The sequence below is a fragment of the Streptosporangium sp. G11 genome, from assembly GCF_051192615.1.
In the GTDB taxonomy this organism is placed as follows: domain Bacteria; phylum Actinomycetota; class Actinomycetes; order Streptosporangiales; family Streptosporangiaceae; genus Streptosporangium.
This window is the reverse complement of record NZ_JBPJUQ010000010.1, coordinates 54,032-110,277: the sequence shown is the minus strand read 5'-3', so window position 1 is coordinate 110,277 and position 56,246 is coordinate 54,032. Positions and strand designations below refer to the sequence as shown.

General features: G+C 70.0%; 52 protein-coding genes and 1 pseudogene (2 of these 53 running past the window's edge). 35 read left to right on the top strand and 18 right to left on the bottom strand.

Annotated elements, in window-relative coordinates; translation table 11 throughout:
• The 5 genes from ACSDR0_RS13250 to kynU all read left to right on the top strand — a co-directional run.
• Positions 1–721, top strand: the 3' portion of a protein-coding gene (locus ACSDR0_RS13250; protein WP_435289070.1) for a 2-keto-4-pentenoate hydratase. Its footprint begins 83 nt before the window's first position; only the last 721 of its 804 coding nucleotides appear in the window; its start codon lies off the left edge, out of view; the stop codon is at positions 719–721.
• Positions 718–1,140: a RidA family protein gene (locus ACSDR0_RS13245; protein WP_435289069.1), complete on the top strand. Its 423-nt coding sequence runs from the start codon at positions 718–720 to the stop codon at positions 1,138–1,140. Before ACSDR0_RS13250 ends, ACSDR0_RS13245 begins: the two co-directional genes overlap by 4 nt.
• Positions 1,137–1,652 carry a 3-hydroxyanthranilate 3,4-dioxygenase gene (locus ACSDR0_RS13240; RefSeq protein WP_435289068.1) on the top strand — a complete coding sequence of 172 codons (516 nt, stop codon included), beginning with the start codon at positions 1,137–1,139 and terminating at the stop codon, positions 1,650–1,652. Before ACSDR0_RS13245 ends, ACSDR0_RS13240 begins: the two co-directional genes overlap by 4 nt.
• Positions 1,653–1,655: 3 nt before the next feature.
• Complete coding sequence (locus ACSDR0_RS13235) at positions 1,656–2,627, top strand: amidohydrolase family protein (protein ID WP_435289067.1); 972 nt, start codon at positions 1,656–1,658, stop codon at positions 2,625–2,627.
• A gap of 90 nt (positions 2,628–2,717) precedes the next feature.
• Positions 2,718–3,950: a kynureninase gene (kynU, locus tag ACSDR0_RS13230; protein ID WP_435289066.1), complete on the top strand. Its 1,233-nt coding sequence runs from the start codon at positions 2,718–2,720 to the stop codon at positions 3,948–3,950.
• 24 nt (positions 3,951–3,974) lie between these two features.
• Here kynU and ACSDR0_RS13225 read toward each other — a convergent pair whose 3' ends face one another.
• Entirely contained in the window at positions 3,975–4,238 is a 264-nt protein-coding gene (locus ACSDR0_RS13225; protein ID WP_435289065.1) for a hypothetical protein, read from the bottom strand.
• 91 nt (positions 4,239–4,329) lie between these two features.
• Here ACSDR0_RS13225 and ACSDR0_RS13220 point away from each other — a divergent pair, with 91 nt between their 5' ends.
• Positions 4,330–4,806 carry a hypothetical protein gene (locus tag ACSDR0_RS13220; RefSeq protein WP_435289064.1) on the top strand — a complete coding sequence of 159 codons (477 nt, stop codon included), beginning with the start codon at positions 4,330–4,332 and terminating at the stop codon, positions 4,804–4,806.
• 203 nt (positions 4,807–5,009) lie between these two features.
• On the opposite strand, the gene ACSDR0_RS13215 is transcribed toward ACSDR0_RS13220, so the two are convergent.
• From ACSDR0_RS13215 to ACSDR0_RS13205, 3 genes are all read right to left on the bottom strand, one after another.
• On the bottom strand, positions 5,010–5,423 hold the full coding sequence (locus ACSDR0_RS13215) for an MmcQ/YjbR family DNA-binding protein (protein ID WP_435289063.1): 414 nt from the start codon (positions 5,421–5,423) through the stop codon (positions 5,010–5,012).
• Between the two features lie 101 nt (positions 5,424–5,524).
• On the bottom strand, positions 5,525–7,258 hold the full coding sequence (locus ACSDR0_RS13210; protein WP_435289062.1) for a pyruvate dehydrogenase: 1,734 nt from the start codon (positions 7,256–7,258) through the stop codon (positions 5,525–5,527).
• An 82-nt stretch (positions 7,259–7,340) separates the two neighbouring features.
• A complete protein-coding gene (locus ACSDR0_RS13205) occupies positions 7,341–8,186 on the bottom strand; it encodes an alpha/beta fold hydrolase (protein WP_435289061.1) in 846 nt (281 codons plus the stop codon).
• Between the two features lie 155 nt (positions 8,187–8,341).
• On the opposite strand from ACSDR0_RS13205, the gene ACSDR0_RS13200 reads away from it, so the two are divergent.
• The 7 genes from ACSDR0_RS13200 to ACSDR0_RS13170 all read left to right on the top strand — a co-directional run bounded on the left by ACSDR0_RS13200 (position 8,342) and on the right by ACSDR0_RS13170 (position 16,232).
• Positions 8,342–9,154 carry a class I SAM-dependent methyltransferase gene (locus ACSDR0_RS13200; RefSeq protein ID WP_435289060.1) on the top strand — a complete coding sequence of 271 codons (813 nt, stop codon included), beginning with the start codon at positions 8,342–8,344 and terminating at the stop codon, positions 9,152–9,154.
• A gap of 242 nt (positions 9,155–9,396) precedes the next feature.
• Positions 9,397–10,632, top strand: a complete 1,236-nt coding sequence (locus ACSDR0_RS13195) for a YhjD/YihY/BrkB family envelope integrity protein (protein ID WP_435289059.1) — start codon at positions 9,397–9,399, stop codon at positions 10,630–10,632.
• A 135-nt stretch (positions 10,633–10,767) separates the two neighbouring features.
• On the top strand, positions 10,768–12,177 hold the full coding sequence (locus ACSDR0_RS13190; RefSeq protein WP_435289058.1) for an MFS transporter: 1,410 nt from the start codon (positions 10,768–10,770) through the stop codon (positions 12,175–12,177).
• Between the two features lie 361 nt (positions 12,178–12,538).
• Positions 12,539–14,890 carry a sensor histidine kinase gene (locus ACSDR0_RS13185; protein WP_435289057.1) on the top strand — a complete coding sequence of 784 codons (2,352 nt, stop codon included), beginning with the start codon at positions 12,539–12,541 and terminating at the stop codon, positions 14,888–14,890.
• Positions 14,871–15,296, top strand: coding sequence for a roadblock/LC7 domain-containing protein (locus tag ACSDR0_RS13180; protein ID WP_435289056.1), 426 nt, complete (start codon positions 14,871–14,873; stop codon positions 15,294–15,296). Before ACSDR0_RS13185 ends, ACSDR0_RS13180 begins: the two co-directional genes overlap by 20 nt.
• Positions 15,293–15,643, top strand: coding sequence for a DUF742 domain-containing protein (locus ACSDR0_RS13175; RefSeq protein ID WP_435289055.1), 351 nt, complete (start codon positions 15,293–15,295; stop codon positions 15,641–15,643). Before ACSDR0_RS13180 ends, ACSDR0_RS13175 begins: the two co-directional genes overlap by 4 nt.
• Complete coding sequence (locus ACSDR0_RS13170; RefSeq protein WP_435289054.1) at positions 15,624–16,232, top strand: GTP-binding protein; 609 nt, start codon at positions 15,624–15,626, stop codon at positions 16,230–16,232. Before ACSDR0_RS13175 ends, ACSDR0_RS13170 begins: the two co-directional genes overlap by 20 nt.
• Here ACSDR0_RS13170 and ACSDR0_RS13165 read toward each other — a convergent pair.
• Positions 16,217–16,984 carry a TetR/AcrR family transcriptional regulator gene (locus tag ACSDR0_RS13165; protein ID WP_435289053.1) on the bottom strand — a complete coding sequence of 256 codons (768 nt, stop codon included), beginning with the start codon at positions 16,982–16,984 and terminating at the stop codon, positions 16,217–16,219. The two genes, ACSDR0_RS13170 and ACSDR0_RS13165, sit on opposite strands and share 16 nt — an antisense overlap.
• Before the next feature lie 152 nt (positions 16,985–17,136).
• Between ACSDR0_RS13165 and ACSDR0_RS13160 the strand changes: the two genes are divergently transcribed.
• From ACSDR0_RS13160 to ACSDR0_RS13120, 9 genes are all read left to right on the top strand, one after another.
• The gene (locus tag ACSDR0_RS13160; protein ID WP_435289052.1) at positions 17,137–18,372 is read left to right on the top strand and encodes an acyl-CoA dehydrogenase family protein; all 1,236 of its coding nucleotides are present in this window, start codon (positions 17,137–17,139) and stop codon (positions 18,370–18,372) included.
• A complete protein-coding gene (locus ACSDR0_RS13155; protein WP_435289051.1) occupies positions 18,369–19,226 on the top strand; it encodes an SDR family oxidoreductase in 858 nt (285 codons plus the stop codon). The genes ACSDR0_RS13160 and ACSDR0_RS13155 overlap by 4 nt, the downstream gene beginning before the upstream one ends.
• A gap of 163 nt (positions 19,227–19,389) precedes the next feature.
• On the top strand, positions 19,390–20,274 hold the full coding sequence (locus ACSDR0_RS13150) for an ABC transporter ATP-binding protein (RefSeq protein WP_435289050.1): 885 nt from the start codon (positions 19,390–19,392) through the stop codon (positions 20,272–20,274).
• A gap of 64 nt (positions 20,275–20,338) precedes the next feature.
• Positions 20,339–21,058: an ABC transporter permease gene (locus ACSDR0_RS13145; RefSeq protein ID WP_435289049.1), complete on the top strand. Its 720-nt coding sequence runs from the start codon at positions 20,339–20,341 to the stop codon at positions 21,056–21,058.
• 130 nt (positions 21,059–21,188) lie between these two features.
• Entirely contained in the window at positions 21,189–22,325 is a 1,137-nt protein-coding gene (locus tag ACSDR0_RS13140) for a sensor histidine kinase (RefSeq protein ID WP_435289048.1), read from the top strand.
• Positions 22,326–22,345: 20 nt separating this feature from the next.
• Positions 22,346–22,948: a response regulator transcription factor gene (locus tag ACSDR0_RS13135; RefSeq protein ID WP_435289047.1), complete on the top strand. Its 603-nt coding sequence runs from the start codon at positions 22,346–22,348 to the stop codon at positions 22,946–22,948.
• Positions 22,949–23,067: 119 nt separating this feature from the next.
• On the top strand, positions 23,068–23,676 hold the full coding sequence (locus tag ACSDR0_RS13130) for a flavin reductase family protein (RefSeq protein ID WP_435289046.1): 609 nt from the start codon (positions 23,068–23,070) through the stop codon (positions 23,674–23,676).
• A gap of 485 nt (positions 23,677–24,161) precedes the next feature.
• Positions 24,162–24,473 carry a hypothetical protein gene (locus ACSDR0_RS13125; RefSeq protein WP_435289045.1) on the top strand — a complete coding sequence of 104 codons (312 nt, stop codon included), beginning with the start codon at positions 24,162–24,164 and terminating at the stop codon, positions 24,471–24,473.
• A gap of 62 nt (positions 24,474–24,535) precedes the next feature.
• Positions 24,536–24,865 (top strand): PIN domain-containing protein, encoded by a 330-nt coding sequence (locus ACSDR0_RS13120; protein WP_435289044.1) that lies wholly within the window; start codon positions 24,536–24,538, stop codon positions 24,863–24,865.
• Between the two features lie 306 nt (positions 24,866–25,171).
• On the opposite strand, the gene ACSDR0_RS13115 is transcribed toward ACSDR0_RS13120, so the two are convergent.
• Entirely contained in the window at positions 25,172–26,077 is a 906-nt protein-coding gene (locus ACSDR0_RS13115; RefSeq protein ID WP_435289043.1) for a TIGR03619 family F420-dependent LLM class oxidoreductase, read from the bottom strand.
• 161 nt (positions 26,078–26,238) lie between these two features.
• On the opposite strand from ACSDR0_RS13115, the pseudogene ACSDR0_RS13110 reads away from it, so the two are divergent.
• Positions 26,239–27,180 (top strand): annotated as a pseudogene (locus ACSDR0_RS13110) (DUF4331 family protein); the annotation flags it as partial.
• Positions 27,181–27,564: 384 nt separating this feature from the next.
• Here ACSDR0_RS13110 and ACSDR0_RS13105 read toward each other — a convergent pair.
• Together ACSDR0_RS13105 and ACSDR0_RS13100 are read right to left on the bottom strand one after the other, a co-directional pair.
• Complete coding sequence (locus ACSDR0_RS13105) at positions 27,565–27,735, bottom strand: ferredoxin (RefSeq protein ID WP_435289139.1); 171 nt, start codon at positions 27,733–27,735, stop codon at positions 27,565–27,567.
• A gap of 50 nt (positions 27,736–27,785) precedes the next feature.
• Positions 27,786–28,994: a cytochrome P450 gene (locus tag ACSDR0_RS13100; RefSeq protein WP_435289042.1), complete on the bottom strand. Its 1,209-nt coding sequence runs from the start codon at positions 28,992–28,994 to the stop codon at positions 27,786–27,788.
• Positions 28,995–29,098: 104 nt separating this feature from the next.
• Between ACSDR0_RS13100 and ACSDR0_RS13095 the strand changes: the two genes are divergently transcribed.
• Both ACSDR0_RS13095 and ACSDR0_RS13090 read left to right on the top strand, forming a co-directional pair.
• Entirely contained in the window at positions 29,099–29,722 is a 624-nt protein-coding gene (locus ACSDR0_RS13095) for a TetR/AcrR family transcriptional regulator (RefSeq protein WP_435289041.1), read from the top strand.
• Positions 29,723–29,906: 184 nt separating this feature from the next.
• Positions 29,907–31,253 carry an MFS transporter gene (locus ACSDR0_RS13090; protein ID WP_435289040.1) on the top strand — a complete coding sequence of 449 codons (1,347 nt, stop codon included), beginning with the start codon at positions 29,907–29,909 and terminating at the stop codon, positions 31,251–31,253.
• On the opposite strand, the gene ACSDR0_RS13085 is transcribed toward ACSDR0_RS13090, so the two are convergent.
• The 5 genes from ACSDR0_RS13085 to ACSDR0_RS13065 all read right to left on the bottom strand — a co-directional run bounded on the left by ACSDR0_RS13085 (position 31,250) and on the right by ACSDR0_RS13065 (position 37,371).
• Positions 31,250–32,656, bottom strand: coding sequence for a cellulose binding domain-containing protein (locus tag ACSDR0_RS13085; protein WP_435289039.1), 1,407 nt, complete (start codon positions 32,654–32,656; stop codon positions 31,250–31,252). The two genes, ACSDR0_RS13090 and ACSDR0_RS13085, sit on opposite strands and share 4 nt — an antisense overlap.
• A gap of 40 nt (positions 32,657–32,696) precedes the next feature.
• Entirely contained in the window at positions 32,697–33,968 is a 1,272-nt protein-coding gene (locus tag ACSDR0_RS13080; protein WP_435289038.1) for a beta-N-acetylhexosaminidase, read from the bottom strand.
• Between the two features lie 189 nt (positions 33,969–34,157).
• Positions 34,158–35,018: a carbohydrate ABC transporter permease gene (locus ACSDR0_RS13075; RefSeq protein ID WP_435289037.1), complete on the bottom strand. Its 861-nt coding sequence runs from the start codon at positions 35,016–35,018 to the stop codon at positions 34,158–34,160.
• Positions 35,015–36,061 carry a carbohydrate ABC transporter permease gene (locus ACSDR0_RS13070; RefSeq protein WP_435289036.1) on the bottom strand — a complete coding sequence of 349 codons (1,047 nt, stop codon included), beginning with the start codon at positions 36,059–36,061 and terminating at the stop codon, positions 35,015–35,017. The genes ACSDR0_RS13075 and ACSDR0_RS13070 overlap by 4 nt, the downstream gene beginning before the upstream one ends.
• A 170-nt stretch (positions 36,062–36,231) precedes the next feature.
• A complete protein-coding gene (locus ACSDR0_RS13065) occupies positions 36,232–37,371 on the bottom strand; it encodes an extracellular solute-binding protein (RefSeq protein WP_435289035.1) in 1,140 nt (379 codons plus the stop codon).
• Positions 37,372–37,655: 284 nt separating this feature from the next.
• On the opposite strand from ACSDR0_RS13065, the gene ACSDR0_RS13060 reads away from it, so the two are divergent.
• The 3 genes from ACSDR0_RS13060 (at position 37,656) to ACSDR0_RS13050 (ending at position 39,851) form a co-directional block, all read left to right on the top strand.
• Positions 37,656–38,390, top strand: coding sequence for a GntR family transcriptional regulator (locus ACSDR0_RS13060; RefSeq protein ID WP_435289034.1), 735 nt, complete (start codon positions 37,656–37,658; stop codon positions 38,388–38,390).
• A gap of 34 nt (positions 38,391–38,424) precedes the next feature.
• Entirely contained in the window at positions 38,425–39,291 is an 867-nt protein-coding gene (locus ACSDR0_RS13055) for a nucleoside/nucleotide kinase family protein (RefSeq protein WP_435289033.1), read from the top strand.
• Positions 39,292–39,608: 317 nt separating this feature from the next.
• Positions 39,609–39,851 carry a hypothetical protein gene (locus tag ACSDR0_RS13050; RefSeq protein ID WP_435289032.1) on the top strand — a complete coding sequence of 81 codons (243 nt, stop codon included), beginning with the start codon at positions 39,609–39,611 and terminating at the stop codon, positions 39,849–39,851.
• Between the two features lie 70 nt (positions 39,852–39,921).
• Here the strand turns inward: ACSDR0_RS13050 and ACSDR0_RS13045 are convergent, their stop codons facing one another.
• Positions 39,922–40,710 carry a neutral zinc metallopeptidase gene (locus ACSDR0_RS13045; protein ID WP_435289031.1) on the bottom strand — a complete coding sequence of 263 codons (789 nt, stop codon included), beginning with the start codon at positions 40,708–40,710 and terminating at the stop codon, positions 39,922–39,924.
• Between the two features lie 261 nt (positions 40,711–40,971).
• On the opposite strand from ACSDR0_RS13045, the gene ACSDR0_RS13040 reads away from it, so the two are divergent.
• A complete protein-coding gene (locus ACSDR0_RS13040) occupies positions 40,972–41,709 on the top strand; it encodes a TIGR04282 family arsenosugar biosynthesis glycosyltransferase (RefSeq protein ID WP_435289030.1) in 738 nt (245 codons plus the stop codon).
• Positions 41,710–41,773: 64 nt separating this feature from the next.
• Here the strand turns inward: ACSDR0_RS13040 and ACSDR0_RS13035 are convergent, their stop codons facing one another.
• Both ACSDR0_RS13035 and ACSDR0_RS13030 read right to left on the bottom strand, forming a co-directional pair.
• A complete protein-coding gene (locus ACSDR0_RS13035; protein WP_435289029.1) occupies positions 41,774–43,060 on the bottom strand; it encodes an endonuclease Q family protein in 1,287 nt (428 codons plus the stop codon).
• 185 nt (positions 43,061–43,245) lie between these two features.
• Positions 43,246–43,680 (bottom strand): MarR family winged helix-turn-helix transcriptional regulator, encoded by a 435-nt coding sequence (locus ACSDR0_RS13030; protein WP_435289028.1) that lies wholly within the window; start codon positions 43,678–43,680, stop codon positions 43,246–43,248.
• Between the two features lie 170 nt (positions 43,681–43,850).
• Here ACSDR0_RS13030 and ACSDR0_RS13025 point away from each other — a divergent pair, with 170 nt between their 5' ends.
• The 4 genes from ACSDR0_RS13025 to ACSDR0_RS13010 all read left to right on the top strand — a co-directional run bounded on the left by ACSDR0_RS13025 (position 43,851) and on the right by ACSDR0_RS13010 (position 48,890).
• Positions 43,851–44,129 carry a hypothetical protein gene (locus ACSDR0_RS13025; RefSeq protein ID WP_435289027.1) on the top strand — a complete coding sequence of 93 codons (279 nt, stop codon included), beginning with the start codon at positions 43,851–43,853 and terminating at the stop codon, positions 44,127–44,129.
• A 219-nt stretch (positions 44,130–44,348) separates the two neighbouring features.
• A complete protein-coding gene (locus ACSDR0_RS13020; protein ID WP_435289026.1) occupies positions 44,349–44,909 on the top strand; it encodes an endonuclease domain-containing protein in 561 nt (186 codons plus the stop codon).
• Positions 44,910–44,928: 19 nt separating this feature from the next.
• Positions 44,929–45,627, top strand: a complete 699-nt coding sequence (locus ACSDR0_RS13015) for a hypothetical protein (protein ID WP_435289025.1) — start codon at positions 44,929–44,931, stop codon at positions 45,625–45,627.
• Positions 45,624–48,890 carry an ATP-binding protein gene (locus tag ACSDR0_RS13010; protein WP_435289024.1) on the top strand — a complete coding sequence of 1,089 codons (3,267 nt, stop codon included), beginning with the start codon at positions 45,624–45,626 and terminating at the stop codon, positions 48,888–48,890. Before ACSDR0_RS13015 ends, ACSDR0_RS13010 begins: the two co-directional genes overlap by 4 nt.
• A 131-nt stretch (positions 48,891–49,021) precedes the next feature.
• Here the strand turns inward: ACSDR0_RS13010 and ACSDR0_RS13005 are convergent, their stop codons facing one another.
• Positions 49,022–49,558 carry an NUDIX hydrolase family protein gene (locus ACSDR0_RS13005; protein WP_435289023.1) on the bottom strand — a complete coding sequence of 179 codons (537 nt, stop codon included), beginning with the start codon at positions 49,556–49,558 and terminating at the stop codon, positions 49,022–49,024.
• Between the two features lie 553 nt (positions 49,559–50,111).
• Between ACSDR0_RS13005 and ACSDR0_RS13000 the strand changes: the two genes are divergently transcribed.
• Together ACSDR0_RS13000 and ACSDR0_RS12995 are read left to right on the top strand one after the other, a co-directional pair.
• Positions 50,112–51,800, top strand: a complete 1,689-nt coding sequence (locus ACSDR0_RS13000) for an ABC transporter ATP-binding protein (protein ID WP_435289022.1) — start codon at positions 50,112–50,114, stop codon at positions 51,798–51,800.
• A 262-nt stretch (positions 51,801–52,062) separates the two neighbouring features.
• Positions 52,063–55,332: a BTAD domain-containing putative transcriptional regulator gene (locus tag ACSDR0_RS12995; protein WP_435289021.1), complete on the top strand. Its 3,270-nt coding sequence runs from the start codon at positions 52,063–52,065 to the stop codon at positions 55,330–55,332.
• Positions 55,333–55,383: 51 nt separating this feature from the next.
• Here the strand turns inward: ACSDR0_RS12995 and ACSDR0_RS12990 are convergent, their stop codons facing one another.
• Positions 55,384–56,246, bottom strand: partial view of a radical SAM protein gene (locus ACSDR0_RS12990; RefSeq protein ID WP_435289020.1) — the 3' portion only. Its footprint extends 184 nt past the window's final position; only the last 863 of its 1,047 coding nucleotides appear in the window; the start codon falls outside the window, past its right edge; its stop codon occupies positions 55,384–55,386.

Here is a 56,246-nt window from a genome sequence, read left to right as displayed (position 1 = left end):
CGGCGTGGCCGACGCCTACCGGGTCCAGGAGGAGCTGATCCGGCTCCGCCTGGAGCGGGGGGATCGGCTCGCCGGGGTGAAGCTGGGCTTCACCAGCGAGGGCAAGCGCCGCCAGATGGGCGTGCACGACGTCATCTTCGGCCGGGTGCCGGAGTCGTCGGCCATCCTCGACGGCTCGTACGCGGATATTTCGAGATATATCCATCCGAGAGTGGAGCCGGAGGTCGCCTACCTCATCGGGCGGCGCATCGCGTCGCCGGGCGACGCGCTCGCGCCCGGTGCCATCGCGGCCGTCGCGCCCGGCATCGAGGTCATCGACTCGCGCTACGAGGACTTCAGGTTCTCGCTGCCCGACGTGATCGCCGACAACACCTCGGCCGCCGGGTACGCCGTCGGCCCCTGGCAGCCGTACGACCCGTCGCGGTGGAACCTGGGCGTCGTCCTGGAGATCGACGGGCGGGTGGTCCACGCCGGATCGACCGGCGCGATCCTGGGCGACCCGCGCAGGGCCCTCGCGGAGGCCGCGCGCCTGGCCCTCCAGGCGGGGGTGGTCCTGGAGCCGGGCTGGGTCCTCCTCGCCGGCGCCGCCACGCCCGCCGAGCCGCTCGTGCCCGGCGCGCGGGTGCGGGCCGAGATCCAGCACCTGGGCTCGGTCTCGTTCACCGCCTCCGCGCCGGAACCCGCTTCGGGGGCTTCAGGGGCTTCGAGGGAGGAATCATGAGCGACGGGCTCGTCGTCGCGGGGAAGGCCACGCCGCGAGGAAGGTTTCCGCACGTCAAACGGGCGGGAGACTTCCTGTACGTGTCCGGGACCAGTTCGCGCAGGCCCGACAACACGATCGCGGGAGCCGAGGCCGACGAGTTCGGCACGGTCACGCTCGACATCGCCGAGCAGACCAGGGCCGTGATAGAGAACATCGGCGACATCCTCAGGGCGGCGGGCGCCGATCTGAGCGACCTCGTCCAGATCACCACCTACCTGGTGAACATCAATGACTTCGGCGGATACAACGCGGTCTACGCGGAGTACTTCGACGAGACCGGCCCGGCACGCACCACCGTGGCCGTCCACCAGCTGCCCCACCCGCACCTGCTCATCGAGATTCAGGCCGTGGCCCACCGACCGGAGGAACGCCAGTGATCCCGCCCATCGACTTCACCAAGTGGATCGACGAGCACGCCCACCTGCTCAAGCCGCCGGTGGGCAACAAGATGGTCTTCGAGGGCTCCAGCGACTTCATCGTCATGGTCGTCGGCGGCCCGAACGCGCGGACCGACTTCCACATCGACCCGTACGAGGAGCTCTTCTACCAGATCCGCGGCAACATGCATGTCAACGTCATGACCCCCGAGGGGCCGGAGACCGTGCACGTGCGCGAGGGCCAGATGTGGCTGCTCCCGCCGAACACGCCGCACTCGCCGCAGCGGCCCGAGGAGGGGTCGGTCGGCCTGGTGGTGGAGCGGATCAGGCCGGAGGGCGTGCTGGAGAGGTTCCTCTGGTACTGCCCGGAGTGCAGCGGCGTGGTCCACGAGGTCGAGCTCCAGGTCCGCGACATCGTGACCGACCTGCCGCCGATCTTCCAGGCGTTCTACGACGACGAGAAGGCGCGCACCTGTGAGAACTGCGGCACCGTCCACCCCGGCAGGGGATAGCCGTTGATCGTCGACGTGCACACGCACCACGTCCCGAAGGGCTGGCCCGATCTCGGCTGGCCGGGGGCGCCCAGGCTCAGGATCGACTCCGAGCGGGAGGCCATGATCCTGCTCGGGGACCGGGAGTTCCGCCGGATCGCCGACGACTGCTGGAATCCCTCGGTCCGCCTGGAGCGGATGGACGCCGACGGGGTGGACGTCCAGGTCGTCTCGCCGACGCCGGTCTTCTTCTCCTACGAGCGCCCGGCGGCCGAGGCCGTACGGGCCGCGAAGGTGTTCAACGACCTGGCGCTGGAGATCTGCGCCTCCGAGCGGCTGGTGCCGTTCTGCCAGGTGCCGCTCCAGGACCCCGACCTGGCCTGCGCCGAGCTGGACCGGTGCCTGGCCTCCGGGCACGCGGGTGTCGAGATCGGCAACCACGTCGGCGACCGCGATCTCGACGACGAGGGAGTCGTCCAGTTCCTCCAGCACTGCGCCTCGGTGGGCGCGCCGGTGTTCGTCCATCCCTGGGACATGGCGGGAGGCCCCCGGCTGGAGCGCTGGATGGCGCAGTGGCTGGTCGGCATGCCCGCCGAGACTCACCTGTCGGTGCTGGCCCTGATCCTGGGCGGCGTCCTCGACCGGGTGCCCGAGACGCTGCGCCTGTGCTTCGCGCACGGCGGCGGCTCGTTCGCCTTCTGGCTCGGCCGGTTCGAGAACGCCTGGCACCGCCGCGCCGACCTGGTCGGGGTCTCGGAGTTTCCCCCGTCGCACTACCTCGACCGGTTCAGCGTGGACTCGGTCGTGTTCGACGAGCGGGCGCTGCGGCTGCTGGTCGACACGATGGGCGAGGACGGGGTCATGCTCGGCTCCGACTTCCCCTACCCGCTGGGCGAGTCGCCGGTGGGCTCGCTGATCCGCCGGGCGGACTTCCTCTCCGACGCCGCCCGCGCCAAGCTGCTCGGCGGCAACGCCATCAGGTTCCTCGGACGCTGACGCCTGATCGCCGGTCCGGAATGCTATGAAATCCGGCATTGACGGCATTATGGGAGGGTTGTTGCCAGTCACCTAACCGGGAGACGACTCTTGGCCATCAGCCGTGCGGAGTGTGTCGCGCTCGACGCCGCCGACCCCCTCAAGCAGATCAGGGACGAGTTCGTCCTGCCCGACGGGACGATCTACCTGGTCGGCAACTCCCTCGGTGCCCCGCCGAAGGCCGCGGCGGCCGCGGTGACGCGGACCGTGGAACAGGAGTGGGGAGGCCGTCTGGTCGGCGCCTGGAACGTCTCCGGCTGGTTCGACCTGCCGCTGACCACGGGCGACAGGATCGCCCCGCTGATCGGCGCGGGCCCCGGCCAGGTGGCGGTGGGCGACAGCACCTCGATCGCCATCGTCAAGGCCGTGTCCGCCGCCCTGGGCCTGCGTCCCGGGCGCCGGGTCGTCGTCTCGGACCTGGCCAACTTCCCCACCGACCGTTACGTGGTCGAAGGGCTGGTCGAGGCGCTGGACGGTTACGAGATCCGCGACGTCACCGGCGTCGAGAACCTCGCCGACGTCCTCTCCGACGATGTCGCGTGCGTGCTGCTGTCGGAGGTGGACTACCGGACGGGGGCCCGCCACGACACGGCGCGGGTCACCGCGTCGGTCCAGGCGGCGGGCGCGCTGATGATCTGGGATCTGTGCCACAGCGCCGGTGCCTACCAGGTGGATGTCTCGGCGGCCGACTTCGCGGTCGGCTGCACCTACAAGTATCTGAACGGCGGTCCGGGCTCCCCGGCCTTCGTCTACGTCCACCCGCGCCACCAGGCCGAGGCGCGGCCCATGCTGACCGGCTGGCACGGCCACGCGGCGCCGTTCGCGTTCGAGCCCGGCTTCCGCCCCGCCGACGGCATCCGGCGCTTCACCGTGAGCACCCCGCACGTGATGTCCTTCGCCCCGCTCAACGCCTCGCTCGACATCTGGGAGCGCGTCGACCTGGCCGCCGTACGGGCCAAGAGCGTGGCGCTGACCTCGATCTTCATCGAGCTCGCCGAGGAGCTCTGCGCGCCGTACGGGCTGAAGCTGGTCTCGCCCCGCGATCCGGAACGCCGGGGCAGCCAGGTCAGCTTCGGCCATCCCGACGGCTACCCGGTCATGCGCGCCCTGATCGACCGGGGCGTCCACGGCGACTTCCGCGCCCCCGACGTCCTCAGGTTCGGCTTCGTGCCGCTCTACATCCGCTTCGCGGACGCCTACGACGCGGCGGTGATCCTGGCCGAGGTGCTGGAGAAGGAGCACTGGCGCGACGACCGCTACAACCACCGCCTCACCGTCACCTGAGAGGGCCCGCCGCCCGGCGGGGCCTCAGCGCCTGCTCAGCCGACGTCCCTTGTACATCGGGTGGTCGGTCTCCCAGTATCTCCAGCCCTCCACCCGCGCGGGGATGCTGGCCACCCCTGCGGCGATCTTGTGCACCCGGCAGCTGTAGACCTCGCGCCACGCGGAGAAGCCCACCCGGTAGCCGAAAACGCGGTACCACATGTTTCCGTACTTGCCGTCGGTGATCTCCTGCACGTATTCGTGGCCGGTCTCGACGATGTATTCCTCGGCGAGAAGCGGGTTGACCATGTTTCGCAACTGGCGGAGTAATTCGTTCCGGTCTATCTCGCCGATTCTTTCCCTTTCTATTTCCATCTCGGCGTACACGCGGTGCTGCCGGGTGACCGAAACCGTCATCGTGCCGCCGGGGCCGTCGATGAAGCGCGTACGGGGAACGAAGAAATTCCTCGGCTTGAAGGAGTGGAATCTGAAGAAGGACCTCGGCTTGCATTTCTTGCGCGCCTGCTCCAGAAGCGTGTGGCGGGGGCCGTCACCGTCCTCGTCATCGCCGCCGTCGTCGGTGTCATTGGTGGAGGTGCTGGTCGACGTGACGGACGAGTCCGAATCGCCGTCATCGTCGGTGTCGCCGTCGGTGTCGGTGTCGGTGTCATCGGGCGAGGTGGTGCTGGTGGAGGTGCTGATCGACGTGACGGACGAGTCCGAGTCGGGGGGCGGATCGTCGAGCGCGGACGCGGCGGGCGAGGACACGGCGACGACAAGGGCCACGGAGAGGGATCCGGTCAGGGCGGACATCGCCGATCCTTTCCTCGGCCGACGCCTCTTCTGCCGTTTACGCATGATCGCGTCACTTGTTTGAGGGTTGGGAGTGAGCATGGAGAGAGCATTCCCTTCGATGCGTGGTCCGTGGCCGCGACCAATCCGCTGACCGGAATACGGCTTTTGCCGGTGCGGTGAGCGACTCGGTGTGACAGTGTTGATGCTTACAGTCACGATTGATGGCCATGTGATGACACGCCGAGACCAGGTCCACTGAACAGGGAAAGGGGCGGTGAAAAGGGGCTAGAGCGATTGCCCGCCGACGTGTGCCGGCCCGTCGCCGTCCTGTGGGGGCGCGTCGAGCCTGGCGACGAGCCTCTTGGGGGCGACGGCGCGATAGCTCTCCTCGACCCAGTCGAGGAGCGCCTCGGTCTCCGGGAGCGCGCCCATCAGGGGGATCGACACCCACCCCGCCTTGCCCAGCCCGTAGCCGGACGGTTTGACGCCCTCGACCGCCAGCGCGTGACCGTTCGACTCCGGCAGCTTCACCCCGACGCTCGGGCTCCATCTCTCGGTCGGCTCTTCGACGCCGAGGAAGAGGAAGATCTTCTTGTTGACCTTGACGACCGTGTCGCCCCAGGGGTGGTCCTCGTAGGCCTCCGGCAGGCGCAGCGCGAACTCGCGCAGCGTCTCGCGGATCTCACGCCAGTTGTCCATGGCGCCCATTGTGAACCTCGGCACCGACGATTCCGACCGACGCTGACCGGCGCCGGCCGGTGCCGGCCGGTGCCGGGCCGAATCCCCCGGGGCCGCCCGGTTCAGGGGCGCGGGATGCTCCGCAGGTTCGCCTTCGCCATGTCGATCATGCGCCCGACCCCGCCGTTGAGCACGATCTTGCTCGCGGCCAGGGCGAACCCCTTCACCTGTGCCCGGCTGATGTTCGGCGGCATGGCCAGCACGTCCGGGTCGGTGACCACGTCCAGGAGGTAGGGGCCGGGGGTCGCGAAGGCCTCGGCCAGGGCCTCCCCTACGTCCGAGGGGTGCTCCACCCGCGACGCCCCGATCCCGGCCGCGGCGGCGATCGCCGCGTAGTCGACGGGAACGTAGTCGGTGCCGAAGTCGGGTAACCCGTCCACCATCATCTCCAGCTTCACCATGCCGAGCGAGGAGTTGTTGAACACCACCGTCTTCACCGGCAGGTCGTGCAGCCGGACGGTGAGAAGCTCCCCGAGGAGCATGCCGAGCCCGCCGTCCCCGGAGAGCGAGACGACCTGCCGGCGCCGGTCCGTGAACTGGGCGCCGATGGCGTGCGGGAGCGCGTTGGCCATGCTCCCGTGCACGAACGAGCCGATCACGCGGCGGCGCCCGTTGGGGCTGACGTAGCGGGCGGCCCAGACGCTGCACATCCCGGTGTCGACGGTGAACACCGCGTCGTCGGAGGCCAGCTCGTCGATCAGGCTCGCGACGTACTCGGGGTGGATCGGGAGGTGGTGCTCGATGTCGTGGGTGTACGCCTCCACGACGTTCTCCAGCGCCTTCAGGTGTTTGTTCAGCATCCTGTCGAGATGGCGGCGGTCCGTCTTCCTGGCGACATGGGGCAGCACCGCGCGGATCGTCGCGCCGACGTCGCCGTGCACGGCCAGCTCCAGCGGGGTTCTGCGGCCCAGCCGTGCCGCGTCGTGGTCGATCTGGACCGTACGCGAGCCCGGCAGGAAGTCGTCGTAGGGGAAGTCGGTCCCGGCCAGCACCACCAGGTCGGCCTCGTGCATCGCCTCGTAGCAGGCGCCGTACCCGAGCAGCCCGCTCATCCCCACGTCGTACGGGTTGTCGTACTGGATCCACTCCTTGCCGCGCAGCGCGTGCCCGACCGGTGCCAGGACGCGCCCGGCCAGCGCCAGGACCTCGTCGCGGGCGTGGCGCGTCCCGGCGCCGCAGAACAGCATCACCTTCTCGGCGCGGTTCAGCGCCGCCGCCAGCTCGGCCACCTGGTCGGGGTGGGGTACGACCGTGCCGGTCCTGGTCAGGAAGTCGTGCTCGCCGGTGGGGCGGGCGGCGGGCAGGTGCGCCACGTCGCCGGGAAGCACCACGACCGAGACGCCGCCGAGGCCGATCGCCTGCTGGACGGCGATACGGAGCACCCGGGGCATCTGCTCGGGCGTGCCGATCACGTCGCAGAAGTGGCTGCACTCCACGAACAGGCGTTCTGGGTGGGTCTCCTGGAAGAAGCCCGTGCCGATCTGCGAGGAGGGGATGTGCGAGGCCAGCGCGAGCACCGGGGCACCGCTGCGGTGGGCGTCATAGAGCCCCTGGACCAGGTGGGTGTTGCCGGGCCCGCAACTGCCCGCGCAGACCGCCAGGCGCCCGGTGACCTGCGCCTCGGCCGCGGCGGCGAACGCCCCGGCCTCCTCGTTGCGCACGGGGATCCACTCGATGTCGCCGGCCTTCCTGACGGCGTCGACCACCGGGTTCAGGCTGTCGCCCACCACCCCGTAGATCCGTTCCACCCCGGCCTGTCGGAGAACCTCGATGAACTGCTCGGCGACGGTCGCCATGGTGCCCCCTCGTGTCTGGCGTCACCGGGGTACCTCACCGTATTTCGCCGAATCACTCCGGGTCGCACGTAGTGACCCAGCGTCACCTTGAGAGGAAGTGCTCGACCAGGTGCCCGGAGACCGCCTCCGGTCGCTCGACGTTCGCCAGATGGGCCGCTCCCGGCAGGACGACCAGCCGGGAGCCGGGGATCCCCTCGGCGATCCGCTCCGCGTGCTCGGGCGGCGTGGCGGGGTCGTCGGCCCCGGCGAGCACGAGCGTGGGCGCCGAGATCAGGGGCAGGTCGGGACGGAGGTCCATGGCTCCAACGGCCTCGCAGCAGGTGACGTACCCCTCGGCGGAGATACCGCCGAGCATCGTCACGTACGGTTCCCGCCCGGAATAGCCGGGGGTGAACCACCGGGCCGTGACCATCCCGGCGATCGACGCGGTGCCCGCCTCGCGAACCATGTTCGCTCGCTCTGTCCAGGAGGCTGGCGTGCCCAGCCTCGCCGACGTGCACAGCAGCGCGAGCCGGTCGATCCGCTCGGGCGCGTGCGCGGCCAGCCACATGCCGACCATGCCGCCGAGCGAGAGTCCCGCGAAGGAGACCCTCGGCAGTTCCAGCAGGTCGAGGAGGTCCAGCACGTCACCGGCCAGGTCGGCGATCGAGGAACTCCCGGTCTCCGGGGGTAGCTCCCGGTTCGCCGGGGGGTGCCCATGGGTCGCCGTGGATCGCTCGTGAGCCGTCGGGAACCGCTCGCGCCCCGCCGCGGACGGTCCGTGGGTCACCGGGGACCCTCCGTGGCCTCGGTGGTCGAAGCGGACGACCCTGAAATGGCCGGTCAGCGCCTCCATCTGCGGGTTCCACATCTCCAGCGTGGTGCCCAGCGAGCCGGCCAGCACGACCGGCGGGGCATCGGCGGGGCCCTCGATCTCGTGATACAGCATTGTTCACCTATCGAACAGAAGTTCTTTATCCGGACACACTGTAGCCCCAGGGATACGTTCTCCAGGGAAGCTGTCCAGGTCCGGCCGGGGGTCTGTCACTTCGCGTGGGCCCTACCTACCATGCGGGCGAGGTAACCGCTCTCGGAAGGGACCAGATGACCGGGCAGAACTCAGCGGCCGCGTCCGACTACGTGTTCGACAACGACGGGGACCACTCGTCCGACCAGCACCGCTACCTCGCTCGGCTTCTCGATCCGCTGACCTTCGAGCGTCTCGCCCTGACCGGTGTCGGCGCCGGCTGGAACTGCCTGGAGGTCGGGGCCGGCGGGGGCAGCGTGGCCCTCTGGCTGGCCGAGCGGGTGGCGCCGGGCGGGCGCGTGCTGGCGACCGACATCAAACCCGGACTGATCCCGTCCAGGCCGGGGCTGACCGTGGCCCGGCACGACATCGTCACCGACCCGCTGCCGGAGGGCGCGTTCGACCTGATCCACGCCCGGCTCGTGCTCAGCCACCTGCCGCGGCGCGGTGAGGTCCTGCGACGCCTGCGCGACGCGCTGCGGCCAGGTGGCTGGCTGCAGCTCGACGAGATCGACATCACCCGCTGGGTGGCGCCGCCCACCCCCGGCGGGCGCGCGGGAGAGGTGTACGGGGCCTATGTCACGGCCATGGCCCGGGTTCTGAGCGCGGCGGGCAGCGATCCGACCTGGGGTGGCTCCGCCGCGCGGGACATGGCGGAGGCGGGCCTGGTCGACGTCGACCAGGTGCGCTGGACCGAGGTGTGGGAGCGAGGTTCCGCCGGGCTCGGCCTCCTGATCAGCAACAGCCACCATCTGCAGGACCGCCTGGTGGAGGCGGGGATGACCTCCGGGCAGCTCCGGGAGGTCCGGGAGGTCATGTCGGCCCCGGGCTTCAGCGCCCCCTCCTTCGAGATCCACTCGATCCTCGCCCGCAGGGCCCGCGACGCCTGAGCGTTCCGCGGAGCCCGTGACGGCGGGCGCTTCGTGAGGTGTGTGACACCTGATCGTTCCGTGGGTCCTGTGACGGCTGACCGTTTCGTGGGCCCTGTGACGGCGGGACTTGTGGCGGCCGAGTGTTCCGCAGGCTTTGTGACAGTTGGGCGTCCTGTGCGGCTTGTGGCATCGAAGGCAGGGTTTACGGATGAGATGTCCAGGTGGTGCTAAGCGGGCGGGCTGAGGGTAGAAGCCGTGGCATGACGATCACGGGTCTCACCGCGCGGATCTCCAGGGCGTGGGCACGTGCTCGTCATCGCCACGGCTGGCTGGACCACCTGGTGCGCGCCGTGGTGCGCTACGACGAGGTGGACGCCGGGCGGCTCTCGGCGGCGCTCACCTACTACTCGTTCTTCGCCGTGTTCGCGCTGGGACTGCTCGGCTTCGCCATCATCGGGCAGGTCCTCGACGACCCGAAGGTGCTGCACACCGTTCAGGACTACCTCTCGGACAACTTCCCCCGCCTGGACGTAGAGGCGCTGCAGAGCGCCAGGGCCACGGCCGGGGTGATCGCCTTCGTCGGCCTGCCCCTCACCGGCCTGTTCTGGATGGACGCCCTGCGCTCGGCGATCAGGGCCATCTGGCGGATCGAGGAGTATCCGGGCCGCTTCATGATGCGCCAGGTCATCGACCTGGCGGTGATGGCGGGCCTGGGACTGCTGCTGTCGGCCTCGCTCGCGGTGGCCTTCGTCGCGGAGACGGTGCTGAACTGGTTGTTCATGCACACGGTGGGTGTCGACGACACGCTGTCGCGATGGCTGCTGTCGGCCGCCGCGTTCGTGATCGGGCTGGCCGTCAACACCCTGCTGGCGATCGCCCTGCTCTGCGCCCCGCCGCGCCTGCGGCTGTCGTTCCGGCGGGTCATCTGGCCCGCTCTGGTCATCACCGCCGGCCTGGAGATCCTCAAGTCCCTGGGCCAGGTCTATCTGGAGATGACCGTGGGCAACCCCGCCTACCATGTCGTCGCCGGTGCCGTCGGGATGCTCGTCTTCCTCAAGATCTTCAACCAGCTGGTCCTCTTCGCGGCGGCCCTCACCGCCACCGGCAACGGCACCATGATCGACCTGGCCGCCCGTCGCGACCGCTCCGACGCCAGGCGCGAGGGCTCCCGGGCCGCGAAGAAGGGTTCCCCGACGACGGGCGACGGCTCCCGGCCCGCCGATGACGGCTCCCGGCTCACCGGCGACGGCTCCTGGCCCGCCGATGACGGCCTTCACTCCACCGGTGATGGCCTTCAGCCCGCCGGTGACGATTCCCGGCCCGCTCGTGACGGTTCCCGGCCCGCCGACGATGGCTCCCGGTCCGCTCGTGACGGTTCCCGGTCCGCCGGAGAGGGTGCCCGCGGGGTGCGTGAGGGCTCCTCTCCGGACGGCTCCCGGGGGCCGGTGGGCGATCCTCCGGCGCCCTCCCTCGCCGTCCCTCACGACCGCCCGTAAGGATCGCCGGACGCCTCGACACGCCGGAGCCGGCGTCTCGTATTTCGGCCATTTACGGACGCTGTGATCTGTGCCACCCTCCATAACAAAGCTCTAGAAGCGGATTCTAGATTTTGGCTACAGGAAGGCCGGCGCATGGTCGACACGCCCACCACCCCACGCCTGAAACTCGGAGCGCCTCGTGGCGGAGAGGTCAACGCCGGGTCCCGCGCCCCTTACGGCTGGGCTCCCCTGGCCGTGCTCTTCGTCGTCGGGCTGGTCGACCGCATCGAGTTCAACCTGCTGTCCGGCGTGCTGCCGGCCATCCAGGCCGAGTGGGGCTTCAGCGACACCGCCGCCGGTTCCATACCGACCGCCTCCGCCCTGGCGGCCGCGCTCGTCGCGCTCCCCGCCGGGTACTTCGCCGACCGCCACAGCCGCACCCGGATCATCGCCGTCGTCGTCTTCTGCTGGGCCCTGGCCACGCTCGGCTCGGGGCTGGCCGCCGGATTCGCGATGTTCTACGCGATGCGCGTCTTCCTCGCCGCGGCCGAGAGCATCGACAATCCGTCGGCCGGCAGCCTTCTGGCCGACTACTACCCCCCGGCCACCCGCGCCCAGGCCTACGGCTGGACCCGCGTGACCGCCTACCTGGGGGGCGTCGGCACCCTGCTCGGCGGCGTGCTCGCGGAGGCGTTCGGCTGGCGCAGCGCTTTTCTGATCATGGTCGTGCCGGGCGTGCTCACCGCACTCCTCGTGTGGCGGCTCCACGAGCCCGTCAGGGGACACCTCGACCGGGTGGTCGCCAACGCGGCTCCCGCCGATCCCGCCGATCCCGGCGTCGGCACCGGTCCCGTTCTCGGCGCCGATTCCGGCCTCGCCACGGCTGAGGCCCCCGCTTCCGGGGCTTCCGCTCCCAAGCCGCCGTTCGCCCGCCAGCTCCGCGAGGTCCTGGCCATCCGCACCCTGCTGGCGGTCTCCATCGGCCTGATGCTGCTCAGCCTGGGCCTGGCCGGGGTCTTCTACTGGCTGCCCTCGCTGCTGGTACGCAACTTCGGCGTCGGCCCCGCCGCGGCGGGTTCGCTGAGCGGCATCATGACCATCGTCGGTGTGGTCTCGGGAACCCTGATCGGCTCGTGGCTCGGCCGGCGCTGGCACGGCACCCGCAAGGGCGGCAGGCTCCTGGCGGGCGGCGGGGGCATCACGGCGGGGTCGGTCGTCCTGGCCGCCGGGCTCACGATGGATTCCCTGGCCACCTTCTGCCTGGTGGTCACGGCCTCCAGCGTGCTGACGTCGATGGCCATCCCCAACATGACCGCCTCGCTCGCCGACGTGATCGGCGCGGCCTCCCGCGGCCTCGGCTTCGCCGTTCTCCAGGTGCTCATCACCGCCGGTGCGGCGTTCGGCCCGCTGATCGTCGGCATCGCCTCCGACAGCAGCGGATCGCTCATCTCCGCCATGTACGTCCTCATCGTGCCCATGGTGGTCGGCGGCCTGCTCACCCTGTCCGCGCGCGGCTTCTTCGAGAGCGACGCGCGGCGGGTCCTGGAGGCCGCCCGCGGGTGACCCCGGCCCGTGGCCGACCCGGCCGCCCGTCACCGGGCGGCCGGGTCGGCCGGGCGCCGATCGGCGGCGGATGGTGACGGAATAATTTCAGTCCGTGGTGACGGCGAGGGGACGCCGGCTCGCTGACGGCACCCGGTGTGAGCTGCGCGATCGCCCGAAACTCCGGTTTTCACGGGGAAGAAGTCGCCCGGTCCACCACGAACATTGATACTCAATCTTCGCTCTGGTGGCTTGAAGCTCGATATGTCCCATGGGCATAGTGTGTCGAATCACACACGCACCAGTCGCGGCGTGCGACCGCGGGGGCCGCTCTCCCCGCGGCTGCCGGCCACGCGCAGGAACCGCGGATTGGACAAGTCGAATGAGTTCCCCCCCTCCGATCCGCTCGAAGATCCTCCGGATCCTCCTCCTTCCCGTGCTCTCACTGATCGTCCTTTGGGCGTTCATCGCCTACTCGACCATCGCGCAGGTCGCCGGCATCGCCCAGACGCAGAACCGCTGGCAGGTGATCGGGGCGCCGATCAGGCAGCTGATCGTCGAGGTCCAGCGGGAGCGCCAGTTCTCCGCCGAGGCGGCCGGCGCCACCGCCCAGAACAGGATGCTCTCCGAGCAGCGGCGGGTCACGAACAGCAAGCTGGACCTGGTACGCCAGGCGATCGCGTCCGCCGAGGCCTACGAGCCCGACAACGCCCCGACGGACGTGCGGGCGCTGCTGGCGGCCATGGACGGGCTCATCCAGGTGCGCACCTTCGCCGACAGCGATGCGATAACCCCCATCCAGGTGACCGACGGCTACAACGAGTTCATCAGCGCCGCCAACCGGCAGTTCGGTGACTCCACCGCGATCGCCGACCTGTCGTCCTTCCGCAACGTCCGCGGCATGGGCGCCTACAGCACCACCAACGAGTTCGCGGGCAGGGAACACGCCGTGCTCACCGCCGCGATGAGGCGTGGCGAGATGACGCCCGCCGAGCACGCCGCCTTCGTCTCGGCGATGACCAGCCGGAGGAACTACCTGGTCTACGCGGAGCGGGACATGAGTCCCGACCTGCGGGCAGAGCACGACACGCTCCTGCAGAGCCCCGCCTACCTGCGGTTCAAGGCCGGCGAGGACAGGATCTTCTCGTGGAACCTCATCGGCAAACCCCCGCTGGACGCCGGCGAGTGGAAGCGTGACGCCGAGGCCGTTCTCGGCGCCGTCAACAAGCAGAGCGCGCAGGAGCTGGCCCGCTCCACGGCCAGGGGCGACACGCTCAAGAACGGCGCCTACCTGCGGGTCGGGCTGATTCTGGGGCTGGGCCTGCTCGCGATCATCCTCTCGATCCTGGCGTCCTACCGGTTCGGCCGCTCCCTGATCGCCGAGCTGAAGCGGCTCCAGGCGTCGGCCGTGGAACTGGCCGAGGAGCGGTTGCCCCGGCTGGTCGAGCGGCTGCGCAGGGGCGACGACGTGGACCCGGCGACCGAGGCTCCCGAGCTGGCCCCGGCGGACACCGCCGAGGTCGACCGGGTCGTGAACGCCTTCTCCGCCGTGCGGCGTACCGCCGTGGAGGCCGCGGTCGGCCAGGCGACGCTCCGCAAGGGCGTCGGCATGGTCTTCCTGAACCTCGCCTGGCGCAACCAGGCGCTGCTCCACCGCCAGCTCACGCTCCTCGACGTGATGGAGCGCCGCGTCGAGGAGCCGGAGATCCTGGAGGATCTCTTCAAGCTCGACCACCTGACCACCCGCATGCGGCGGCACGCGGAGAACCTGATCATCCTGTCCGACGCGGCCCCGGCCCGCAGGTGGCGCGACCCGGTGCCGATCTTCGACGTGGTGCGCAGCGCCGTGCTGGAGGTCGAGGACTACACCCGCGTCACCGTGCTTCCCATGCCGCAGGCGCCGCTGCTGGTCGGCGCCGCCGTCACCGACGTGATCCACCTGATCGCCGAGCTGGTGGAGAACGCCACCATCTTCTCGCCGCCGAACACCATGGTCCACGTACGGAGCATGGTCGCGGCCAACGGCTTCGCGCTGGAGGTCGAGGACCGGGGCCTGGGACTGAGCCAGGCCAGCCTCGACGAGCTCAACGCCAAGCTCGCCGATCCGCCGGAGTTCGACCTGGCCGACAGCGACCGGCTCGGCCTGTTCGTCGTGGCCAGGCTCGCCGCCCGGCACGGGATCAAGGTCGTGCTGCGCCCCTCGCCGTACGACGGCACCACCGCGATCGTGTTGCTGCCGCAGAACCTGCTCGCCCCCTGCGCGTCGCTGGCCGCCGAGACCACGCCGCAGCGGGCGCGCCAGGGAGGCGCGCACGCGGGCGGGCCCGTACGGGCGCTGAGCGCGGCACCGGAGGACTGGCCCAAGGTCCTTTCCGGTACGCAGGAGCCCGAGGTGACCCGCGTTCCCGAGACCACGTCGAGCTGGTTCCCCTCCCAGCAACGGCGCGAGGCTCCCGCGTCCCCGACGCCCGTGCGACGGGCCGTGTCCGTACCGGACACGGACGACGATCTGGACGGGCTGCCGATGCGGGTGCGGCAGGCTAATCTGGCCCCCCAGCTCCGCCAGGTACGTTCCCCCGAGCAGCGCGACACCACCGCGCGCACTCCCGAGGAGCTCTCAAACCTCATGTCCTCCATGCAGCGAGGCTGGCAGCAAGGTCGCAGCCAGGCCGAGCAGGAAATGGACGTGTGGAAGCGAAAGGATGGCCACTCCGATGCCCGACCCCAGATCTGAACTGAGCTGGTTGCTCGACGACCTGACCCAGCGGGTCACCGGTATCCGGCACGCCATCGTGCTGTCCGCCGACGGCCTGGCGATGGGCGGCTCCCGGGAACTGACCCGGGAGGACGCCGAGCACCTGTCCGCCATCTCGGCGGGAAGCCACAGCCTCGCACTGGGCGCGGGGCGGCACTTCGGCCTCGGCGGCGTGCGGCAGACCATCATCGAGATGGAGGGGGGCTTCCTGTTCGTCACCGCGGCGGGGCAGGGAGCCAGACTGGCCGTACTGGCCGCGGGCGACGCCGAACTGGGCATGGTGACCTACGAGATGGCGCTGCTGGTCAAGCGTGTCGGCGAGCACCTGTCCGCGCAGCCGAGGGGAGCTGCCCCAGCGCCCGTCTGGAACGGTGTGAGGACGTGACGGGTGAGGATCCCGGGCCCCTGGTCAGGCTCTTCGGGGTGACCGGCGGCCGGGCGCGCCCGGTCGGGGAGAGCTTTGACCTGGTGGCCATCGTCACGACCGTCGAGATGCCCTTCGAGCCGGTCGGGCTGGTGCCCGAGCATCTCGACGTGCTGTCCGCGTGCCGCCGGCCCACCCCCGTGGCGGACGTCGCCGCACACCTCAAACTGCCGCTCAACATCACCCGCGTACTCCTCAGCGAGCTGCGACGCGAGGGCCTGATCACCATCGACAGGCCCCGCCCGATGGGGAAGACGATCGACGAACGCATCTACAGGGAAGTGCTGCATGGAATACGCGGCCTCTGAGCCGGGAATGACCCCGGTCGACAGCCCGGCCATGGCCATCAAGATCCTTGTCGCCGGTGGTTTCGGGGTCGGCAAGACGACCATGGTCGGCACGATCAGCGAGATCAGGCCCCTGCATACCGAGGAGCTGCTGAGCGAGCGCGGCCTCTACGTGGACGACACCGCGGGCGTGGAGTCCAAGATCACCACAACCGTCGCGCTGGACTTCGGCCGGATCACCATCCGCGACGGGCTCTGGCTCTACCTGTTCGGCACCCCGGGCCAGGACCGGTTCTGGTTCATGTGGGACGAGCTGTCGGTCGGCGCCCTCGGCGCGGTCGTGCTCGCCGACACCCGCCGCCTGCAGGACTGCTTTCCCGCCGTGGACTACTTCGAGCAGCGAGGGCTCCCGTTCGTCGTGGCGGTCAACTGCTTCGACGGCGCGCGGCGGCACGACCCGATCAAGGTACGGCGGGCGCTGGGCCTGGACGGCGTGGCCCCGATCATCCTCTGCGACGTGCGCAAGCGCGATTCGGTCAAGGAAGTGCTGACCACGCTGGTCACCTACTCGGCGGGAGGTGCCTTCCAGGCGGCTCACGCGGGCGCCTGACGCCCGCGTCTCCCGCCTTCTTCGCCTTCCGCGCCTTCTTCGCCGAGCCCGCCGGTGCCGCGGGCCGGGTTTTCCGGGACTCCTTCGCTCCCCGCGTCGCGTCTCCTGTCGCGCTCTCCCAGAAGCCGCGCGGTCTCCTCGGAGACCTCGGTGGCCAGTACGGCCGACACGACGTCGATCAGGTGGCTGGTGAAGAGCCGGTCGTCCTTGCCCTCGGGTCCGGCGGCGCGGCGGGCCAGCTCCACGTACGTCACCCGGATCGCCATGAAGCGCTGGTGCAGCCGGCGCAGGGCGACCTCGGAGAGCAGCGGGGCCACGAGCTCGCGCCACCGGTTGATGCTCTGCCCCGGATCCGTGCTCCGCAGGGCGGGAAGGCTCGCACGGTGGACGAGCTGCTCCATGATCCGCAGGTAGTACCGGCCGCCGTCGGGGTCGGCCAGCTTGGCGGCCATCGGCCGTACCAGCGCGGCGGCGAGTGCGCGGCGGGCCTCGGCCTCCGGCAGGTCGCCCCGGGACTCGTACTCGTCGAGCAGCTGGTGGCGGCGCGCCTCGATCTCGGGATGGTGCTTGGCGAGCACCGCGCCCAGCAGGCCCGCGCGGTCCCCGAAGTGGTACTGCAGCGCCGTCGAGTTGCGCTGCCCGGCGGCGGTGTTGATCTCGCGGAGCGACACGCCGTCGATCCCGCGCTCGGCGAACAGCCGTTCGGCCGTCGCGACCAGGCGTCTGCCGGTCGCTTCCGGGTTAGGGGGCATGCGTGCTCCTGTCTTGCCGGTGGATGTGCTCTAGGGTATTAATGCATGTGTATCAAATCATGAAGCAGTCGCATCAAAGGTCGCGGCACACGGCGAGGAGTCCCCGCCCGGCGGCCCTTCGGACCTGTCAGAGCCGCTAAGGGGAGGACCCCATGGCCATCGACTTCACCCTCGCCCCCGAGCACGAGGAGATCCGCCGCCGCGTGCGGGCCTTCGTCCAGGAGACCATCGTCCCGGCCGTCAGCGGCTTCGACGACGAGGAGAAGGTGACCACGCGCGACGAGTACATCCGCGTCATCTTCGAGCTGCGCGAGAAGGCACGGGCCGAGGGGCTGTGGCTGCCGCACATGCCCAAGGAGTGGGGCGGCATGGGCCTCGGCCACGTCGAGCTGGCCATGGTGCAGTCCGAGGCGGCCAAGACCCGGCTCGGGCCGTGGGTCCTCAACTGCTCGGCGCCCGACGAGGGCAACATGCACACGCTGCTGCACTGGGGGACCGACGAGCAGAAGGAGAGGTATCTCAAACCACTGCTCAAGGGCCACAAGATGTCGTGCTTCGCGATGACCGAGCCGGAGGTGGCCGGTTCCGATCCCACGCTCATCCGCACCCACGCCGTCAAGGACGGCGAGGAGTGGGTCGTCAACGGCCACAAGTGGTTCATCTCCAACGCCCGCCGTTCGAGCTTCGCCATCCTCATCGCCAAGACCGAGCTCGACGTGCCCGAGGGCTCGCGCGGCGGCAACACGGCCTTCCTCGTCGACCTCCCGCAGGAGGGGTGGAACGACGTCCGCGAGGTCGAGACGATGCACGGCTCCACCGGCCACAGCGAGATCGTCATCACCGACCTGCGCCTGCACGACAGCCAGATCCTCGGCGGGCGCGGCAACGGCCACCGGCTCGGCCAGTATCGCCTGGGCCCGGCGCGGCTGGCGCACTGCATGCGCTGGATCTCCCAGGCCGAGACGGCGCTCGACATGATGGTCGATCGCGCGCTCAACCGCTACAGCCACGGATCGCTGCTGGCGGAGAAGCAGGGCATCCAGTGGCTGATCGCCGACTCGGCCATGGAGCTGTACCAGTGCAAGCTGATGGTCCTGCACGCCGCCTCGAAGATCGACAAGGGCGAGGACTTCCGGACCGAGGTCTCGATGGCGAAGCACTTCGTGGCCAACAGCCTCAACCGGATCGTCGACCGGGCGATCCAGGTGCACGGCGCGCTCGGCTACTCGACCGACACCCCGCTGGCCAAGATGCTCCAGCACGCCCGCTGGGCCCGCTTCGCGGACGGGGCCGACGAGATTCACCAGATGCGCATCGCCGAGCGTACGATCGCGGCGTACCGGAGTACGGGCTCGACCAACGCCGCCACCGGAGGGCTGCCGCTGTGAGTACGGATAAAACGGGCGGGTTCACCGGAGAGAGCGGCGGCGGGCTGCTCAGCGGCCTGGGGATCCAGGGGAGCCGGGAGAGCGTGGCCGAGACGTTCAACGTGGTCCGCGCCGACGAGCTGGAAGGCAGGGTCGCCCTCGTCACCGGCGGCGGCAACGGCATCGGCGCGGGTGTGGCCCGGCGCCTGGCGGAGGGCGGGGCCCGTCTCGTCCTCGCCGACATCGACGACGTCGCGGGCGGGAAGCTCGCCGACGAGCTGGGCGCGACGTACGTCCACTGCGACGTGTCACGGCTGGAGGACAACGAGGCGGCGGTGGCGACCGCGGTCGAACGGTACGGCAGGCTCGACCTCGCCTTCCTCAACGCGGGCATCGCCTCGGGTTTCGGGCTGGGCGAGGACTTCGACGTCCGGCGCTACCGCCTGGCGATGGGCGTCAACCTCGACGGCGTCGTCTTCGGGATGCACGCCGCGATCCCGGCCCTGCGGGCCGCGGGGGGCGGCACGATCGTGGCGACCGCGAGCATGGCGGGCATCGTCGGCATCCCGTCCGACCCCGTCTACGCCGCCAACAAGCACGCCGTCGTCGGCCTCGTCCGCTCGCTCGGCGAGGACCTCCGGCCGCACGGCATCAAGGTGCAGGGTCTCTGCCCGTCGTTCGCCGACACCGCGATCCTCGGCGAGGGCAGGGCGGTGCTGGAGGAGTTCGGCTTCCCGATCCTGGACGTCTCGTCCGTCGTCGACACCTTCGTCCGGCTGCTCGACAGCGACGGCACCGGCGAGTGCTGGTTCGTCATCCCGGGCCGCGAGAGCGAGCCCTTCGCCTTCCGCCGCGCCCCGGGCCCGCGAGCCTGATCGTCATCGTGGCTTCGAGGAAGCCGCTGTAGCCGCATTATTCGTCCGGGCCGCGCGGTGGCACCAGTGACACCGTGTCATACGTTCACCCAAGAAATGTCATGGCCAGGTCATGACGTGGTCGCACTGCCCGGTGAGCGCGGTGGCTGCTGAGATCGATGGCATGCCCTCGACACCCGTCATCGACGTTGAACGTCTGAATCTCACCTACGGCGACTTCCACGCCGTGAAGGACCTGTCCTTCCAGGTACGGCCCGGAGAGCTCTACGCGCTGCTCGGCACGAACGGGGCGGGGAAGACCTCGACCCTGGAGATCGTCGAAGGCCACCGCAGGGCCACCTCGGGCACCGTGCGGGTCTTCGGGCAGAGCCCACACGACCGGCACGCCGTACGGCCCAGGATGGGCATCATGCTGCAGGACAGCGGGTTCTCCCCGGACCTGACGGTAAAGGAGTCGGTCCGGCTGATCGGAGGACTCACCCGGCGCACGGACACGGTCGAACGCGTGCTCGGCGTCGTGAATCTCACCCGCAAGGCCGGCACCAAGGTGGCCCAGCTCTCCGGCGGCGAGAAACGACGGCTGGACTTCGCCACCGCCGTGTACGGAACGCCTGAGCTGATCTTCCTGGACGAGCCCACCACCGGCCTGGACATCCAGTCCCGAGACGATCTGTGGAACACCGTGGAGAGACTGCGCGAAGACGGCTCCACCATCGTTCTCACCACGCACTACCTGGAAGAGGCGCAGCAGCACGCCGACCGCATCGGCCTCATGCACAAAGGCGCCCTCCACCGGGAGGGGACCGTCTCCGAACTGACGCGGACCCTGCCCTCCACCATCCGCTTCTCCCTGCCGGCCCCCGCCCCCGCCCTGCCGCTGGCGGCCACGCGCGACGGCGACGGAACGTTCCTCGTCGAGACCTTCGGCCTGCAGAAGGACCTGTACACCCTGCTCGGCTGGGCGCAGGAGCACTCGGTGGAGCTTCGGGAACTCCAGGCCGGACCGACCCGGCTCGACGACGTCTTCCGCGCCATCGGCAGCGACTAGCCCCCCGGAGCCTTCCCAAGTCCTCCCGAGCCTTCCCGAGCCTTCCAAGAAAGGGGCCTTCGCCATGCTCTCGATCGCTCTCAGCGAGCTGATCCAGATCTTCCGGAACCGGCTGGTCCTGGTCACCAGCATCGTCATGCCCGCGGTGGTCAGCGCGTTCTTCATCTACCGGCACGAGGTCTTCGCGGCCCTGGGCAGCCTCGGGTACATCGCGGCGATAACGATGTTCACCGTGGGGGCGTTCGGGCTCTACACCACCGCGGTGACCACCCTGGCCGCACGCCGGCAGAACCTCTTCCTCAAGCGGCTGCGCTCCACCGCGGCGGGCGACACCGGCATCCTCTCCGGGCTGCTCCTCCCGATCACCGTCATCTCGCTGGTCCAGGTGGTCGTGATCATGACCGTACTGGCCATGGTCACGAGCGAGCCGGACAACGTCCCCCTCCTGGTGGCGGCCGTCCTCTCGATGATCATCATGATGCTCGGCCTGGGACTGGCCACGGCGGGACTGACGAACTCCCCCGAACACGCCCAGGTGACCACGCTGCCCGTCAGTCTCGGCACCATCGCCGTGGCCAGCTGGGTGGGAATCACCGGCACCGAGGAACTCACCCTGCTCAAACGGCTGCTTCCCGGCGGCTCGGCCACCGAACTGGCCGTCAACGCCTGGAACGGCGGCGTTCCCGTCACCGACTCCCTGATCCTCCTGGCGCCGACGCTGAGCTGGGTCGTCGTCGCCGTCGCGCTGGCCTCCCGGATCTTCCGCTGGGAACCGCGCCGATGACGACTTTCGGCGTCGTTGATCCCGGCGGGAGAGAGCCACCCATGCGAGACCACTGCGCGACACCGCCTACCGTGGAAATGGCCGATGTGCACAGCCGCGGTCCGACCGCCCGGTGACCAGGTGAGGACCGATGAGCCCGACAGACGCGGTGTCCCAGGGCACCGAGCCCGCGCGGGGACGGTTACGCAGGCTCAACCTCACCCTGTTCCTCCCGCTGCTCGTCACCGTCGGGGTGCTGCTGGTGGTGCAGGACGCCCGGTCCTGGTGGGAAGCCCTCGTCATGGGCGCGGGCGTGGTGGCGGCCCTGGTGGCCTTCGTGCGGTGGGCGGCGGGCGACATCCTGCGCGTCGCGCTTCCCTGCCTGATCGTCACCGCGGCCGTGTGGCCCTTCTCCGTACTGGCGGCCGACGGCAACATGGCGTTCTACGGCCTCTCGATCGTGGGCTCCCACGTCATCCCCCAGCTGCCGCGCCACCGGGTCGCGGCAGCCCTTGGGCTGGTCGCCTACATCGCCGCGGTGGGTGCGGCGAGGCTGCTGATCACCCAGGGAGACGTCTCCACTGTTCTGATCGAGTACGTCATCATTCCCGCGGGCTCCACCGCGGTACTGATCGGCTTCATGTTCCCCAACAAGCGGTTCTACGGCCTCATCGCGGAGCTGGAGGAGGCACGAGAGCGCGAAGCGGAACTGGCCGTCATCCGCGAACGCGTCCGGTTCGCCAGCGACCTGCACGACATCCAGGGCCACACCCTGCACGTGGTGAAGCTGAAGATCGCGCTGGCCCGGAAACTGGTGCGCAGCGACGCCGAACGGGCGGAGCAGGAACTCCGCGAGGTGCACGCCCTGGTCAGCGACACCATCAACCAGACCAAGGAACTCGCCTACGCCCAGCGGCGGCTCAACCTCTCGGCGGAGCTGGAGAACGCGAAGAACCTTTTCGAAGCCGCGGGCATCCACGTACGCGTCGATCGTGAGGCCGAGGTCGACGCCCGCACGGGCGAACTGCTCGGCCAGGTCCTGCGGGAGACGACGACCAACATCCTGCGGCACGCGCAGGCCGAGCAGGTGCGTGTCACCCTGTCGGAGTCGGGCATCGCCATCGTCAACGACGGCGTTCCGGACGCCCCGCTTCCCGCACTCCGGGGGCTCGCCACCCTCAGGGAACGAGTGGCGACCAACGGAGGCGAACTGACGGTGGAGCAGAAAGACGGACGTTTCCTGACGGCTGCGACATTCCCGAATGGCCGTTCGGACGCCGCTCTCTAAAGCGTGGAAGGACGACCGATATGACCACCGTGGTGCTCGCCGACGACGAGGCCCTCCTTCGCAAAGCGCTGGCGGCGTTGCTCCCCCTCGAAGGCGACATCACCGTACTCGCCGAAGCGGAAGAGGGCGAGGCGGCCGTCCAGGCCACACTGCGACACCGGCCCGACGTGCTCGTCATCGACCTGGAGATGCCCGGTGTGGACGGACTCGGCGCGGTCGCGGAGATCCGCCGTACGCGGCCGGACCAGGTGATCCTCATGCTGACCCGCCACGCCAGGCCCGGCGTGCTGCGCAGGGCGCTCAAGCTCGGCGTCCAGGGCTTCGTCAGCAAGTCCGCGGAACCGGCACACATCGTTTCCGTCATCAAAACCCTGCACGAGGGCAGGCGATGGATCGACCCGGACGTCTCCGCCCTCGCCGTCATCGACGACTGCCCGCTCACCGACCGCGAGATCGACGTGCTGCGAGCGACCGGCGAAGGTTACTCGGTCGCCGACATCGCCACCCGGCTCCACCTGGCAGAGGGCACGGTGCGCAACTACCTCTCGAACGCGATGCAGAAGACCCAGACCCGGACCCGGCACGAAGCGGCGCGGTACGCGCGTGAACACGACTGGCTGTGACCCCTCGCGGGGGTGATCTCGCGGGGGTGACGAGGACCTCACGGTAGAGGCCCAGGTGCCGCGTTCCTCCTCCGCGTGGCGGACATCACACAATGTGAGCATGATGAATACTGAACGTCATGCGTGTCGACTTCGACCCTGAGGCCATGGGCGGGGCGGCTTTCTTCCGGTTCATGACCTCGGTCGTCGTTCCGCGTCCGATCGCGTGGGTCTCCACTGTCACACCCGACGGAGCCGTGGAGAATCTCGCTCCGCACTCCTTTTTCAGCATCGCCAGTACCGATCCGCCGATCGTGCAGTTCACCTCGATCGGCCGCAAGGATTCCCTGCGAAATGTCGAGGACACCGGAGAGTTCGTCGTCAACCTCTCGTCCGAACCGCTGCTGCACCTGATCAACGCCACCGCCACCGATTTCCCTCGGACCGTCAGCGAATTCGACTTCGCGGGAATCGACCGCGAAGCCAGCCGTCATGTGCGGCCGCCCCGGGTGGCCGCCTCTCCCGTCGTCCTGGAGTGCCGTTCGCACACCACTCTGCGCATGGGCAACTCCACCCTGGTTTTCGGCAGGGTCTTCCTCGCGGCGGTGCACAAGGACTACATCGTCAACGGCCGGCCTGATGCCAGGCGACTGCGCCCGTTGACCAAGCTCGGCAGCGACGAGTGGGGAACGCTGGGCGAGATCCTGCACCTGAACCGCATTCCTTACGAGGAGCCGCAGGCCGAATGACTCGGTGGGCCCCGCTGTGCTGAACCGGCGCACACCGTCGACGAGGGAAGAGCGTCAGCTCGTCGATGTCCATGGGGTGAGGATGGTCGTCAACGGTTCACCGAGTGGCAGATTTGCCGAGGTGGGTGTGGCAGTTCCGCCGTAAGATCCGTGGCGGATCGGCCGTAAAGATCGTGGCGGATTCGCCGGACTTTCAGGGTCTGTCTGGCCAGGGGTGAGTTTGGACGCGGACGTCGAGGTTCGCCTGAAGCCACGGGCTCCCCTGCTTGAGTTGAAGCCCCAACGCCGACGGGAAACGCATCGTCATGTTGCAGTACCTCGTGGGTCACCGCAGCGTTGGTGGCGTCAGCGTCAAGCCAGGTGACCCGTTCGAGCGGGCTCCTGTCAGGCGGGTCTGATTCCCGCCCAGGAGTAGGGGCCGACCGCTCGGTCATCGATGGGTGAACTTCTCGGCCATTTGCTACTTCGAGTAGTAAACTAGCGGCATGAGTACGCCTGAGCGGGAGTTCGCCCCGGGGGATGGTCCGGCGGCCAAGGTCAGTGTCTCTCTGCGTGCGGGGAACATCCGGGCGGTCCGGGAACGCGTCGGAGCGCGCGGGTTCTCCGCCTATGTCGATGCCGCGGTCGAACGTCAGATCGAGCGGGATCTCCTGGAGGAGGCGCTTCAGGCGAACGAGGCCGCCTGCGGGCCGATTCCGCAGGGATTGCGCGATGAGGCGGCGGAGCTGTTTCGCAGCGTGAAGTCCGCACCCGAGCTCCAGGAAGAGGGCGGATGGCGCGCGCACGAAGCAAGTTGAGCGCGGGCACCGTGGTCCTCGACTGCGAAGGCCTGGTCAGGTGGTGCGAGGCCGATCAGAGGGTGACCGCGATCGTCCGTGGAGCTCAGGACAACGACTTCCGGGTCGTCGTCAGCGCGATGACGCCGATCGAGGCTCAGGACGTCCGGGTGAAAAGTGATCGTCTCAAACGGCATCTGTCCCGGCTGAAGGTCGAGCCGGTGACCGAGGACATCTGTGCGCGGGCGATCGAGCTTCTGCGTGATGCCCGGCTGCATGGCCACAAGTACGCCATTGATGCCGTGGTGGCTGCCACTGCCCTGCGCGCGGTCAGGCCGGTGATCGTCCTCACCTCCGACGAGGACGACATGGACAAGCTCTGTGGAAAAACCATCAAGGTCATCGGAGTCTGAGGCTCACCGGCCACTTGGCAGTGCCCCCAGCGCGGGGGAATCTGCGGTGAGGGAAGCAAGATCGCCGCCGCTTCATCGTGGATGGAAGCGCCCAGCCTGGATCATCCGCGGCAACGGAGACGGACGCTGCCTGCCTCACGCGCGATAGGAGCAGTTGCCCGCAGTCGCTGCCTCCGACGTCGTCGGCAACTGAGAGCAACGAGCGATCAACGGCGGAGCCCGCCACGGCGGTGCCCTCGTCAGAGGTGGCGAGGGCACCGTTCCCACCGGGGATGGACACAGGCCGGACCGTTCACCGGCCCCTTGTCACGAAGGCAGGCCGAGCTTGCCGGCGAGTGCCTCCAGTAGCTCGACCTGGCCGTCCGGATCGACGGGCTTGAGGTTGAGGGTGATGTGCATTTCCTCGGCGCCGGCCTTCGCGGCGCGGTCGAGGTCGTTCAGCACGGCGTCCGTGAACGTGGCGGGCGTGATCGGGGTGCCGGGGTAGGCCTGGATCGTGTTCACCACGACCGTGCCGGTGCCGCCCGCGTCCCGATACCACCGGATCCTGGTCAGGGTCTCGTCCCAGTCCAGGGCCACGGTGATGAAGCCGTCACCGATGCGCGCCGCCCGTTCGACGGTGTGCCGGGTCAGCGCGCCGATGAAGAGCGGGATGGTGGCCCCGAACGGCTTCGGCCCGACCAGGGACGGCGGGATGTCGTAGTACCGGCCGTGATGCTCGACGGGGTCGGGGCCCCAGCAGGCCCGCATCGCGGCCACGTGCTCGGCGAACCCGGCACCCCTGCGGGAGGCGGGCACTCCCGCCGCGACGAACTCCTCGGGAATGTAGTACGGCGGCTCCATCGTGCCGCCGCCCTGGCCGATGCCGGCGTCGAGGCGGCCCCGGGACAGCCGGTCGAGCGTGGCCAGTCTGCGGGCGAGGACGATGGGCGGCTGGAAGATCGAGTTCACGATCCCGGTGCTCACCCGGATCCGCTCCGTGTGGGCGGCGGCCCAGGTCAGCATCTCCAGCGAGTCCCATACATGGGACTCGGGCAGGCCGGCGTCGTTGGTCCAGTCCGGCCCGACGGGCATGAGCAGCCGCTCGCTGACGGACACGGCGTGGAAGCCGAGCCGCTCGGTCGCCCGCGCCACGGTGACGAGGGCGTCGGGACCGGCGTGCGGCCCGAAGTGCGGCAGGCTGACGCCGATGCGCGGAAGGCTCATCTTCATTCTCCGATGGTCGTTGGGACGCGTCCTTCGATGAGTGGTCGGAGCGGTCGCGAGAATCTTGCGGTCTTTCCCGGATGGGATGTCAAGATCGCGGCACGGTCGCCCTCGGACGCCACCGAAGTTGACCGGACCGGGGGGCGATGTTTAGCCAGGCATAGGCCATGCACACCATTCGGTGGGAATGGCCTCACGTTGAGGGAAAAGTCCCGCTCATACCGAGCGAGTTCTTCCTGTCCGGCCTGGCATGCCCGCCGCGAGCGAGCGGGCGGGTCGTGATGCGAGGTCATCAAGAGAACCGGGAGAGTGCCGTGTCCCATCACCTTGACTCACCGGGCGCCCGGCGGGACGTCCGCCTGGACATCACCGACCTGTACGTCTTCCGCGGCGAGACGGGCACCGTGTTCGTGATGGACGTCTGCCCCTCCATCGCCGGTGAGGACGCTCCCAGGGGCTTCCACTCCGAGGCCACGTACGAATTCAAGATCGACGGCAATGGCGACAACGTCGAGGACCTCACCTATCGCCTCACCTTCGGTGAGCGCGACGCGGAGGGAAACCAGAACGTGGAGCTGCGCCGCCTCGCTGGCGCGGACGCTCGCGACGCCGACGCGTCCGGTGCCGTGATCGCCCGGGGAGCCACCGGCCGGCAGATCAGCTCCGACGGAGGCCTGCGGCTGTGGGCCGGCGAGGCGAGCGATCCCTTCTGGATCGAACCCGGCATCCTCGCGGCGATCGGCAGGGCCTTCGCGGACGGCGCCAGGGCCGACCTGTCCTCATGGGATCCAACGGGCGCGAGGAACCTGTTCGCCGAGAACAAGGTGTACGCCATCGTGCTCGAAGTCCCCGACGGCCACCTGCTTCCCGTCGCCGGTGACGACCGGCGCGTCAACGTGTGGGCCCTCACCAGCCTGGCCACCGACGCCGGTGGCCGGCGTGCCGTCAACCGCGCCGGTCATCCCATGGTCCACCCGCTCTTCACCCAGCACGACGGGGATCTCGGCGACCGGCTCAACGTCACCCGGCCCGCCGACGACCCCCAGAACTTCGGCAAGGTCGTCGCCGACATGGTCGCCGGAGTCGTCGGCGCCTACGGCACCGCCGAGGACCCGCACGCGTACGGCAGGTCGGTCGCCGAGAGGCTCTTCCCCAACGTGCTGCCCTACACCGTCGGAACCCCGGCGGTTTACGGCTTCGACCAGTGGAACGGCCGCTCGCTCACCGACAACGCGCCGGACGTGATGTTCTCCCTCGCCACCAACACCGCGTTCACGATCGGCCTGACCAGGGACTCCGTCCCCGCCAAGCCGACCCGGACCTTCCCCTACGTCCCGCCGGTCCCTGATCACGCGTGCGCCGCCGGGCCCCGAGGGCCGCCGCCTGGGACCACGGGCGGGGGGCGAGGCGCGCTCGCCCCCCGGCTCTGGACGGGGAACCGGTCCTGGTCGCTCACCGGCACCCCTGGACCGCCCTGGTCGCCACCGGGCCCTCTAGGCCGGGGAACCGTCCGGGTCGCTCACCGAGATGGCGCCCGATGGGCACAGCTGCCGGGCCCGGCGGGTGGCGGCGTGCAGCTCGGGCGGGGGCGTCTCGTCGAGGAGCACGACGAGGCCCTCGTCCTCGCTCTGGTCGAAGACCTCGGGTGCGGTGAGCGCGCACATGCCCGCTCCGATGCACCGCTCGACGTCCGTGGTGACCTTCATTTCGTCTCCTACCATCTGACCGGCAGCTCCCGTACACCGTAGATGGACATTGTGTCGCGCATGGGGACCTCCGTCGCCGGTACGGCGAGGCGCAGGCCGGGGAAGCGGTCGAACAGCATCGGGAACGCGGTGCGCATCTCCACGCGGGCGAGCTGCTGGCCGAGGCACTGGTGCAGCCCGTGCCCGAACGACAGGTGCCCGGTCGCGGGGTTGGTGATGTCCAGCCGGTCGGGGTCGGAGAAGCGCGCGGGGTCGCGGTTGGCGGCCGGGATCGAGAGGGCCACCGGGTCTCCCGCCTTGATGAGCTGTCCCTCCACCTCGACGTCCTCCAGGGCCGCGCGGAGCGGGCCGACATGGATGATCCCGAGGTAGCGCAGCAGTTCCTCGACCGTGTTGTCGATCAGCGAGGGGTCGGCGCGCAGCGCGGCGAGCTGGTCGGGGTGCTGGAGCAGGGCGAACGTGCCGAGGCTGAGCATGTTCGCCGTCGTCTCGTGCCCGGCGGCGAGCAGCAGGAACCCGACGTTGCTCAGCTCCTCGTCGGTCAGCTCGCCGCCCGCGACCAGCCCGCTGAGCAGGTCGTCGGCCGGGTCGGCCCGCTTGGCCTCGATGAGCCGGATGAAGAACGTGCTGAAGCGGGCGATCGTCGCGCGGATGTCCTCGATGGAGGACTCCAGGTTCAGCAGCACCGCGGTGGATCGCTGGAACTCGTCGCGGTCGGCGTACGGGACGCCGAGCAGCTCGCAGATCACCAGCGAGGGGATGGGCAGCGCGAACTCCCGCACCAGGTCCTGGGGAGGCCCGGCCTTCTCCATCGCGGCGAGCCGCTCCTCGGTGATCTCGTGGATCCTGGGCTCCAGCTGCTTCATCCGCCGCACCGTGAACTGCGCGGTGAGGAGCTTCCGGTAGCGGGTGTGGTCGGGCGGGTCCATCCGGATGAACAGGCCGGGGTCGGCCGGACGGCGCATCTCCTGCATCAGCGGGAAGGGCACCGGGACGTTCAGCAGCTCGCGCCGGGAGCTGAACCGGGGGTCGGCCAGGATCGACCGTACGGCGGAGTAGCCGGTCACGAGCCAGCCCATCGTGCCGTCCGGGTAGACCATCGGGGTGACGGGCCGCTCCTCGCGCAGCTCGGCCAGGCGCTCGGGCGGTTCGAAGGGACTGGGGTGTTCGAAGGGAAAGGTGACCGCTTCCGGATGGGCCGGGTGGGGTTGTGTCATCTCGCGCTCCTCTGCGGCGATGCGCTTCGTCCCATCCAGAAAACTACATCAAGTGCAAAATTACAATAGGTGCAGAGTATGGTCAGATGCATTAAGCTGCCCGCATGAGTGAGGTCCTGGGACTGCGCGAACGTAAGAAGCTCCGCACCCGGCACGCGCTCATCGCCGCCGCGCTGGAGCTCTTCATGGAGAAGGGCTACGAGCAGACCACCGTCTCGGAGATCGCCGCGGCCGCCGAGGTCTCGACGCGCACCTTCTTCAGCTACTTCGCGAGCAAGGAGGACGTGATCTTCCACAACTCGCGCGAGGGCATCGAGCGCGTGCTGCGGGTGGTCGCGGAGCCCCGTCCGGAAGACCGGGCGATCGACCTGCTGACCCGCGCCGTCACCTCCGCCTTCGCCATGCTCGCCCTCGACGAGCGACTCCAGAGCGCGGTAGGCCCGGTCAACTACCTCGTCATGACGGTCCCCTCGCTGCGGGCGCGCAGCCTGCTGCTCCTCTTCGAGAGCCAGCGGGAGCTCGCCGAGGCCCTGCACCGGGCATGCCCGGAGGAGCTGAGCCTCGTCGAGGCGTCGGCGGCCGTCGGCGCGGTGATCGGCGGTGCCAAGCTCGCCGCCTTCGTCAGCATGAGCAACGGCGCCTCACCCGAGGAGATGCTGGAGGCCGGTCGCCAGGCCACCGAGTTCGCCCTGTCGGCCCTTCGCGCCGCCTCCTCGCAGCTGTCCTGACCTGGCCCTGCCGGCTTTCCGCGCCGCTCCCCCTTCGCCGCCCCGGCCTCGCCTCGCCGGTCTTCCGCGCCGCTTCCCTTCGCTCTTCTCGTCCGCCGCGTACGGCCGCGCCGATCCATACCTCGGACCCGCCGGTCTTCCCGGTATGCCGTCGGCGGCGCTTTCGCGTCTACGCTGACGTGGCATGGCGACACCCTCTCCCACCGCGGTCCTGCTGAGAGAGAGGCGTTTCGTCCTGCTCGCATCCGCTCGGACGGTATCCGTGCTGGGTGACGGTTTCGCCCGGGTGGCCCTGGCGTTCGGCGTGCTCGCGATTCCCGGGAGCACCCCCGCGCAGCTGTCCCTGGTGCTGGCGTGCCAGGCCGTGCCGCAGCTGCTGCTCATCCTCGTCGGCGGCGTGCTGGCCGACCGGTTCTCCCGGTCCGGGCTGATGGTGATCGCCGACGTTCTGGGAACCGCCGCGTACGGCGGGCTGGCGGTGATGCTCCTGACGGGCGACGCGCCGATCCTCGCCGTGGCGCTGCTGGCGACCCTGGCGGGAGTGGCCACCGCCCTGTTCGTACCGGCGATGACCGGCGTGGTGCCCGAGGTCGTCGCCAGGGAGCGGTTGCAGGAGGCCAACGCCCTGCTCGGGGTCGCGAGGAACGGCGCCATGGTGCTGGGACTGGCGCTGTCCGGTGTCGCCGTCGCCCTGGTCGGCGCCGGATGGGCCCTGGCGCTCAACGCCGCCTCGTTCCTCGTCAGTGCCGCGCTGATCCGCGCCATGCGCCTGCCCCGACGGCTCCGGGTCTCCATGGGTTCCGGCTGGTCCGACCTGCGGCACGGCTGGCGGGAGTTCGTCTCGCGCCAGTGGCTGTGGGTCGTGGTGGTGCAGTACGCCTTCGTCGTCGCCGCCGTCGGAGCCAACGTCGGCGTGCTCGGTCCCCTGGTCGCCGAGCGGGACCTGGACGGAGCGAGCTCCTGGGCGCTGATCGTCGCGGCCCAGGCGCTGGGGACCGTCGCGGGCGCGGGCCTCGCCGCGCGCCTCAGACCCCGGCGTCCCATGCTTCTCGCGGTCCTGGCCACCTTTCCCACGGCGCTGCCGATGGTGCTCCTCGGGGCCGGGGCGCCGCTGTGGACGATCGTCGTCGCGATGTTCGCCGCCGGTGTGGCCGGGGACGTGTTCGGCGTGCTGTGGACCACCACCATGCAGCGCGAGATACCGCCCGACGCGCTCTCCCGCGTCAGCTCCTACGACTGGTTCGGTTCCCTGGCCCTGGCGCCCCTCGGCATCCTCGCCGCCGGTCCCGTCGCCGCCTCCGTCGGCCCCGGTACCGCCCTGCTCGGCTGCTCGGGTCTCGTCGTGGTCGCCACGCTCGCGGCGCTGCTCTCTCCCCAGGTCCGTACCCTCCGGGCGCCGACCACCGAGAAAGCGCCGACCACCGAGAGAGCGCCGGTCTCCGAAGAGACGCCGGCCCTCATGGAAAGGGAAGACGTACGGCCCGCGTCTGGGGAGACCGCGGGCCGTACTCATACTCGGGAGGGCGGTTAGGAGTTGGGGACGGTGTCGACCCAGGTGGTCGAGGCGGAGCGGTAGTTGTTGACGCGGCTCAGGACGGTGGCGGGGGCGACGACCTCGTTCTTGGAGTGGTAGAACCAGTCGACCTGCTGGACGTAGTCACGCGAGGTCGAGCTGCCGACCAGACCGCCGCTGATGAACCAGAGGTTGAAGTTCACCGACTGCACCGTCTCGGGGTAGTAGTCGCCGCCGTGCTCGGCGAAGAGGGCGCCGTCGATGTAGTACCTGATCTGGCCGCCGGAGACCTGGAGGACCAGGTCGTGCCAGCCCGCGTAGCTCTGCCTGACCTCGGTGTGGACGTTCACCGCCTGCCAGGGCTCGTTGCGGTAGGTCTCCCACGACGTGGCGTACATGATGTTGGCGGGCTCGCCCCAGCCGCCGTTGGGCAGATACTCGAAGTCCTGCTCGCTGTAGTTGGGGTCCATGTCGGCGGCCAGAGGGGTGATCGTGAAGAAGGTCTGCACGATGTGGTCCCCGTCGGGGCCGCTGACCGGGGCGTCGGAGAACTTCACCCGGGCCGCGTAGGTGCCCTCCAGGAACTTGCGCTGGTGCAGCACCTCCGACTGCTGGGTGCCCGCGGCGGTGCCGTCGGTGACGGCCTTGAGCTGCAGCGCCTTGTTCGTCCCCGAGACCGTCGGGAAGGTCACGTTCTGCTTGGGCCAGCTGGCGCCGGGCACGCCGGGGCCGCCGGTGTTGGTGCGCACGGTCCAGTTGTGCGCGGAGATGTTCGGGTCGTCGGCGTTGCTGTACGCGAAGTCGTCGAACACCACCCCGCTGCCCCCGGGAGGGTTCGTGATCGTCGGGGTGGGCGTCGGGGTCGGGTCGCCGCCACCGCCCGAGGGCGAGGTGCCCCAGACCAGGGCGCCGTTCTGGTAGACGGTCACCTTGGTCCAGTCGCCGTATGTCGTGCGGGCCGGGCCGAAGGAGTAGTCGTCGCTCTGGGTCAGCCGCTGCCAGTCGGCGCGGTGGAAGCGCAGCTGCAGGTCACCGGTCTGCGCCCCGACCGCGAGGTTCCCCGAGGTGAAGCCCACCTCAAGGTAGCGGTCGGCGGTGGCCGTACCGGGGGAGAGCGTCCCGAAGGTCCCGGTGACCGTGGAGCAGGAGACCACCGCCCACGAGCACGCGAAACGGTACTGCGGTGATCCGGCGTCCGCCTTGAAGTAGTAGCGGATCTTCACGCCGCTCAGCGACACGGCCGAGGTGCCGCTGTTGACCAGGTTGAACCACGGCTCGACCTGGTCGGCGGTCGCTCCGGTGGCGCTCGTCTTGTACTGGAGCCTGACGGACTGCTGGGCGCTGGCCGGGTTGGCCGCGACGCCCACGAGCGTGAGCAGCATGGCGGACACGAGTCCGCCGAGTAACAGCTTTCTGCGCACTTTCTTTCCTTTCCTGGGTGCTTCCCGGGATTTGCGGGCTCTAGGGGATGAGCGGGCCGCCGCGGACGCCCTGGGCACTGAGCCGGGCGAGGTGCGGGCCGAGCCGCCGGAGGAAGTCGGGGTAGTCGCCGGGTGAGCCCCAGGCGACCTCGGCGAAGGCGCACATCCTGGGCAGGGCCATGAACTCGACGCGTTCGGGCGTGGGCATGTACTCGGTCCACAGCTGGCACTGCACGCCCCGCGCGGCCGGGTCGGGTGCGAACGCGTAGGTGTCGGCCAGGGTGAGGACGCCCTCCTGGACGGTCGGCCGGTCGGGATCGGCCGGCTGGTCGTCGAAGGGCGCGGCCGAGGGGCGGTAGTCGAAGTAGGTCCGCGTGTGCGGCGCCAGGATGATGTCGTTGCCGCCGCGGTCGGCCTGCTCGTCGCGCCAGATCATGACGGTGGCGCCGGGAGTGGGCTCGCGGTCCGGCTCGTCCCAGCAGACCAGCTTGCGCGAGTGCTTCTCCAGGTGCGTGGCCATCCGGCCGATGAACCAGGCGCACGCGTCCTGAGGTCCCGCCAGCCCCAGCTCCGCCAGCCGCTGCCGCGCCCGGGGACCGCGCTCCCACTCGGTGGTGGGGCACTCGTCCCCTCCGACGTGCACGTACGGGCTCGGGAAGAGCTCGACGACCTCGTCGAGCACGTCCTGGCAGAAGCGGACGGTGGACTCCTCAAGGTTGAGGACGTGCTCGCTGATCCCCCACTCCGACCAGACCTCCACCTCGCGGGACGGGTCGTTGCCCAGCCGCGGGTAGGCGGCGACGGCGGCCTGGACATGGCCGGGCATCTCGATCTCGGGCACCACGGTGACGAAACGCTCCGCCGCGTACGCGACGATCTCCCGTATGTCCTCCCGCGTGTAGAAGCCGCCGCGCCGCGCGCCGACCTCGGTGAGCAGGGGGTAGCGCTCGATCTCCAGGCGCCATCCCTGGTCGTCGGTCAGGTGCAGGTGCAGCACGTTGAGCTTGTGCTCGGCGAGCAGGTCGACGAGGCGCAGGATGAACGCCTTGGGCATGAAGTGCCGGGCGACGTCCAGCATCACCCCGCGCCAGGCGAACCTCGGCCGGTCCTCGATCGTCCCGTACGGGATCAGCGGCCCCAGCTGGGAGAGGGTCCGCGAGCCGTAGAAGCGGCCGGCCGGGCCGCCGGCGGTGAGCTCGACGCCGGAGGGGGAGACGTCGAGGCGGTAACCCTCCTCGTCGAGGGACGGGTCGTCGGGCATCAGCCGCAGGAGGTCTCGCCGGAACGCGACGGAACCTCCGTCAACGGCCACTTCCCGTGGCCTCGGAATGATCACGTTGGTCTTCCCTTCACGGCGCCCCGGGAGGGCACGCCTGTGGACGGTGGGAGGGCATGGCGACAAGAAAGGCATGGCGGTGAGAGGGCGTGGCGGTGAGAGGACGTGGTTGAGAGGGCGGGGGCGGTGGGAGGACGTGGTGAGGGGACCTTGGGGGAGGTCCGCTCACCCCTTGACGGCGCCGGCGATCATTCCCGAGGTGACCCTGCGCTGCAGGACGAGGAAGATCAGCAGCACCGGCAGCATGAAGAGGGTCGAGGCGGCCATGGTGGCTCCCCAGTCGGTGCCGAAGACGTTGCTGAAGGAGGAGAGCCAGACGGGCAGGGTCCGGTCGTCCTGGTTCTTGATGATCAGTGCGTTGGCGAAGGCGAACTCGTTCCACGCGGTGATGAAGCCGAACAGGCAGGTGGACATCAGGCCGGGGGCGAGCAGCGGCAGGACCACCCGGCGGAAGGCCGCCGCCCGGTCGCACCCGTCCATCAGCGCGGCCTCCTCCAGCTCCGGAGGGATCGCGGCGAGGAACCCGCGCAGGGTCACGATGGTGAACGGCAGCGTCGTCATGAAGTAGATGAGGGTGAGCATCGACAGCTTGTCGAGCATGTTCGTGTCGCGGGCGATGATGAACATCGACACCAGCAGCGCCTCCCAGGGGGCCATCTGGGCGATGAAGACCATCAGGATGAACGCCTTGCGCCCGCGCCAGCGCATCCGGGCCACCGCGAACGCGGCGAGCAGCGCGACCACCAGGGCGAGCAGTACCGCGCTCGCGGTGACGGTGAGGCTGTTGCGCCAGAACGTCCAGAAACCGTCCGCGCTCACCGCGGTCGCGAAGTGCTCCAGGGTGGGGTCGGCGGGCCAGAAGGTCGGGGTCTGCGACTGGATGTCCCTGGTGGGCTTGAACGCGGTCAGCACCATCCAGTAGACGGGGAAGACCGAGACGGCCAGTACGGCCAGGGCCGCGAGGTTCAGCGGCGCGCGGCGCAGCAGGCGTCCGGGTGTCGGCCGGCCCGACATCAGGGTGGTCACAGTTCCTCCCCTTCGTGCTTGAGCATCCGCCGGAGGTGGGTGATCAGCAGGGCGATCAGGATCAGCACGGTGAGAGTGGAGATCGCCGAGCCGAGGTCGTACTTGTGGAGCGACTGCGCGACCTGGAACGCGTAGACGGGCAGGGTGGTGGTGGCCTCTCCCGGGCCGCCCTTGCTGATCGCCCAGATCTGGGCGAAGCACTTGAACACCCAGATCACCTCCAGCGAGGTGATCAGGCCGAAGAGCGGTCGCAGGATGGGGAAGGTAACGGCGGTGAAGACCTGCCGTCCGCTCGCGCCGTCGATCCGCGCGGCCTCGTACAGCTCGGAGGGGATGGTGGTCAGGCCCGCGTAGAGGGTGAGAGCGGCGAACGGCACGGACTGCCAGACGACCAGGGCGACCAGGATGGCGAAGGTGGACGTGCCGTCGGCGAACCAGGTGTAGTCCCTGAAGGACTCGAACCCCAGCGTGACCAGCAGCCAGTTGACCACCCCCAGCCGCGACTGGAACAGCCACTGGAAGATCGTGGTGGCGGCGAGGACGGGGGTGGCCCAGGTGAGCACCAGGCCACCCATCACGGCCAGGCGCATTCCCCGGCCCAGACGGGCGATCATCAGGGCCACCGCGGTGGAGATGACCATGATCAGGACGACGTTGACGGCCGTCCAGATCAGGGTCCTGCGCACCACGGCCCAGAACTCCGCCCCGCCGAGCACCTCCGCGTAGTTGTCCAGGCCGACGAACTCCGCCCCGCCCCGGATCAGCTCACCGGTCCTGAAGTGCTGGAAGGAGATGACGACGCTGCGGATCAGCGGATAGAGCAGCAGGTAGGCCGTGCCCGCCAGGGTGGGCAGGATCAGCAGGTAGGGCCAGAGGCCGGTGAGCCGGGACGGCCGCGCCCCGGATCGCGCCGCGGGCGGTCCCGGCCGCCCGGGCGGTTCGGATCGATCGGGCCGATCCTGCCGCTCGGGTGCGGAGGTGTTCCGGTCGCGGGCGCGCCGCCGTGTCGGGCGCCCCGTCGGGGCCTGGGGGGCAGCGGGCATGGCACTCCTCGGAGCGGGCGAGCGGTACGGGTGGGTGGGGATCCGGTCCGGGCTTCCCGCGGGCCGGTGCGGTGGACGAGGTCGTGCGGGAAGCCGATGACCGGTGCGCCGAGCCGATGGCCGGTGCGGGGAGCGGGTGCCCGCACCGGGCCCGGCGTACCGGGCGGGTGTCAGGACTTGGTGTTGAGGATCTCGGCGATGCTCTGGTCCACCGTGGCGGCCTCGGTGGCGGGGGTGCCCCCGGTGAGCACCTTGGTCAGATACTCCTTGATCAGGTTCTTGGCCTCGACCGCCGCCCAGTTGGGGGAGTTGGGGGTGGCGTGCCCGTTGGCGGCGCCCGCGGCCATCGCGGCCGTCGCCTCGTTGCCGTCCAGCACGCCGGCGAGGGAGACGCGGTTGGGCACGTAGCTCATCTCCTTGGCCATGTCGGTCTGGAACTTCTCACCCGCCAGCGCCTTGACCACCTCGTACGCCGCCTCGGGGTTCTTCGAGGCCTCGGGGATCACCAGGTCGGAGCCGCCGGTGAACACCGCGCCCGGCTTGTCGGCCGTCTTGCCGGGGATCGGGAAGAAACCGAGCTTGCCCTTGAGCTCCGGGTTGGCCTTCTCGATCGCCACCGCGCCGCCCGGGGCGGAGATGAGCTGGGCGACGTCGCCCTTGGCGAAGACGTCGGCCTGCGGCGGCTTGGCCTCGTCGGAGTCCTTGGGGCCCTTGCCCAGCGCCTGGAGCTTCCGGTAGAACTCGACCCCGGCCTGTGCCTGGGGAGTGCCGAGGCCGCCCTTCCAGGTGCCGCCCTCGTTGACCGCGAGGTCGCCGCCCTCGTCCCAGATGAACCCCGCGAGGGTGTACCAGTTCTGGCCGGGCAGGTAGATGCCCTGGTCACCGCCCTTGTTGAGCTTGGCCGTGACCTCCAGCCACTCGTCCCTGGTCTTGGGCGGGGAGGCGATCGAGGCCTTGGCGAACAGGTCCTTGTTGTAGATGACCACCCGGTTGGCGGCGTACCACGGGATGCCGTACTGGCGTCCGTCGATCTTGCCCGGTTCCGCGAGGCCGGGCAGCCAGTCGCCGCCGCCCAGGTCGGCGATCTTGTCGGTGAGGTCCTTCACCCCGCCGCTGGCGGCGTACTCGGCGACCTGGGTGTTCCCGACCTCGATGACGTCCGGGGCGTCGTTGCTGGCCAGGGCGCTGGTGACCTTCTGGCCGATGCCGTCCCACTCCTGGATCTGGATGTCGAGGGCGACGCCGGGGTGGGCCGCCTGGTAGTCGGTGCGGAAGCGGTCGAGCAGGGCGTCGGAGAAGCTGTCCCGCATGACCCACACGGTTAGGTTCGTGGCGCCCTGTCCGGTACCGGCCGAGCCGGGCGAGTCCGCGGAGGGGGACGGCTCGGAGGAGCCGCATGCGGTGAGGCCTGCGGCGAGTGTCAACACTGCCGCGGTGGCGCGGAGGCGGTACCCCATCGGTACTCCCAGAGGTCAGATATTGGTAAGTAATTGGCCTGCTCCGCATAGGGTGGCTCTTACCAGTTCTGACGTCAAGGCCTGTTTTTTCTGGGATGAGAGGTAACAAATAGGTAAGGTCTTGGTAAGCTGGGGTGGTGACTCTAAACATGAGGTCCGGGCTCAAGCGCGACCGGGTGCGCGACGTCCTGCTCGACTTCATCGCCGACATGAAGCCGGGCGAGGCGATCCCCTCCGAGCGGGATCTCTGTAAGGAGCTCGGAGTCTCCCGGCCCACGGTGCGCGCGGCGATCGACGATCTGGTCATGTCGGGTCTTCTCGTCCGCGAGCACGGGCGCGGCACGTTCACCGGGCCGCACCGGGTCACCCAGGCGCTGGCCTCGACCACGGGCAACTCGTTCTACGCGCCGCCCGCCGAGGGCAACTGGCTCAGCCACATCCTGGAGTTCGGCTCCACCCCCGCGGGCGCCCGGCTCGCCACCCGGCTCCAGCTCTCTCCCGCCGACCCCGTCCTGAGGGTCGTGCGGCTGCGCGTCGTCGACGACGAGCCCATGGCGATAGAGCGCATCCACCTGCCGTACGCGCTGGTCGGCGGCCTCGTCCCGGCCGACATGGAGTCGGGCTCGTTCTACCGGCTCCTGCGGGAACGTTTCAACGTCGACGTCCGCACCGCCGTGCAGACGATAGAGCCCACCGTCACCGACGAGACCGAGGCCGAGCTCCTCCACGTCCCCCAGCACGCCCCGGCCCTGCTCTTCGAGCGCACCACCCGCGACGTCGGCGGCCGGATCGTCGAGTTCACCCGCTCGATCTACCGCGGCGACCGCTACCGGGTGACCTCCGAGCTGTCCTTCAACGCCGACTCCGGCTGATCCCGATCGACTCCGGTCGACCGTCATGGTCCGGATGGGGGCCGCGAGCCTCGGGGGCCGGTACGCGAGCGTCGAGGCGTGCGGGCAGCGCCGGATGCCGCTGGATGTCGGCGGGCGGCTCGGCTACTTTCGTTCAGATGACGACCACCTCGGCCGCCCCGGCCCGGGACGACCGGCTCCGCGCGGGCCGGCCCCGATGACATCCCTCGACGATCTGGTGGTCCGGGCGCGCTCCCTCGTACGAGACGGGCACCGCGCGCTGCTGGGCGTCACCGGAGGCCCGGGGGCCGGTAAGACCACTCTCGCCGAGCACCTGGTCCACCTGCTGAGGTCGGCGCCCCCCGAGGGCCTGCCGGAGCGCGAGTGGGTGGCGTACGTGCCGATGGACGGTTTCCACCTCGCCGACGTCGAGCTCGACCGGCTCGGGCGTCGCGACCGCAAGGGCGCCCCGGACACCTTCGACGCCGCCGGATACGCGGCCCTCCTCCGCCGTCTGCGCGAGGACGAGGACGACGTGATCTACGCGCCCGCGTTCGAGCGCGACCTGGAACAGCCGATCGCGGGCAGCATCCCGATCCCCCGGGCTGCCCGGCTCGTCGTCACCGAGGGAAACTACCTGCTGCTCGACCGGGGCGACTGGGCACGTGTGCGAGCCGGGCTCCACGAGGTCTGGTACTGCGACCTCGACCCGGGAGAGCGCGTGCGCCGCCTCGTCTCCCGGCACGAGCGCTTCGGCAAGGACCACGACGCCGCGGTGGCCTGGGCCATGGGAACCGACCAGCGCAACGCCGACCTCATCGCCACCACCCGCCCGCGCGCCGACCTCGTCGTTCCCGACGCCGTGCTCCGCTCGATCGGCGACCACGAGACGGCGGACGGCCGCACCGGCCACGCCGGGTAGGGAGGCTCGAAGCCGAGCCCCCGCGAGGTTATCCACAGGTGGTGGAAAACGCGCACGTCTCGCTGGAAATCATGAAATTCGCCGGGTTTTCAACGGCGACAATCCACACCGAAGGCCCGATGTGAGGCTACTCGGGATGATCGGGAAAACGGGTCCGCGCGAGCGCTGCCGGTCGGGCGAGGCTGCCGCGTCCCGCGCCGGGGCGGGAAAACCCGCCAGAACGCGACTCGGTGAAAGTGTTGATTGTCTGCTTAGTTCGTTTTGTCGAAATTCAGGTGATAGCTCCTTCGTAGCGTTCGCACGTCCCAGGGGGGCTCATGCCCGTTGCCCGATGTCTCGCCGCCGCCGCTGTTTTCGCGATCTCGGCGGTGGCGCTCGCCGCGCCGGTCGCGTCCGCCGCCCTCATCCCGCCCCGGCCCCCCTCGATGGACGGCTATCCGTCCACCGGGAGGACCACCGTCAAGAACGGCGACACCACGGAGACCTGGAGCTGGGGTCCCGGCTACGAGAGCTACCAGTCCTCCCAGAGCAGCAGCCGGCAGTTCGTCGAGTGCTGGTAGCCGGGAGGCGGGTCACCGGGGCCCGGCCACGGTTTGCGGGCGGGGTGCCGCACAGGTCTCTCCGGCCGGATTACAGGACCTTGCCGGAGGAGGCGATCCAGGTGTTGCACGACTTCGGGTTCCCGGAGGCGTAGCCCCGCTTCGCCCAGGAGACGATGGTGGAGCCCTTGCCGTAGATGCTGTTCTTGCCCTGGGTGTCGGCGTCGACCTTCATCAGGTCCAGCATGCGGCCGAGGTCCTTGGACGAGTAGCCCAGGGTGGACCAGACGCTCTTCGCGGTCACCCCGGCCAGGCACTTCGCCTGCATGCCGTAACGGCGGTACTGCTCGGCGGCCTCGACGTTCGTGTCGTGGCGCAGCGCGGCGTACCCCTCCGCGATGTCGACCATGTTCATCACGTGGTGGCCGTACGCGGCGCTCAGCTTGGCGAAGATGTCGAGGTCACTGGAGGACTTGAGCCAGTCCGGACGGATCTGCACGTCGAACCAGGCCCGGCCGCCACAGTAGGAGACGTCCGACTTGGGATAGCGCGCCGCGTGGTGGCACGGATTCTTGATCCTGTCCTGAAACTCGAACTGGACCGGCACGTAGGGCAGGTTGGCCTCCTTGAGATAGGAGCCCCAGGTCGTCTCCAGACACGCGACGATCGCCTTGACGTGCTTGGAGGCCGAGGCCATGGTCTTCCCCTTGGAAGGCCTCTGGGCACACCCCGCGGCGGGCAGCTTGCCGGCGCCGTAGAGGTCGTTGCCGGTCAGGACGGAGGCGTCCTCGATCGGATACGCGGTGGCGGCAGCGGTGGCCGTACCGGAGAGCAGCAGGACGGACGCCCCGGCCGCCGCCATGATCATTCGAATCTTCATGATCGCTGAGATTAGGGGAGGCGAACAGGGCTGGCAAATATCTCACGATATTTCGGAATTCATTTGAAATGTAGGATTTGTATCTGGAAGAGATGACCGTCAATCGCGGGTCATCCGGGGGGCGAAACTTCGTCCGGTCCAGGCGTCGGCCCCCACCACGGCGCCGGTCACTTTCTCGTCGCAGGCCCGAACCGGTCATTTCTTGACAGCACGCCACCACCCCTCGGGGGTGAGCCCGCCCGGTGGCCTTAGCGTCGCACGATGGAGATCGACACGGTGCCTTCCCGCCCGGACAGGGGGGCGTTCCAGAACCGGCCGGTCCGGGGTGAGCCGTCGCGGCGGGTGCCGTCCCAGGGCGGGCCGTTCAGGGGCCAGGTCGTGGTGATCGCCAAGGAGCCGGTGTCCGGGCGGGTCAAGACCCGGCTGATCCCGCCCTTCACCGCGCACGAGGCCGCCGCGCTGGCCGCCGCCGCGCTGGAGGACACGTTGCGCGCGGTGGCCCGCGTCCCGGCCTCCCGGCGCGTGCTCGCGCTCGACGGGCACCCGGGCCCCTGGCTTCCCAACGGGTTCACGGTGCTGCCGCAGCGCGGGAACGGGCTGGACGAGCGGCTCGCCGCGACCTTCGAGGACGCCCACCGGCTCCTGCCCGTGCCCACCGTGCTCATCGGCATGGACACCCCGCAGGTGACTCCGGACATGCTGGTCTACGCCCTGTCCCTGCTCGGCGCCTACGACGCGGTGTTCGGCCCGGCGGCGAACGGCGGATTCTGGCTGCTCGGGCTGCGCGCCCCCGACCCCGCCCTCCTGCGCGGCGTCCCGATGTCGGATCCGGCCACCGGCGAGATCCAGCTGCGGAGACTGGGGGAAGCCGGGTTGAGCGTCGCCCTGATGCCCCGCCTCACCGAAGTGGACACCGCGGCGGACGCGTTCGTCGTGGCCGCGCAGGCTCCACGGTCCTTTTTCGCCGCCGCCCTCGCCAGGATGAGCGCGTTGCGGTGAAGGGAGTCGTTGCCGTGAAGAGAGTCGTTGCCGTGAAGGGAACCGTGGAAGGCCGGGGGGAAGCCTAGAAAAGCGTCGGGGCGGTGTCCTCGTCCATTCGCTCCAACTCGCCCGGTTCGAAGAGCCGGATCACGCCGTACGTGCCGTCGTACCCGGGTTCCTTGATCACCTCGCCGCGACGCAGCCGCTCGACGGCCTCCGCGAGCGGCGGTGAGTGGGCCGCGATGTCGCCGACCGGCACGTCCTCCAGGATTCTCAGCTCGGGGCCCAGGGCGGCGGTGAGCCTGTCGACCTCCTTGAGGACCTTCTTGCTCTTCGGCCCCACGTCGAGGATCTCACCCATGATCTCCGGCAGCGGTACGAGGCTGCGGAAGCCCGCGACGCCCTCCGGCCGGAAGCCGCCGGGCCGGTCGGCCAGCTCCCGGACCCGGCTCAGCACGCCCACCGTGAGCGGCTTCCCGCACACGGGGCAGATCCCGCCGCGTCCCCGCGTCTCCTCGGGATCCATCCGGACGTCGCACCTGCGGTGCCCGTCGACGTGGTACTTGCCCTCCTCGGGGAAGAACTCGGTCGTTCCCGCGTACCCGGTCCCGGTCTGGAGCGCCCGCAGGACGGCGAAGTAGTCGAGGTCTGTGTCGAACACCGTGGTCTCGCGGCCGACCATGGGCGGCGAGTGGGCGTCGGAGTGGCTGACCAGCCGGTAGCGGTCGAGGGCGGAGACCCGCCAGTTCATGGCCGGGTCGCTGGACAGCCCGGTCTCCAGCGCGAAGATGTGGTCGGAGAGCTCGCCGTAGCACTCCTCGATCGCGTCGAACCCGGACTTCGAACCGAAGACGCCGAACCACGGCGTCCAGACGTGGGCCGGTACCAGGTATGCGCCGTCACCGCTGCTCAGGGTGATGTCCAGCAGGCCACGGGAGTCCAGGCCGAGGACGGGTCGCCCGTCCGCGCTCAGGTCACCGATCCGTTCGAGCCTGGCGTTGAATGCCGCGGCCTCGTCGAAGCCCGGCATGTAGACCAGGTGATGGATCTTGCGGGTGCGCTCGCCGCGCCGGTAGATCGTGGAGATCTCCGTGGACAGCATGAACCGCACCTGGCCGGGGACCACACCGGCGGGGGGCGGCCCGAGGGCGTCCAGGCCGATGTCCTCACGCAGCCGAAACAATCCGGGCTCCGCCGGTACGAGATTCTCGCGCAAGTGCTCGAACCACGCCGGATGCGTGAAATCGCCGGTGCCCATCAGCGCGACGCCCTTACGCCGCGCCCACCACGTCAGATGCTCCAGGTCGCTGTCTCTGCTGCAGGCCCGGGCGTATTTCGAGTGAATGTGCAGGTCGGCATGGAACCGCATCCATCACATTCTGCCACAGGCCAGGATATGAAGATCGGGAAAGACAATACCCGCCGATGGAAATCCACGACCTCGCGGGGGCCTCCCGCCATTCCTTCCTGTCATTTCCCGAAGGGGAGGAGATGGCCGGGCGAGAGGATGTTCCGGCGGGTATCGAGCCGAGCACCTTTCAGGGGATGTCCGGCTCAGTACTCCTCGGAGATCATGGCCTCCAGCACGGGCAGCGCGGTGGCGAGCGCCTCGCGCTGCTCCGGGCTGAGCCGGGCGAGCCGAATGTCGAGCAGCTCCGCGCGCCGCGCGCGCACCTCGGCGAGCACGCGGATCCCCTCGGGCGACATGCCCACCCGGACGGAGCGCGCGTCCTCGGCGTCGATCGTACGGACGATCAGGCCACGGTGGCAGAGCGCCACGAGGACGCGGCTCATGGTCGGCGCGGTGACGGCCTCGCGCTGGGCCAGCTCGCCCAGGCGCAGCGGGCCGTGAGCCTCGATCGAGACCAGGGTGGACAGCTGCAAGGGGGGCACGTCGTTGGTGGCGATCCGGACGCGCCGGTGCAGCCGGCTGACGGCGATGCTCAACCGGCTGGCGAGCTGCGCGTCGCCGGACACCGTTGCGCTCATCGCTGCTTCCCAATCTGGCGGAGAATTAGTTGACGCATGCTAAGCATACGCGCCGTCGCTCCTGCCCGGACTTTTAACCGCAGGTCAGAGACGGTACGCGTCGGCGCGGAGGCCGTTTTCCCGATCCGTGCGGGGTCGACGGAGCCGTCACGCTCGGGCAGACTGCGGCCATGACAGCGCACCCCGATCTCCCGCACGTACTCGGCGAGGTGCGCGCGCTCCTCGCCCGGCCCGGCAACGACTTCGCGTGGTCCTCCTGGGAGGACGCGGACGCGGCGCTGGCGGAGATCGACGCCGCGATCGCCCGGATCGGCGTGGGCCGCCGGATTCCGCGGGGGTTCGCGACGCTGTTCGCGCCGACCGGTCCGATCCAGGAGGTCGCGCTCTCCAGCGGCTGGAGTGACGAGTTTCTCGCGCTGGCCGACCGCTTCGAAACGGCCCGGAAATGACGCGGTCCCGGATGGGACATCGATATCCCGGATCCATTCCGGCCATCTCCTGTACCGATGAGCGGTGACAAGCAGGTTCGTGACGGTATCCGGCCGTCGTATCGGTGGTATCCGGTTTCCGGACTAATAATGATGACATTTTCCTAAAAACGTATACGCCGCCCTGTGTGCTCCCCTAGCCTCGGCAAGGACTTATCCCGTACAACGAAGGAAAACGGCGTGGCGCAGTCATGGGCCGAGTTGCCGACGTGCCACGTCGTGTGGGTACGCGAGCCGGATTCCGCGATCGTCACGCCGTCGGCGGACGCATTGCCGGCAGGTTTTCCAGCGATATTCGGTTATGTCCCGACCAGGGGACGGACGGTACGGGAAACGGTCGCCGACGTGCTCCGCGAGCTGGAGAGGACCGTCGTCTCCCCGGCGACGGAGGGGCGTCCGCACCCGGCCGGTTTCGTGGAGTCCGCGCTGGAGCGGGCACTCGGCGCCCACGGGTGGGCCGCTGGACGGGCCTGGAACCAGACCTACCGGCCGCACCCGCCGGCCGATCCCATCCGGGTGGACCTGCTGTGGCGGGACGAGCGCTGCCTCGTCGAGTTCGACGGTCCCGAACACCGTCACCCGGGCAGGCTCGCCGAGGATCGGCTCCGGGACGCGAGGCTCACAAAGGACGGATACGCGGTTCTGCGTTTCACCAACGAGCGCGTCATGGCCGACATGCCGGCCGTACTCCGTGAATTGAAGCGGTTTCTCCCAGCTCACCGTGACACATGCGAAGGATAGGGATATGCCGGAAACAGGGTTGAAGTTCGCTGAAATCGCGGTGCTGACGGTGTTGATGATCGAGGCGGATGAGATTTCCAATCCCGATCTCAAGGCACGCTACGGCTTGAGCCTGGACGGGAAGCCCCGCCTGAGGCTGAACGACCTCAAGCTCGTCGAGAGCCGGAAGGTGGGCCGGGCCTTCGTCCACCTCCTGACCGACGACGGCTGGGCCAGGATGGCCCGGGAGATTCAGTCTGATATCCCCGTGCCCAGCGGCGCGTCCGGGGCGATGAACCGCGCCTTCCTCATCTGGCTGCGCGGGTTCCTGGCGCGGACCGGCCGGCGACCGGGCGACATCTTCCTCCCTCAGGGGGATCCGGCCGTCCTTTCCCCCGAAGCCGAAGCCGAAGCCGAAGCCGAAGCCGAAGCCGAGGGCGAAATCGGCGCCGAGGGCGAAATCGCGGTCGAGGAAGGGGCCGTCGTCGAGCGTATCCGCGCCGCGTACACCCGGCTGGCCGCCGAGCCCGGTGACCTGGTCACCCTGGCGCGGCTGCGACCGCTGCTCGGCGAGTTCGCGAGGGCGGAGGTGGACGGAGCGCTCAAGGGGATGCTCCACCTCCCGGGGGTGAGCATCGTGCCCGAGCACAACCAGAAGGTCCTCACCTCCGAGGTCAGGACCGCGGCGGTGACCATCGGTGACCAGGACAAGCACCTGATCTCGATCGGGGCACGATGACCGGCCTGGAACTGAAGGTGCTTCAGACGCTCAGGTTCAACTGGGCCGAAGGGCCGGAGGACGTGTGGAGCCCTTCGGACTTCCACGTGGAGGGCCTGAACCGGAGCGTGGAACGCGGCATCCTCGGCGGGCTCGCCGACGTGGCCGCCGGCGGTGCCACCAGCCCGATCGGCCTGGTCCTGCGCGGGCAGCGAGGTTCGGGCAAGACCCACCTGCTCGGCTGGGCCCGCGAGAGGATCCAGCGGGAGAACGGCTACTTCTTCCTGGTCGGCCTGCTGGACGCGCGGACCTTCTGGGAGAGCACGCTGGTCTCCATGCTGGACGGCCTCTCGCGGGACGGCAGCGAGGGGGAGAGCCAGCTCAAGATCCTGTTGCGGCGGTTGTCGGAGCTGGCCGACGTGCCGCGCTGGGTGCAGCGCGAGGTGATCGGGAACCGTCCGGTGACGCGTGAGAGTCTCGACGCCTTCGCCGACGGGCTGCGCCGGTTCAACGCCCAGGTCGGCCAGAGCGCCAAGGACACCCTGCGCGCGCTCGCGCTGCGCGCCGGCACCGACTACGGGGTGCAGGACGTCGGCGACGGCTTCCTGTCCGCGCTGCCCGAGGAGGAGCCCGGCGGGCGCGCGGCGTGGGGGATACGGCAGTTCCCGAAGACGCCGCAGGAGATCGTCAAGGACCTCTCCCGTCTCCTCGCGCTGACCGGCCCCTCCGTCATCGCCGTCGACCAGATCGACGTGCTCATGGCGCAGTCTCCGGTAGCCGGTGAGGGTACGGCGGTGCACGACTGGCATGACCTGATCATGGTCGACCAGGTGGCCGGAGGGCTGATGACACTGCGCGAGATCACCCGCGGGACCCTGACGATCGTCTCCTGCCTGCCGCAGACCTGGACCCTCATCGAGAAGTTCGCCCTCGACACCGCGCGCGACCGGTTCCGGCCGATGGCCGACCTCAAGCCGCTCCCCGACGCCGACACGGCTCGCGCCCTGGTCGAGAAGCGTTTCGCCGCCCGGTTCGCCGATCTCGGCTTCGAGCCGCCCTACCCGACGTGGCCCGTGAAGGAGACCGCGTTCGGCGACGCCGGCGAGTTCACCCCGCGGCAGCTCCTGATCAAGATCGACGCGCACATCGAGGCCTGCCTGGCCGAGGGGAAGGTACGGGAACTGGAGCGCCTCGACCAGATCGCCGACCCGAGCTCGTGGCCTGACCACGAGAGCTCCGAATTCACGGCCATCGAAACCCGCTTCGCCGAGCTCAGGCAGAAGGCGCACGTGGCCGACGTTCTGGACGCCGCCGTCGAGGACGCCGTGATGCCCGCCCTGCTGGCGGCCGGGCTGTCGGCCTGGATCGACGGGCTCGGCGACGCCGGACGCGGGTTCAGTGTCGACCCGCCGCCCAGCAGGAAGCCTCCGCTCCACGCCCGCCTGCGGCACACCCTGGACGAGGAGACGGAGGACGAGGCGCACTGGGCGTTTCGCGCCATCGCCGCCACGCACCCGATCGCCGCGCTGAGCCGCCTGCGCGCAGCCTCGGTGGTGGCCGGGCTGAACGCCGACGTCCCCAGGCGGCGGCTGTTCGTGCTGCGCTCGGCGCCCTGGTCGAAGGGCCCCCGTACGGTCGCGGCCGTCGCCGCGTTCGAGCAGGCGGGCGGCAGGGTGTTCGCGGTGGGCGACGAGGACGTCAGGATCCTGGCCGCGCTGCGGGAGCTGTACGCGGACAACCCGCCGAACCTGCGGGCCTGGCTCGCCACGCGGCGACCGGCGCACGAGGTCGAGCTGCTGCGTGAGGCCCTCCGTGACGTCGGCGGCACGTCCGGCGAACAGGCCGACACCGCCGCCCCGGGCCTCCCGGCGGTCGCGGAGCCTCCGGCTGTCAAACCCACGGTCACCGAGTCCATGGCTACCGAGTTCGCGGTCGCCGAGTCCATGGGCACCGAGTCCGCGGTCGCTGAATTCATGGGCACTGAATCCGTGGTCACCGAGTCCATGGTCACCGAATCCGCGGCCATCGGGCCCATGGGCGCCGGGGTGACGGGCGCCATGCCGCTCATTCCCCTCGGCAGGGCCGTTTCCGGAGGACGGCCCCTCGGGATCGAGCTGGAAGCCCTCAGGAAGCACGCTGTGATCTTCGCCGGATCGGGCTCGGGGAAGACCGTCCTCATTCGCCGCCTGGTCGAGGAATGCGCGCTGCGGGGCGTCTCGGCGATCGTGCTCGACCCGAACAACGACCTGGCGCGGCTCGGGGAGGGCTGGCCGGAGCCGCCGTCGCTGTGGGGACCGGGCGACGCGGAGAAGGCCGCCGACTACCTGGCCGCCACCGACGTCGTCATCTGGACGCCACGCCGCGTGGCCGGACGGCCGCTGTCCTTCCAGCCCCTGCCCGACTTCGCGAGCGTCGTCACCGACGCCGACGAGTTCGGTACGGCGGTGGAGGCCGCCGTCGCCTCACTCGTACCGCGTGCCAAGCTCGACTCCGGCACGGTCAAGGCCCAGCGCGGGCAGGCCGTGCTCAGGGAGGCCGTCGCGCACTACGGGCGCGGGGGCGGGCGGGGGCTGCCCGGCCTCATCGGGCTGCTGGCCGCCCTGCCGCACGGTGTGAGCGGGCTGGACAACGCCGAGCGGATCGCCGCCGACCTGGCGCAGACCCTGAAGGCGGCGATGGTCAACGACCCGCTGTTCGCCGGTGCCGGGACTCCGGTGGATCCCGGTGTCCTGCTCACCCCGCCACCGGGAAAGCGCGCGAGGGTCTCGGTGATCAGCTTTGTCGGCCTGCCGTCGGACGAGCAGCGTCAGGGCTTCGTCAACCAGCTGCAGATGGCGCTGTTCGCCTGGATCAGGAGGCATCCCGCCGGTGACCGTCCGCTGGGCGGCCTGTTCGTGATGGACGAGGCGCAGACCTTCGCGCCGTCGGGCGCGATGACCGCCTGCACACAGAGCACGCTGGCGCTGGCCGCCCAGGCGCGCAAGTACGGCCTCGGCCTGGTGTTCGCCACCCAGGCCCCCAAGGGACTGCACAACCGGATCCCGGGGAACGCGGCGACCCAGTTCTTCGGCCTGCTCAACGCCTCCGCCCAGATCGAGGCCGCCAAGGAGATGGCCCGCTCCAAGGGCGGTCAGGTCGCCGACATCTCCCGGTTGACGACGGGCCAGTTCTACCTGGCCGCCGAAGGTGCCGCTTTCACCAAGACGCGGGTCCCGCTGTGTCTCACCCACCATCCCAAGGCCCCCCTCACGGCGGAGGAGGTCATCGCCAGGGCGAGCATCTGAGGGGAGACCGCACGGGTCTCCGTCCAGTCGGAGGGGGAGGCCGGTGGTGGCGCCCGGAGACGAGCCGAGCCGAGCCGTCCGGCAACGAGCCGGGCGGATGCCGCCGCGGTCGTACCGCACCGCCCGGGAGGTCAGAAAAGGCAGCCGACGTGGGCGAGGGCCTGCTTCAGCAGGACGCCCTGTCCGCCGAGCATCTCCTGCTGCACCAGTGGCGACGAGGCCTCCTCGGGGGTGAACCAGACAAGGTCGAGGGCGTCCTGCCGAGGACGGCAGTCGCCCGCGACCGGGACGACGTAGGCGAGGGACACCGCGTGCTGCCGGGGGTCGTGGTAGGGCGTGACGCCCTGGGTCGGGAAGTACTCGGCGATGGTGAACGGCTGCGGAGAGGCCGGGACGCGGGGCAGTGCCGTCGGGCCGAGGTCCTTCTCAAGATGGCGCATGAGCGCGTCACGGACACGCTCGTGGTGAAGCACGCGGCCGGAGACAAGGGCGCGGCTGACCGCTCCGTCCGATCCGATGCGCAGCAGCAGGCCGACACGCGTGACGACTCCCGCCTCGTCGACCCGTACCGGCACGGCGTCGATGTAGAGAATCGGCATTCGCGCGCGGGCCGACTCCAGTTCTTCGGGAGCGAGCCAGCCGGGCGTGGTTTCGGTCATTTCGGTCATTGACCGATCGTACTTCGCGGTCGGCTCGGAAACGCGTTCTCTTCCGGCGACCGGCTTGTCGAAAGGAGAAACAGCGGGCCCGCCGGTCCACGAGCGCGGCCGCGTCATGGTGGCCACCCCGCCCTTCGAGGGATCGGCGAGGCGGCGGGTGCCTGGGGACGACGCCCGCAGGCGGCGGTCACCTCCGCGACGAGGTGCCGTACGGCGGGAGACCAGCGGCCGAGCCGGGTGCCGGCGCCTTGTCCACGGCGCCGTCAGGATCGAATCAAGCGAGATCGTTCACGGGCGTTCCGGGTCATTTCGCGAGCGGTCGCCCGCTACTTCCCGTAGCCGGGGTGGCTGGAAAATCGCTCGCTCCCCCGTACGCCCTGCGGCAGCATGGCCAGGGCGGTATCGGCATTCGGGAGGGCTGATGGCTGTACTCCAATCACTCGAAAACCCAGGAAAAGGTTTATTCGCACGAAAATCGGCGGTTCTACTCGCACTGCGCTATTACTGCGGTGAGTTGAGGCGCCAGTGGCGGGTCGCGGTGCCCGCGCTGACGTTGCCGGCGATGGGAAACATCTGTTTGTTCTACCTGGCGCCGCTGGCGGTGGCCGGGCTCGTGGGGCACCTGGCCGGCGGCGGGGACGGCTCCATCGACGCGTTGCTGCCCTACGTGCTCGCCTTCGGCGCGGTGCTGCTGGCGGGCGAGGTGCTGTGGCGGGTGGGGCTGCACTTCCTGAACCGTACCGACGCCCGGGGCATCGAGCGGCTCGGTGTGGTGGGCATGGACGAGTTGCTGGCCAAGGACGCCGCGTTCTTCCACGACAACTTCGCCGGTTCGCTGACCAAACGGGTGCTGGGATTCTCCTCCAGGTTCGAGGAGTTCGCCGACACGCTCACGTTCTCGATCATGGCCAAGGTGGTGCCCCTGGCCTTCGCCTCGGTGGTGCTGTGGCGGTATCACCCGGTGCTGGTCCTCGTTCTCCTGGGCCTCATCGCGGTCACCGCCTTTCTCGTCGCCCCCCTCATCCGCCGTCGCCAGGCGCTGGTCGACGAACGCGAGGCCGCCAAGGTGCTGGTGTCGGGCCATGTCGCCGACGTGCTGGCCAACATGGACACGGTCCGCGCGTTCGCCGCCGAGGATCGCGAAGCCACCGAACACCGGGCCAGGGTCGCCGAGCAGCACAGGCTGTCCCTCCGTTCCTGGGATTACGGCAACCTCCGGGTGGACACCGTCGTCGCCCCGCTGTCGGTGCTCACCAGCGCCGTGGGCCTGCTCCTCGCCGTGGCGCTCCGGGGTGGGCTCGGCGTGGAGGCCATAGTGGTGACGTTCACCTACTACTCGAACGCGATCGGCATCATGTTCGAGTTCAACCAGATATACCGGCGCATGGAGAGCGTGCTCACCGAGGCGGCCCAGTTCACCGAGCTGCTCCTCGTGCCGCCGACCGTGGTGGATCCGGCCGACCCGCAGCCGCTGCGCCCGGCCGACGCGGGCATCCGCTTCGAGCGGGTGAGGTTCGCGTACGCCGACGGCCCGCCCCTGTTCGAGAACCTGGACCTGGACATCCCCAGCGGCACCAAGATCGGGCTGGTCGGCCAGTCCGGCGGGGGCAAGAGCACCCTCACCCGGCTGTTGCTGCGTCTCATGGACGTGAACGGAGGCCGGATCCTGATAGGCGGCCAGGACATCACCCGGCTCCGTCAAGCCGACCTGCGCAGCCTCATCGCCTACGTCCCTCAGGAACCTGCCATGTTCCACCGGTCCGTGCGCGACAACCTCGCGTTCGCCCGGCCGGGCGCCACCGATGCCGAGATCCTCCGGGCCGCGCGGGCGGCGCATGTCACGGAGTTCGTCGAATCCCTGCCGGACGGATTCGACACCCTGGTCGGAGAGCGTGGCATCAAGCTCTCCGGCGGCCAGCGGCAACGCGTCGCACTCGCGCGCGCCATCCTGCGCGACGCCCCGATCCTGTTGCTGGACGAGGCGACCAGCGCCCTGGACTCCGAAAGCGAGATCCTCGTCCAGGAAGCCCTGTGGCGCCTGATGCAGGACCGTACCGCGCTCGTGGTCGCGCACCGCCTGAGCACCGTCGTCCGCATGGACCGACTCGTCGTCCTCAACCGGGGACACGTCGTGGAGCAGGGCACCCACAGCGAACTGCTCCAGGCCCAGGGCCCCTACGCCCGGCTCTGGCACCACCAGTCCGGGGGCTTCCTGATCGAGGACGACACCCCGGACGCGCTCCACCGCTGACCGGCGCCCGGTTCCATCGGCGCTGGTCGCCCTGTGTGCGCGGGTGTGGCGCGAATGGACATAAGGCAAGTGGGGCATCCCGCTTTCGGCTGACTCGAAATCCGTCTCACGAGTGACGATGCGAAGCGATTATCGGGCGATCCTTGGGCCAGACGTCGCGAACCACTCTTCGCCAGGAGGCAGTGTGCGGGACAGTGAAGCAGGGCACTCGGACAGCGAAATCGAGAAGTTGCTTCACGGGCGACCGGACGACGGACAGAGCGTGGAGTTCCGGGTTCTGGGTCCCTTCGAGATCTACGCGGCCGGCGTCCCCGTCAACATCGGCGGTCCGCGGCAGCAGGCCGTCCTGGCCCGGCTGGTGGCCGCGGCGGGCACGGTCGTCTCCACCGACACCCTGATCGACGACCTCTATCACGGCGCGCCGCCGGTGAACGCGCTGGCCTCGATCCATGTCCACGTGTCGAACCTGCGCCGGGCCATCGAGCCGGACCGGGCGCCGCGCACCCCGCCGCGGCTCCTGGTCGCCCGCAGGCCCGGCTACATGCTCGTCACGCCGAACGTCGACGCGCTGCGCTTCGGCAGGCTCGTCGCCGACGCGGAACAACGCCCGCCCGCCGAGTCGCTCGCCCTGTTGGAGGAGGCGCTGCGGCTGTGGCGCGGCCTGCCCTACGGCGAGTTGACCGGCGAGCTGTGGGCGATCGCCGAGGTGAACCGCCTGCACGAGCTGCGCCTGACCGCGATCGAGCGCCGCACCCAGGCGCTGCTGGATCTCGGCCGCCCGCAGGCGGTCATCCACGAACTGGAGTCCGAGACCGGGAAACACCCGTTTCGCGAGCGGCTGTGGTGGCTGCTCGCCCTGGCCCGCTACCGCAGCGGGCGGCAGGCCGACGCGCTGGCCACGTTGCGCCGGGCGCGCAAGGTGATCGCCGAGCAACTCGGCCTGGATCCGGGCCCCGAGCTGCGGGCGCTGGAGAAGGACATCCTCCAGCAGGCGCGCTCGCTCACCTTCCCGCCCGAGCCTGTCGCGCTGCCGCGTCCGCCCGGCGAGACCTCCCCGCAGGGGCCGGCCCGAGGGCACCTGATCGGGCGGAACCGGCAGCTCGCGACGTTGACGACCCTCCCCATCCTGATGGACAGGAACGGCGTGGTGACCGCCGCGATCAGCGGTGAGCCCGGCATCGGCAAGACCCGGCTGCTGCAGGCGTTCCGCGACGACTGCGCCGATCTGGGCTACCTGGTGCTGTGGGGGCGCTGCCACGGGGGGGAGGGGGTGCCGCCGCTGTGGCCGTGGCTGCAGGTGCTGCGCGCCCTGGCCGGGTCCGTCCCGCCCTCGGATCGCCAGGCGCTGGCGGGGCTGCTGGACGACGAGCGGCTCACCGGCCCGCCCGGGACGGCCTCGCGCCACCGCAACCAGCTCATCGCGCAGTGGCTCATCGAGGCCGCGCGGCTCCGGCCACTGGTGATCATCCTGGACGACCTGCACTGGGCCGACTCCGCCACGCTCGAACTGCTCCGGGACGTCGCCGTGCTGTCCGGGGCGCAGGCCATGGACGTCTCCCTGACCCTGGTCACCGCGTTCCGCGAAGCGGCGTACCGCGACCTGGCGCAGCACCCCGGCGCCTCCCCGAGCGGGGCGTTCAAGCTCTCGGTGGACGAGGTCCTCTACCAGCTCGCCCGCTACGATCTGGTGCGCATCCGGCTGAGCGGCCTGACCAGCGACGAGGTCCGGGCCCTCGCCGAGGAGATGGGCGCGAAGGTGGACGGCCCCGAGGCTGAGCACCTGGCCGAGCGGAGCGGCGGCAACCCGTTCTTCGTCCGCGAGAGCGCCCGGCTGCTGGCCCAGGGCCAGGGGCTGGACGTCGTGCCGGACGCGGTGGCCGATCTGATCCGGCAACGGCTGGTCGTGCTCGGGCCGCAGACCACCGAGGTGCTCGGCGTCGCCGCGGTGATCGGCAGGAACTTCGATCCCGGCCTGGTCGCGGAGGTGCGGCAGGCGTCCGAGTCGGGCGCGGCGCACACCTACGGCCTGCTGGACCGGGCGGCGAAGGCGGGGCTCATCGTCACCGGCGACGGGTGCATGACGTTCGTCCACGACCTGGTCAGAGAGACCCTGATCGGTGACGTACCGCCGCTGCGCAAGGCGATGGTCCATCGGGAGGTGATGGCCGCCCTGTCGGCCAAGCCGAGCACCGACGTGACCACCATCGCCCACCACGCGGTGGAGGCGGGCCCGGCGGCGTACCGCGAGACGGCGCACTGGGCCCGCGCGGCGGCCGAGCAGGCGAGTTCCTGCGCGGCCTACGAGGAGGCCGCCGCCTGGTGGGGCCGGGCCGTCACCGCGCACGGCGCCTGCGGCGGCGCCCCCGCCGAGCACGTGGAACTCCTGCTGCAACAGGTGCGCGCCCTGCTGGAGGCGGGAGACGCGATGGGCGCCCGCCAGGTCCGCGCGCAGGCCCTGCGCGTCGCCAACCGCGCCGGGGCGGGCCCGGAGCTGACCGCCCGCGCCCTCACCGCGCTGGACGCCCCGGCCATCTGGACGCTGCGCAACCCTTACGAGCCGGTGGACCTGCGGCTGGTGGAGCAGTTCGAGCACACCCTGCGCCAGCTCCCCGAGACCGACAGTGCCGAACGGGCGCTGCTGCTGGGCGGACTGGCCCAGGAACTGTACGACGGCGCCGGCGATGCCCGCTGCCTGTCCCTGTCCGCGGAGGCGGTGGCGATGGCGCGCAGGATCGACGACCCGCACCTGCTGATGCGGGCGCTCAACGCCCGCTCGCTGTCCGTGCCGCAGGCGACCTGCCTCGGCGAGGTCATGAAGATCGCCGGCGAGCTGCACGGGCTCGCGCTGGACACCGGGTCGCAGGGTTTCGAACTGCTCGCGCACATGATGGACACCCACTACAGCCTGGAGATGTCCGATCTGGAGGAGGCGGACCGGGCCGCCGCGCGCTGCGACGTCATGCTGGATCACCTGCAACTCCCGTGGCCGCGCTTCCAGCACACCATGTGGCGGGCCAACCGGCTCGCCCTGGTCGGCCGGTTCGACGAGGCCGACGCCATGTACGACGAGGCCGAGCACCAGGCCCAGCGGCTGGGCATGTGGTACGCGGGCGCGGTCGTGGCGAACGGCCGCCTCATGCTCTGCTACCAGCGCGGCGCCATCGCCGACGCCGGGCCGCTGATCGACCAGATCGCCGGCATCCATCCCAGCGTGGACCACGACGCCCGGGTGCTGGAGCTGTGCGCCCGGGGCCGTCTGGACGAGGCCCGGGCACTGGCGCGGGCGGGATGGGCGGACCCGCCGATGGACTGGTCGTGGCTGACCATGACCTGTTTACAGGGCGCGGCCCAGGCCGCCGTCGGTGACCTGCCGGCATGCCGGACGACCTGGAAGAGACTGCTGCCCTACGCCGGGCGGATCTCGGGCGGGTCGGCGGTGGCGTGCATCGGTCCCGTGGACCACTTCCTGGGGCTGCTCGCCGCCGCCCTCGGCGAGGCCGCGGCCCCCGCAGGCCCGGTGCCGCCGAGGTAGCCGCCGCCGGGGCCGCGTCCGCGGGAGGGCGGGGCCGGGCGGGCCGCGGGCTCACGCGGGCTCCGCGACCCGCCACGGCGGGCGGCGGTCGATGCGCGCGAGCACCTCCGGGCTCCCGAACCGGCGGTCGATACGCCGGGTGGCCTCGGCCCAGTCCGCCATGGAACGCACCTGGGACAGCGTCTCCACCACGAAGGGGTCGCTCCACCGCTCGACGGCGCGCCGCCAGAGCACGTCCGGGTCCTCGGTCAGCAGGTTTCCCACGCATCCCTCGTAGACGGGCATGGCGCGCACCTCACCGTCGGGCTCGATCTGCAGCAGCGGGAACCCGTGGCTCGCGACGAAGGCGGGGTGCATCATCAGGGGGAAGTTGCTGGAGGTGGTCACCGCCAGCGACGCGGGGGCCAGCGAGCGCAGCCGCTCGGTGTACTCCTCGCCGGTCAGCGTGCGGAGCTCCTCGTTGTCCAACAGTTCGGTCTCCGCGAAACCGGGCCGGCTGGCCAGTCCGGCCGGCACCGCGGCGGCCAGGTTGAGGGAGCGCATCCGCGGGAACCGGGGCGCGATGTCGGTGCAGAACCCCGCGAGCCGATGGAGGTTGCTCCGCACGACCGAGCAGTCGATGCCGAAGAGCAGCGGAGTGTCGTCACGTGCCTCACGCCGGGCGGCGATGTCGTCCAGCATGGCCAGGGCGCTCATCGCACGGTCGAAGGAACCGGCCCTGCCCCGTACCCGGTCGTGCACCTTCGCGTCGGCCCCGTCGACGCTGACCGTGATCCGCCTGAACACCCGGGCCGCCTCCTCGGCGGTCTCGGGGGTGAGCGTCCATCCGCCGGTGTAGAGGTTGACGGCGATACCCGCCCGGCCGATGCGCTCGGCGACCTCGTAGATCCCCTTGACCACCAGGGGCTCGCCGC

Bases quoted from the DNA above. Each gene is read 5' to 3' on its own strand.
- ACSDR0_RS13245 (WP_435289069.1), top strand. From the start codon at position 718: ATGAGCGACGGGCTCGTCGTCGCGGGGAAGGCCACGCCGCGAGGAAGG.
- ACSDR0_RS13225 (WP_435289065.1), bottom strand. From the start codon at position 4,238: ATGGTCAACCCGCTTCTCGCCGAGGAATACATCGTCGAGACCGGCCAC.
- ACSDR0_RS13215 (WP_435289063.1), bottom strand. From the start codon at position 5,423: ATGGACAACTGGCGTGAGATCCGCGAGACGCTGCGCGAGTTCGCGCTG.
- ACSDR0_RS13210 (WP_435289062.1), bottom strand. From the start codon at position 7,258: ATGGCGACCGTCGCCGAGCAGTTCATCGAGGTTCTCCGACAGGCCGGG.
- ACSDR0_RS13205 (WP_435289061.1), bottom strand. From the start codon at position 8,186: ATGCTGTATCACGAGATCGAGGGCCCCGCCGATGCCCCGCCGGTCGTG.
- ACSDR0_RS13200 (WP_435289060.1), top strand. From the start codon at position 8,342: ATGACCGGGCAGAACTCAGCGGCCGCGTCCGACTACGTGTTCGACAAC.
- ACSDR0_RS13195 (WP_435289059.1), top strand. From the start codon at position 9,397: ATGACGATCACGGGTCTCACCGCGCGGATCTCCAGGGCGTGGGCACGT.
- ACSDR0_RS13190 (WP_435289058.1), top strand. From the start codon at position 10,768: ATGGTCGACACGCCCACCACCCCACGCCTGAAACTCGGAGCGCCTCGT.
- ACSDR0_RS13185 (WP_435289057.1), top strand. From the start codon at position 12,539: ATGAGTTCCCCCCCTCCGATCCGCTCGAAGATCCTCCGGATCCTCCTC.
- ACSDR0_RS13180 (WP_435289056.1), top strand. From the start codon at position 14,871: ATGCCCGACCCCAGATCTGAACTGAGCTGGTTGCTCGACGACCTGACC.
- ACSDR0_RS13170 (WP_435289054.1), top strand. From the start codon at position 15,624: ATGGAATACGCGGCCTCTGAGCCGGGAATGACCCCGGTCGACAGCCCG.
- ACSDR0_RS13165 (WP_435289053.1), bottom strand. From the start codon at position 16,984: ATGCCCCCTAACCCGGAAGCGACCGGCAGACGCCTGGTCGCGACGGCC.
- ACSDR0_RS13160 (WP_435289052.1), top strand. From the start codon at position 17,137: ATGGCCATCGACTTCACCCTCGCCCCCGAGCACGAGGAGATCCGCCGC.
- ACSDR0_RS13150 (WP_435289050.1), top strand. From the start codon at position 19,390: ATGCCCTCGACACCCGTCATCGACGTTGAACGTCTGAATCTCACCTAC.
- ACSDR0_RS13145 (WP_435289049.1), top strand. From the start codon at position 20,339: ATGCTCTCGATCGCTCTCAGCGAGCTGATCCAGATCTTCCGGAACCGG.
- ACSDR0_RS13140 (WP_435289048.1), top strand. From the start codon at position 21,189: ATGAGCCCGACAGACGCGGTGTCCCAGGGCACCGAGCCCGCGCGGGGA.
- ACSDR0_RS13135 (WP_435289047.1), top strand. From the start codon at position 22,346: ATGACCACCGTGGTGCTCGCCGACGACGAGGCCCTCCTTCGCAAAGCG.
- ACSDR0_RS13130 (WP_435289046.1), top strand. From the start codon at position 23,068: ATGCGTGTCGACTTCGACCCTGAGGCCATGGGCGGGGCGGCTTTCTTC.
- ACSDR0_RS13125 (WP_435289045.1), top strand. From the start codon at position 24,162: ATGAGTACGCCTGAGCGGGAGTTCGCCCCGGGGGATGGTCCGGCGGCC.
- ACSDR0_RS13115 (WP_435289043.1), bottom strand. From the start codon at position 26,077: ATGAAGATGAGCCTTCCGCGCATCGGCGTCAGCCTGCCGCACTTCGGG.
- ACSDR0_RS13105 (WP_435289139.1), bottom strand. From the start codon at position 27,735: ATGTGCGCGCTCACCGCACCCGAGGTCTTCGACCAGAGCGAGGACGAG.
- ACSDR0_RS13100 (WP_435289042.1), bottom strand. From the start codon at position 28,994: ATGACACAACCCCACCCGGCCCATCCGGAAGCGGTCACCTTTCCCTTC.
- ACSDR0_RS13095 (WP_435289041.1), top strand. From the start codon at position 29,099: ATGAGTGAGGTCCTGGGACTGCGCGAACGTAAGAAGCTCCGCACCCGG.
- ACSDR0_RS13090 (WP_435289040.1), top strand. From the start codon at position 29,907: ATGGCGACACCCTCTCCCACCGCGGTCCTGCTGAGAGAGAGGCGTTTC.
- ACSDR0_RS13070 (WP_435289036.1), bottom strand. From the start codon at position 36,061: ATGCCCGCTGCCCCCCAGGCCCCGACGGGGCGCCCGACACGGCGGCGC.
- ACSDR0_RS13065 (WP_435289035.1), bottom strand. From the start codon at position 37,371: ATGCGGGACAGCTTCTCCGACGCCCTGCTCGACCGCTTCCGCACCGAC.
- ACSDR0_RS13055 (WP_435289033.1), top strand. From the start codon at position 38,425: ATGGGGGCCGCGAGCCTCGGGGGCCGGTACGCGAGCGTCGAGGCGTGC.
- ACSDR0_RS13050 (WP_435289032.1), top strand. From the start codon at position 39,609: ATGCCCGTTGCCCGATGTCTCGCCGCCGCCGCTGTTTTCGCGATCTCG.
- ACSDR0_RS13045 (WP_435289031.1), bottom strand. From the start codon at position 40,710: ATGAAGATTCGAATGATCATGGCGGCGGCCGGGGCGTCCGTCCTGCTG.
- ACSDR0_RS13040 (WP_435289030.1), top strand. From the start codon at position 40,972: ATGGAGATCGACACGGTGCCTTCCCGCCCGGACAGGGGGGCGTTCCAG.
- ACSDR0_RS13035 (WP_435289029.1), bottom strand. From the start codon at position 43,060: ATGCGGTTCCATGCCGACCTGCACATTCACTCGAAATACGCCCGGGCC.
- ACSDR0_RS13030 (WP_435289028.1), bottom strand. From the start codon at position 43,680: ATGAGCGCAACGGTGTCCGGCGACGCGCAGCTCGCCAGCCGGTTGAGC.
- ACSDR0_RS13025 (WP_435289027.1), top strand. From the start codon at position 43,851: ATGACAGCGCACCCCGATCTCCCGCACGTACTCGGCGAGGTGCGCGCG.
- ACSDR0_RS13010 (WP_435289024.1), top strand. From the start codon at position 45,624: ATGACCGGCCTGGAACTGAAGGTGCTTCAGACGCTCAGGTTCAACTGG.
- ACSDR0_RS13005 (WP_435289023.1), bottom strand. From the start codon at position 49,558: ATGACCGAAATGACCGAAACCACGCCCGGCTGGCTCGCTCCCGAAGAA.
- ACSDR0_RS13000 (WP_435289022.1), top strand. From the start codon at position 50,112: ATGGGAAACATCTGTTTGTTCTACCTGGCGCCGCTGGCGGTGGCCGGG.